General features: G+C 64.8%; 51 protein-coding genes and 3 pseudogenes (1 of these 54 running past the window's edge). 38 read left to right on the plus strand and 16 right to left on the minus strand.

Annotated elements, in window-relative coordinates; genetic code table 11:
- Positions 1 to 744 (plus strand): IS256 family transposase (locus tag OU682_RS12530; RefSeq protein WP_268942471.1); only part of this gene is annotated, 744 nt, incomplete at its 5' end.
- A gap of 175 nt (positions 745 to 919) precedes the next feature.
- Here the strand turns inward: OU682_RS12530 and OU682_RS12535 are convergent.
- From OU682_RS12535 to aztA, 4 genes and pseudogenes are all read right to left on the minus strand, one after another.
- Positions 920 to 1,528, minus strand: coding sequence for a ZinT family metal-binding protein (locus tag OU682_RS12535; protein ID WP_268942527.1), 609 nt, complete (start codon positions 1,526 to 1,528; stop codon positions 920 to 922).
- Between the two features lie 1,282 nt (positions 1,529 to 2,810).
- The gene (aztC, locus tag OU682_RS12540; protein WP_268942472.1) at positions 2,811 to 3,737 is read right to left on the minus strand and encodes a zinc ABC transporter substrate-binding protein AztC; all 927 of its coding nucleotides are present in this window, start codon (positions 3,735 to 3,737) and stop codon (positions 2,811 to 2,813) included.
- Positions 3,738 to 3,755: 18 nt separating this feature from the next.
- Complete coding sequence (gene aztB, locus OU682_RS12545) at positions 3,756 to 4,622, minus strand: zinc ABC transporter permease AztB (protein WP_268942473.1); 867 nt, start codon at positions 4,620 to 4,622, stop codon at positions 3,756 to 3,758.
- A gap of 158 nt (positions 4,623 to 4,780) precedes the next feature.
- Positions 4,781 to 5,407 (minus strand): annotated as a pseudogene (gene aztA / locus OU682_RS12550) (zinc ABC transporter ATP-binding protein AztA); the annotation flags it as partial.
- Between the two features lie 82 nt (positions 5,408 to 5,489).
- On the opposite strand from aztA, the gene OU682_RS12555 reads away from it, so the two are divergent.
- From OU682_RS12555 to OU682_RS12590, 8 genes are all read left to right on the plus strand, one after another.
- On the plus strand, positions 5,490 to 5,900 hold the full coding sequence (locus OU682_RS12555) for a Fur family transcriptional regulator (protein WP_268942475.1): 411 nt from the start codon (positions 5,490 to 5,492) through the stop codon (positions 5,898 to 5,900).
- Between the two features lie 199 nt (positions 5,901 to 6,099).
- The gene (locus OU682_RS12560; protein WP_268942476.1) at positions 6,100 to 6,603 is read left to right on the plus strand and encodes a transcriptional repressor; all 504 of its coding nucleotides are present in this window, start codon (positions 6,100 to 6,102) and stop codon (positions 6,601 to 6,603) included.
- Entirely contained in the window at positions 6,600 to 7,955 is a 1,356-nt protein-coding gene (gene cysS / locus OU682_RS12565; RefSeq protein WP_268942477.1) for a cysteine--tRNA ligase, read from the plus strand. Before OU682_RS12560 ends, cysS begins: the two co-directional genes overlap by 4 nt.
- Positions 7,956 to 8,091: 136 nt before the next feature.
- The gene (locus tag OU682_RS12570; RefSeq protein ID WP_268942478.1) at positions 8,092 to 8,973 is read left to right on the plus strand and encodes an NAD(P)/FAD-dependent oxidoreductase; all 882 of its coding nucleotides are present in this window, start codon (positions 8,092 to 8,094) and stop codon (positions 8,971 to 8,973) included.
- 259 nt (positions 8,974 to 9,232) lie between these two features.
- Positions 9,233 to 10,456 (plus strand): GTP-binding protein, encoded by a 1,224-nt coding sequence (locus OU682_RS12575; RefSeq protein ID WP_268942479.1) that lies wholly within the window; start codon positions 9,233 to 9,235, stop codon positions 10,454 to 10,456.
- Between the two features lie 23 nt (positions 10,457 to 10,479).
- Positions 10,480 to 11,643 carry an S-(hydroxymethyl)glutathione dehydrogenase/class III alcohol dehydrogenase gene (locus tag OU682_RS12580; protein ID WP_268942480.1) on the plus strand — a complete coding sequence of 388 codons (1,164 nt, stop codon included), beginning with the start codon at positions 10,480 to 10,482 and terminating at the stop codon, positions 11,641 to 11,643.
- Entirely contained in the window at positions 11,640 to 12,275 is a 636-nt protein-coding gene (locus OU682_RS12585; RefSeq protein WP_268942481.1) for a DUF1826 domain-containing protein, read from the plus strand. Before OU682_RS12580 ends, OU682_RS12585 begins: the two co-directional genes overlap by 4 nt.
- Before the next feature lie 47 nt (positions 12,276 to 12,322).
- Positions 12,323 to 12,598: a DUF6525 family protein gene (locus tag OU682_RS12590; RefSeq protein WP_268942482.1), complete on the plus strand. Its 276-nt coding sequence runs from the start codon at positions 12,323 to 12,325 to the stop codon at positions 12,596 to 12,598.
- Between the two features lie 28 nt (positions 12,599 to 12,626).
- Here OU682_RS12590 and OU682_RS12595 read toward each other — a convergent pair whose 3' ends face one another.
- The 3 genes from OU682_RS12595 to OU682_RS12605 all read right to left on the minus strand — a co-directional run bounded on the left by OU682_RS12595 (position 12,627) and on the right by OU682_RS12605 (position 15,420).
- Positions 12,627 to 13,595, minus strand: a complete 969-nt coding sequence (locus OU682_RS12595) for a nickel/cobalt transporter (protein ID WP_268942483.1) — start codon at positions 13,593 to 13,595, stop codon at positions 12,627 to 12,629.
- Complete coding sequence (locus tag OU682_RS12600) at positions 13,595 to 14,380, minus strand: DUF1007 family protein (protein WP_268942484.1); 786 nt, start codon at positions 14,378 to 14,380, stop codon at positions 13,595 to 13,597. Before OU682_RS12600 ends, OU682_RS12595 begins: the two co-directional genes overlap by 1 nt.
- A gap of 173 nt (positions 14,381 to 14,553) precedes the next feature.
- On the minus strand, positions 14,554 to 15,420 hold the full coding sequence (locus tag OU682_RS12605; RefSeq protein ID WP_268942485.1) for a DNA-methyltransferase: 867 nt from the start codon (positions 15,418 to 15,420) through the stop codon (positions 14,554 to 14,556).
- 212 nt (positions 15,421 to 15,632) lie between these two features.
- Here OU682_RS12605 and OU682_RS12610 point away from each other — a divergent pair, with 212 nt between their 5' ends.
- From OU682_RS12610 to OU682_RS12625, 4 genes are all read left to right on the plus strand, one after another.
- On the plus strand, positions 15,633 to 15,911 hold the full coding sequence (locus OU682_RS12610; RefSeq protein WP_268942486.1) for a hypothetical protein: 279 nt from the start codon (positions 15,633 to 15,635) through the stop codon (positions 15,909 to 15,911).
- A 794-nt stretch (positions 15,912 to 16,705) separates the two neighbouring features.
- Complete coding sequence (locus OU682_RS12615) at positions 16,706 to 17,233, plus strand: hypothetical protein (protein ID WP_268942487.1); 528 nt, start codon at positions 16,706 to 16,708, stop codon at positions 17,231 to 17,233.
- Positions 17,234 to 17,430: 197 nt separating this feature from the next.
- Positions 17,431 to 18,423: a GIY-YIG nuclease family protein gene (locus tag OU682_RS12620; RefSeq protein WP_268942488.1), complete on the plus strand. Its 993-nt coding sequence runs from the start codon at positions 17,431 to 17,433 to the stop codon at positions 18,421 to 18,423.
- Positions 18,424 to 18,556: 133 nt separating this feature from the next.
- Positions 18,557 to 20,860: an AAA family ATPase gene (locus OU682_RS12625; RefSeq protein WP_268942489.1), complete on the plus strand. Its 2,304-nt coding sequence runs from the start codon at positions 18,557 to 18,559 to the stop codon at positions 20,858 to 20,860.
- Positions 20,861 to 21,788: 928 nt separating this feature from the next.
- Here the strand turns inward: OU682_RS12625 and OU682_RS12630 are convergent.
- On the minus strand, positions 21,789 to 22,502 hold the full coding sequence (locus tag OU682_RS12630; protein ID WP_268942490.1) for a hypothetical protein: 714 nt from the start codon (positions 22,500 to 22,502) through the stop codon (positions 21,789 to 21,791).
- 845 nt (positions 22,503 to 23,347) lie between these two features.
- Complete coding sequence (locus tag OU682_RS12635) at positions 23,348 to 23,695, minus strand: hypothetical protein (RefSeq protein WP_268942491.1); 348 nt, start codon at positions 23,693 to 23,695, stop codon at positions 23,348 to 23,350.
- A gap of 627 nt (positions 23,696 to 24,322) precedes the next feature.
- On the opposite strand from OU682_RS12635, the gene OU682_RS12640 reads away from it, so the two are divergent.
- A complete protein-coding gene (locus OU682_RS12640; protein WP_268942492.1) occupies positions 24,323 to 24,703 on the plus strand; it encodes a hypothetical protein in 381 nt (126 codons plus the stop codon).
- On the opposite strand, the pseudogene OU682_RS12645 reads toward OU682_RS12640, so the two are convergent.
- Positions 24,701 to 24,849: pseudogene (locus tag OU682_RS12645) on the minus strand (cold-shock protein); the annotation flags it as partial. The gene OU682_RS12640 and the pseudogene OU682_RS12645 sit on opposite strands and share 3 nt — an antisense overlap.
- A gap of 319 nt (positions 24,850 to 25,168) precedes the next feature.
- On the opposite strand from OU682_RS12645, the gene OU682_RS12650 reads away from it, so the two are divergent.
- A complete protein-coding gene (locus OU682_RS12650) occupies positions 25,169 to 26,512 on the plus strand; it encodes an IS1380 family transposase (protein WP_268942528.1) in 1,344 nt (447 codons plus the stop codon).
- 340 nt (positions 26,513 to 26,852) lie between these two features.
- Here the strand turns inward: OU682_RS12650 and OU682_RS12655 are convergent, their stop codons facing one another.
- Together OU682_RS12655 and OU682_RS12660 are read right to left on the minus strand one after the other, a co-directional pair.
- Positions 26,853 to 27,152, minus strand: a complete 300-nt coding sequence (locus OU682_RS12655) for a CcdB family protein (RefSeq protein WP_268942493.1) — start codon at positions 27,150 to 27,152, stop codon at positions 26,853 to 26,855.
- Positions 27,152 to 27,388, minus strand: coding sequence for a type II toxin-antitoxin system CcdA family antitoxin (locus tag OU682_RS12660; protein WP_268942494.1), 237 nt, complete (start codon positions 27,386 to 27,388; stop codon positions 27,152 to 27,154). Before OU682_RS12660 ends, OU682_RS12655 begins: the two co-directional genes overlap by 1 nt.
- Before the next feature lie 147 nt (positions 27,389 to 27,535).
- Here OU682_RS12660 and OU682_RS12665 point away from each other — a divergent pair, with 147 nt between their 5' ends.
- From OU682_RS12665 to OU682_RS12680, 4 genes are all read left to right on the plus strand, one after another.
- A complete protein-coding gene (locus tag OU682_RS12665) occupies positions 27,536 to 28,648 on the plus strand; it encodes a metallophosphoesterase family protein (RefSeq protein ID WP_268942495.1) in 1,113 nt (370 codons plus the stop codon).
- A complete protein-coding gene (locus tag OU682_RS12670; protein WP_268942496.1) occupies positions 28,645 to 29,985 on the plus strand; it encodes an AAA family ATPase in 1,341 nt (446 codons plus the stop codon). Before OU682_RS12665 ends, OU682_RS12670 begins: the two co-directional genes overlap by 4 nt.
- A 372-nt stretch (positions 29,986 to 30,357) precedes the next feature.
- On the plus strand, positions 30,358 to 31,728 hold the full coding sequence (locus OU682_RS12675; RefSeq protein ID WP_268942497.1) for an FAD-binding oxidoreductase: 1,371 nt from the start codon (positions 30,358 to 30,360) through the stop codon (positions 31,726 to 31,728).
- 191 nt (positions 31,729 to 31,919) lie between these two features.
- Entirely contained in the window at positions 31,920 to 33,308 is a 1,389-nt protein-coding gene (locus OU682_RS12680; protein WP_329609802.1) for a hypothetical protein, read from the plus strand.
- A gap of 421 nt (positions 33,309 to 33,729) precedes the next feature.
- On the opposite strand, the gene OU682_RS12685 is transcribed toward OU682_RS12680, so the two are convergent.
- Together OU682_RS12685 and OU682_RS12690 are read right to left on the minus strand one after the other, a co-directional pair.
- Positions 33,730 to 34,125 (minus strand): VOC family protein, encoded by a 396-nt coding sequence (locus OU682_RS12685; protein ID WP_268942499.1) that lies wholly within the window; start codon positions 34,123 to 34,125, stop codon positions 33,730 to 33,732.
- Positions 34,126 to 34,665: 540 nt separating this feature from the next.
- Positions 34,666 to 35,296 (minus strand): annotated as a pseudogene (locus OU682_RS12690) (tyrosine-type recombinase/integrase).
- Positions 35,297 to 35,396: 100 nt separating this feature from the next.
- Between OU682_RS12690 and OU682_RS12695 the strand changes: the two are divergent.
- Complete coding sequence (locus OU682_RS12695) at positions 35,397 to 35,846, plus strand: nucleotidyltransferase family protein (RefSeq protein ID WP_268942500.1); 450 nt, start codon at positions 35,397 to 35,399, stop codon at positions 35,844 to 35,846.
- Positions 35,847 to 35,881: 35 nt separating this feature from the next.
- A complete protein-coding gene (locus OU682_RS12700; RefSeq protein ID WP_268942529.1) occupies positions 35,882 to 36,184 on the plus strand; it encodes a HepT-like ribonuclease domain-containing protein in 303 nt (100 codons plus the stop codon).
- Between the two features lie 413 nt (positions 36,185 to 36,597).
- Here OU682_RS12700 and OU682_RS12705 read toward each other — a convergent pair whose 3' ends face one another.
- Together OU682_RS12705 and OU682_RS12710 are read right to left on the minus strand one after the other, a co-directional pair.
- On the minus strand, positions 36,598 to 38,652 hold the full coding sequence (locus OU682_RS12705; protein WP_268942501.1) for an ATP-binding protein: 2,055 nt from the start codon (positions 38,650 to 38,652) through the stop codon (positions 36,598 to 36,600).
- Positions 38,653 to 38,934 carry a hypothetical protein gene (locus tag OU682_RS12710; RefSeq protein ID WP_268942502.1) on the minus strand — a complete coding sequence of 94 codons (282 nt, stop codon included), beginning with the start codon at positions 38,932 to 38,934 and terminating at the stop codon, positions 38,653 to 38,655.
- Positions 38,935 to 39,477: 543 nt separating this feature from the next.
- On the opposite strand from OU682_RS12710, the gene OU682_RS12715 reads away from it, so the two are divergent.
- The 17 genes in view from OU682_RS12715 to OU682_RS12795 are tightly spaced (at most 27 nt apart) and all read left to right on the plus strand, a layout consistent with a single transcriptional unit that may run on beyond the window.
- A complete protein-coding gene (locus tag OU682_RS12715) occupies positions 39,478 to 40,092 on the plus strand; it encodes a Pvc16 family protein (protein ID WP_268942503.1) in 615 nt (204 codons plus the stop codon).
- Complete coding sequence (locus tag OU682_RS12720) at positions 40,089 to 40,748, plus strand: hypothetical protein (protein WP_268942504.1); 660 nt, start codon at positions 40,089 to 40,091, stop codon at positions 40,746 to 40,748. Before OU682_RS12715 ends, OU682_RS12720 begins: the two co-directional genes overlap by 4 nt.
- A gap of 27 nt (positions 40,749 to 40,775) precedes the next feature.
- Complete coding sequence (locus tag OU682_RS12725; RefSeq protein WP_268942506.1) at positions 40,776 to 43,583, plus strand: phage tail sheath family protein; 2,808 nt, start codon at positions 40,776 to 40,778, stop codon at positions 43,581 to 43,583.
- Positions 43,584 to 43,607: 24 nt separating this feature from the next.
- Positions 43,608 to 44,060: a phage tail protein gene (locus OU682_RS12730; protein WP_268942507.1), complete on the plus strand. Its 453-nt coding sequence runs from the start codon at positions 43,608 to 43,610 to the stop codon at positions 44,058 to 44,060.
- Between the two features lie 13 nt (positions 44,061 to 44,073).
- Positions 44,074 to 45,435: a phage tail sheath subtilisin-like domain-containing protein gene (locus OU682_RS12735; protein WP_268942508.1), complete on the plus strand. Its 1,362-nt coding sequence runs from the start codon at positions 44,074 to 44,076 to the stop codon at positions 45,433 to 45,435.
- Positions 45,435 to 46,130, plus strand: coding sequence for a phage tail protein (locus tag OU682_RS12740; RefSeq protein ID WP_268942509.1), 696 nt, complete (start codon positions 45,435 to 45,437; stop codon positions 46,128 to 46,130). Before OU682_RS12735 ends, OU682_RS12740 begins: the two co-directional genes overlap by 1 nt.
- Before the next feature lie 21 nt (positions 46,131 to 46,151).
- Entirely contained in the window at positions 46,152 to 46,766 is a 615-nt protein-coding gene (locus OU682_RS12745; RefSeq protein WP_268942510.1) for a CIS tube protein, read from the plus strand.
- Positions 46,767 to 46,776: 10 nt separating this feature from the next.
- Positions 46,777 to 46,965 (plus strand): hypothetical protein, encoded by a 189-nt coding sequence (locus OU682_RS12750; RefSeq protein WP_268942511.1) that lies wholly within the window; start codon positions 46,777 to 46,779, stop codon positions 46,963 to 46,965.
- A 3-nt stretch (positions 46,966 to 46,968) separates the two neighbouring features.
- Positions 46,969 to 48,240: a hypothetical protein gene (locus OU682_RS12755; RefSeq protein ID WP_268942512.1), complete on the plus strand. Its 1,272-nt coding sequence runs from the start codon at positions 46,969 to 46,971 to the stop codon at positions 48,238 to 48,240.
- The gene (locus tag OU682_RS12760; RefSeq protein WP_268942513.1) at positions 48,237 to 48,788 is read left to right on the plus strand and encodes a phage baseplate assembly protein V; all 552 of its coding nucleotides are present in this window, start codon (positions 48,237 to 48,239) and stop codon (positions 48,786 to 48,788) included. The genes OU682_RS12755 and OU682_RS12760 overlap by 4 nt, the downstream gene beginning before the upstream one ends.
- 12 nt (positions 48,789 to 48,800) lie before the next feature.
- On the plus strand, positions 48,801 to 49,697 hold the full coding sequence (locus tag OU682_RS12765; protein ID WP_268942514.1) for a DUF2169 family type VI secretion system accessory protein: 897 nt from the start codon (positions 48,801 to 48,803) through the stop codon (positions 49,695 to 49,697).
- A gap of 1 nt (position 49,698) precedes the next feature.
- Positions 49,699 to 50,088: a DUF4150 domain-containing protein gene (locus tag OU682_RS12770; RefSeq protein ID WP_268942515.1), complete on the plus strand. Its 390-nt coding sequence runs from the start codon at positions 49,699 to 49,701 to the stop codon at positions 50,086 to 50,088.
- 2 nt (positions 50,089 to 50,090) lie between these two features.
- Positions 50,091 to 50,510 (plus strand): GPW/gp25 family protein, encoded by a 420-nt coding sequence (locus OU682_RS12775; protein ID WP_268942516.1) that lies wholly within the window; start codon positions 50,091 to 50,093, stop codon positions 50,508 to 50,510.
- 3 nt (positions 50,511 to 50,513) lie between these two features.
- Positions 50,514 to 52,790 carry a putative baseplate assembly protein gene (locus OU682_RS12780; RefSeq protein WP_268942517.1) on the plus strand — a complete coding sequence of 759 codons (2,277 nt, stop codon included), beginning with the start codon at positions 50,514 to 50,516 and terminating at the stop codon, positions 52,788 to 52,790.
- Positions 52,787 to 55,516, plus strand: a complete 2,730-nt coding sequence (locus OU682_RS12785) for a phage tail protein (protein WP_268942518.1) — start codon at positions 52,787 to 52,789, stop codon at positions 55,514 to 55,516. The genes OU682_RS12780 and OU682_RS12785 overlap by 4 nt, the downstream gene beginning before the upstream one ends.
- Positions 55,495 to 56,811 (plus strand): hypothetical protein, encoded by a 1,317-nt coding sequence (locus OU682_RS12790; protein WP_268942519.1) that lies wholly within the window; start codon positions 55,495 to 55,497, stop codon positions 56,809 to 56,811. The genes OU682_RS12785 and OU682_RS12790 overlap by 22 nt, the downstream gene beginning before the upstream one ends.
- A 4-nt stretch (positions 56,812 to 56,815) precedes the next feature.
- Positions 56,816 to 56,879, plus strand: the beginning of a protein-coding gene (locus OU682_RS12795; protein WP_268942520.1) for a hypothetical protein. Its footprint extends 1,130 nt past the window's final position; 64 of the gene's 1,194 nt are visible here — the first part of the coding sequence; the start codon lies at positions 56,816 to 56,818; its stop codon lies beyond the right edge, outside the window.

The following is a 56,879-nucleotide window of genomic DNA, read 5'->3' on the forward strand; positions in this document are numbered from 1 at the left end:
CGCGATCTGGCCGGCGAAGAGATCGTGCGGCTCATTCTCGACGGCACCGTCATCAAGACCCGGCTGGACCGCAAGGCCACCAACATCTCGGTGCTGGCGGCGATCGGCGTGCGGCGCGATGGACAAAAGGTGCTCCTCGCCATCAGGAACATGGGCGGCGAAAGCACAGCTGCCTGGAGCCAATTCCTCACGGATCTGGATGCGCGGGGCCTGAGGCGCCCGGAGCTCGTGATCGTTGACGGCGCTCCCGGTTTGGAAGCCGCGCTCGTGGCGCTCTGGGGCGAGGACCTGGCCATCCAGCGCTGCACGGTTCACAAGCACCGCAACCTGCTCGGCCACGCGCCCAAGCGCCTGCATGACGAGCTGACCGAGGACTACCGCGACATGATCTATGCCGACACGGCCGCCGAGATCGAGACGCGCCGCAAGGCTTTCATACGCAAGTGGAAGCTCAAGTGCCGGGCCGTGGCCGACAGCCTGGAGGAAGCAGGTGACCGGCTCTTCACCTTCACCCGCCTCGATCCTTCACAATGGAAGTCGGCACGGACCACCAATGCCATCGAGCGTCTGAACGAGGAATTCCGGCGCCGCATCAAGACCCAGACCGTGCTGCCCTGCGCCGAAACCGTGCCGATGCTGCTCTGGGCGCTCTTGGCGTCAGGGCAGATCCAGATGCGAAAGGTCGACGGATGGGAAACCCTCTCTCAACCACTCGTGCCGATGTCCCTTGACCTCGCCGCCTGATCGAAGCCAATTTCACATGCCCGGAGCGCGCTGCCAGGGAATTCCTACCACATTCGCGACACGACCTTGGCTTGTGCGACAATCCCGATGTTCTATGCCGGTCTCACACTCGCCAAGCGTGCTCCTCATGTCGCCCGACAGGGAGCCGGACGACACCTGGTTCAGCAAGCCCTGCTCAGTGCGCAAGCATCTCTTTAACAATGTCGTCCGCCTTCAGCGTCGACGGATAGTAAGTCGGCCAGTTGGTGACCTCCTCCAAAAGGGCGGCTCGGTCATTGCCCCAATAAAGGTGGTAGTGATCGGCCTTCGCGGGTGCGATCCCATGGTCGCTGAACTGCACGAATTGCGGGGCCGCCTCATCCCCTTCGGTCTTCGAGAAAATGAAGCGAACACCACGGTTTCCGGCAGCGTAGGTCAAGACCTCGTAGCCGTCATATGCATAGCGGCCTTCTATCGGCTCGCCGTTCTGGTAGAAGGTGATCAAGTCCCCTTCGATCGTGATGCGCTCGACATCGGTGCGGTAACCAGTTTCGTATTCGGCCCGGTACTCTTCGACGCTCTTCGACCCCTTTGCGGCCTTATGGTCCCAAACCGGATCAAGGGTCCCGTCCTGAAGGAACGGATAAACCGACTGCCAATCGCCTGCGTAGTCAGACAGAGGCCTATCGGCGATTTGACTGTCTTCAAAGATACCAGTGTAGATCTTCGGGTCTCCATGGCTGTGGCCGGCGTGATCGTGACCCTCACCTTCGTGGACAACTCCGCTGCCGCCAACCACGGCCAGGTTGTAAGGCTTGCCTTCGACCTGGATGGTCTCCTGCTCTTCCAGCGTTTCCGCGGAGATGACCCGCAGCAGGCCTGCATTGGGATCGGTCATCACGATGTTATCACCAGCCATAGCGATCCGCGGACGGGGATCATTCCAATGACCGTCCATGGAATAGGCTTCCGTCACCTTGGCGCTGGCGGTGATTTCGGCCTTCAGCAGGTCGACCCGGTGCAGCGTACCATCCTCGGTCAGGACGTAGCCATTGGCGGGCTTCGCCGGATCCAGCGCGAAATCCACCCGACGGAAGGGCAGTTCGATATAGCGGAAAGACGGCGCATCGACGGGATCGACCACGACCAGACCCTTGGGGCCGTAATTGCCGAGAAAGACCTGGATGGCGGTCGAGCCAAGAAGTGTGCCGGTGGTCTCGCCTGTCGGCAATTCGGCGGGGTATTCCAGCATCTTGTAGGACACGCCATCGGCAGCAGCGGTGGCAGTCAGCACACCTTCCCTGCAGCCGGCCGCAAGATAGGCACCCGAGAAGGCCTCGCCATGGATCGCTGTGCAGGTGGCCAGGTCACCGGCCGGTTTACCGTCCTCGATGAAGGCCTGCAGCCCAAGGCGTGGCACCGAGGCATCGCCCTCGACCGGAGTGTCGGAAGCGACGGTGGACAGCCAGGCGGAGCCCAGAGGGGCAACGAAGCCGTGGTGTGCGCGCGATTGCGGGAATTTCACCGGTTCGACTTCGCCATGGCTCAAGTGATGGCCGTCGAGGATCTCGGCATAGCCGCCCTTGTCATAGTTGATCACCACCTTGCCGCCGTGATCGACCAGATGGAACGGACGCGGGCCGGTCAAAACAGTCGGGATGGCCTCCGGATCCGCGATCTCGATGTCCGAATGATCGCCGTGATTGTGGAGTTCGATGCCACTTTTGAAGAAATGCACCGCGTCATCATCCGACTGCACCGCCGCCACAACTGCGCCATTGGCGACGCCGAAGAGCTTGACCTGACCTGTCGTGTCGAAGGTCCAGGTCTCGTCATCGTGGTCGTGGCCTTCTTCTCCATGATCATGGTTTTGCAGATCAATCACCGTGACACGTGGCTCCGCATGATCGCCGACGAAGACACGGTAGAGCGTCACGTTGTCATGATCGTGATCATGGTCCTGGGCGAATGCGGCACCGCTCATGATCAGGGCCATGGCTGTGGCGCCTGCGAGATATCTTAGCATCTGTCTGTCTCCTTGATGGGAACGATGGGGCTTGCGTTGGGCGGGCCCCGGGTTTGGGAATTCAGTGGCTGGAGAGGGACGCCGTGATCGCGCCGGCATTGTGGCGCATCATCGCCAGGTAGGTCGGTGCTGGACCGCCGGGTGCTGACAGGGCGTCGGAATAGAGCGTGCCGGCGAGCCTCAGCCCGGACTCTGCCGCAATGCGTTCCAGCAGGCGGGTGTCGCTGATGTTTTCGGCAAAGATCGCGCCTGCACCCGTGTCCCGGATTTGGCGGATCAGACCCGCGACATCGGCGGCAGCCGCCTCGGACTCGGTCGAGACGCCTTGCGGAGATAGGAAGTGGATGCCGTAAGCCTGTTCGAAGTAGCGAAAGGCATTGTGGGCGACAACCACGGTGCGGCGATCGTTCGGCAAAGCTGCGACATCAGCACGGATTGCGGCATCCAACGCGTCAAGTTTGGCCGTGTAGCGCTCCGCATTCGCCCGATAGGTCTGGCAACCTTCGGCATCGGCGTCACAGAAAACGTCGGCGATGTTGGCGACATAGACTTTGGCATTGGCAACAGACTGCCAGGCATGGGGGTCATGCGCTCCGGCATGGAAGATCGCCTCACCATTGACGTAGTGATAGTGACCGCCGCCCGGCTCCTCCATGGTATCCATGCCGTCGGTCAGTGTCGCGACCGTCGCCTCGGTGCCACTGGCGGCGATCAGACGGTCCATGAAGCCTTCGAATTCCAGCCCGTTGGTCAGCACTACATTGGCGCGCATCAGCGCCATGGCATCCGCCGGCCGGGGCTCATAGACATGCGAATCCGAGTCTGGACCGACAAGCACCTTGAGGTTGATGCGGTCCCCACCAACCTCCGTTGCGAAGTCTCCGATGATCGAGAACGAGGCGACGACGTTCAAGTTCTCAGCCTGTGCAGCGCCTGCGCCAAATGTTATAACAATACATGCAACAGTGTGGATCAGCCAGCGTGTCATTCAAAGTCCTTTGCCATGTCAGGCGGTGCGGTGACGGAATTGCGGCAACAGCAGGCGCAGCACGCCCCGCGGCCCCACCAGGAGCGACACCAGGTACACTCCGCCCGCCGAGAGAATGATGGCCGGGCCAGAGGGCAGGCTTGCGTGATAGGAGAGCAGCAGGCCGCCCAGCGATGCGGCAATGCCGATGCCGATGGCCACGATGCACATGGCTGCCACGTCATTGACCCAGAACCGCGCGGCGGCGGCGGGCAGGATCATCAACCCGACCGACAACAGAGTGCCGAGCGCCTGGAAACCGGCCACGAGATTCAGCACGACAAGGCCCAGGAACAGAAAGTGCACGACGCCGCCCAGCCGTGACACCGACCGCAGGAACAGCGGGTCAAGGCATTCCGCCACGAGCGCCCGCCAGAAGAGCGCCAGTGTCAGAAGCGTCACGGCCGTGACCAGCACGATCAGCCACAGCGCCGCGTCGTTCAGCGCCAGAACCGTTCCGAACAGCACATGCATCAGATCGACGCTGGATCCGCGCAGCGACACCATGACAACCCCGATCGACAGCGAGACGAGATAGAAGGCGGCCACCGAGGCGTCTTCCTTTTGAACCGTCAGCCGAGCGACCGTGCCGGCGGCAAGCGCTACCAACGCCCCGGCGATCAGCCCGCCAACGGTCATCGGCACGATTTCCAGCCCATAGAGCAGAAATCCCGCCGCCGCGCCCGGCAGGATCGCGTGCGACATGGCGTCGCCCGTCAGGCTCATGCGGCGCAGCATCAGGAAGACGCCGACAGGGCATGCCGACAGCGACAACAGCAGGGCACCGAACAGGGCGCGCTGCATGAAGGCGAATTCAAGAAAGGGCGCCACCAGGAACTCGAACATCACGCCTCCTGCAGGGCGGGGGCAGGTTCGCACCAGTGCGCATCGTCGTTCCAGGCTTCCTGGAACTGCCGGGCGCGCGTCATGTTCTCAGCGGTGACGACCTGAGCAGTTGGACCCCAGGCAATGGGACGGCGGGCCAGCACCAATGCTTCGGGAAAGCTGGCCCGAACCAGATCGAGGTCATGCACGACCACGACAACAGTCCGTCCTTCGGCCTGCCAGCGGCGCAGCAGCGCGACTAGGTCGCGGATGGTCTTTTCATCGACCGCGTTGAACGGTTCGTCCAACAGGATCAGGTCAGCATCTTGTACCAGAACCCGCGCGAACAGCGCCCTTTGCAACTGTCCCCCTGACAGGGTGTCGATGGGACGGTCGCCGAACTCCTCAAGACCAACCGCACAAAGCGCTTCGGTGATCCGCTGCCGATCTTCGTTGCGGTAGCGGCTCAGCAGGCCGCGCCGCTGCCACAAGCCGAGTTGGACAAGGTCCTTCACACGCGCCGGAAAGCTGCGGTCAAGCTCGGACTGCTGCGGCAGATAGGCCATCGTCACATCACGGGCGACGTGGCAGGTGCCGCTCATCGGCTTCAGAACTCCAACAATGCTCTTGATCAGCGTCGACTTGCCCGATCCGTTCGGGCCGACGATTGCCATCAATGCGCCGCGCCGAACCTCGCCATTCAGGTGATGAACCGCTGCATGGCGGTTGTAACCTGCTGTTAGATCCCTCAAGGAAATCACCGCTTCGTTGTTCAAGGGCTTCTTGTTGGCCGAAATTGCAGGCATGACTGATCAAGGACTCGTTTGTGCGAGTAATGTTATTACATACACATTTGTGATCAGCAAGTAGGGCCTGATTGGAGAAGTGATGGCACAGAAATCAGAACTCACGCGCAATCAGGCCTTGGTGTTTGCTGCGCTTCAAAAGCGTGGGACACCTGTCAGCGCCTATGACGTCCTGGACGATCTGCGCAGCGAAGGCTTCAAGGCGCCTCTGCAGGTTTACCGCGCCCTGGACAAGCTGCTCGAATATGGGCTGGTCCATCGGCTCGAAAGCATCAACGCCTTTGTGGCCTGCGCCCATCCGCATGATCACGGAGACGGGCACAAGCATGGGTTCATTGCTTTTGCGATCTGCGAGGATTGCGGACGGGCGGACGAATTTTCGGATAGCACCGTGGAAGAGCGGCTTCGGGCGTGGACGAAGGATCAGGAGTTCAAGCTGTCCCGCGCCGTTATCGAGATCAGGGGAACCTGTAAGGCTTGCGCCGCAGCATGACGTCGGTCGTGGTGCCAGAGAGATACACGGTTCTTGCCGAGCACCTCACCACCGAGATTGCCTTTCTATTTCCCTTGGTCGCCTGACATCGCCGCCAACGTCTGAACAAGCCCGCTGACAAGGCCGAATGTCGTTCTCTGGTGCTTGCATCTGGTGATAAGATACGTAATAACATTACTATCAGCCGGATTGCGAGACCATGCCCCAGGCGGACCCTTCTTCATCGCGCACCCTGACTGCGGATCACGCGGCACTGCTCTGTGCGGAACGCGGTGTGAAGTTCACGCCATTGCGCCGCCTTGCACTCGAAGCGCTTCTTGACTGCGATAACCCCCTCGGGGCCTACGAGCTCATCCGCGCTCTTCAGCAGCGTCTCGGCAAGCGCGTGGATCCTCCGACGGCTTATCGCGCACTTGAGTTTCTCCAACAGCAAGGCTTTGTGACCCGGATCGAAACGCGCAATGCGTTCCTGCCCATCGCGCATACGGGCGCTCCCGCCATTCGGGCGTTCTTCCTGTGCAACGACTGCGGGGCCACGCTGGAGATGGACCTGTCGGACTTGGAGGCGGAGTTCGCAAGCCGCGCGACACGGCTTGGCTTTCAGGTCGGGCGGCGGGTTGTCGAACTGCAGGGCCGCTGCGCGAGTTGCCAGGATACCTTTGCCGATACTCCGGACTCGGCTGCCAGGGGTGAACACCTATGACCCTGACACTCACCAACAGCTTGGGCGGCACAAAGCAGCCCTTCATCCCCCGCAACCCGCAGGAGGTCCGCATGTATGTCTGCGGGCCGACGGTTTACGACTATGCCCATATCGGCAATGCCCGTCCTGCCGTGGTCTTCGACGTTCTGGTGCGGGTGCTGGAGCGGCATTTCGGCCGGGTGATCTATGCTCGAAACCTGACGGATGTGGACGACAAGATCAACGCGGCCGCCGCGGCAGCGGGCGTCCCGATCTCGACCATCACAGAACGGTTCACGGCCGCCTATCACGCGGATTTGGCCGCGCTTGGCGTGCGTTCGCCAACGATCGAGCCGAAGGTGACCGATCATCGCCCGCAGATCATCGGTCTGATCCAGCGCCTGATCGCGGCGGATCATGCCTATAGCTTGGAAGGGCATGTTCTTTATCATGTGCCGTCCTTTCCTTCTTATGGCTTGCTGTCGCGCCGCAAGCGCGGCGACATGATCGCTGGCGCTCGGGTCGAGGTTGCACCCTTCAAGCGCGACCCGGCGGATTTCGTGCTGTGGAAACCCTCGGATCCGAGCCAGCCCGGATGGGACAGTCCATGGGGCAGGGGCCGACCCGGCTGGCACATCGAATGCTCGGCCATGATCGAGCATCACCTGGGCAATCCCATCGACATCCATGGCGGCGGAATGGACCTGCAGTTTCCGCACCATGAGAACGAGATCGCCCAGGGCACCCGAGCCAGGTTCTGGATCCACAACGGCTTTGTGACCGTCGAGGGACGAAAGATGTCCAAGTCGCTGGGCAATGTGGTGCTCATGCGGGAGCTGCTGGCTGAGGCACCGGGTGAGGCCGTTCGCCTTGCGCTGCTGTCCGCGCCTTATCGCCAGCCACTCGACTGGACTGCGCAAACTTTGCCGCAGGCCGTCCGGTCGCTGTCACGGCTTTATGCGGCCGTAGGCGAGGGGCCGAAGACAATGCGCCTGACTCGAGACAGCCCGCTTCTCGTGCCGTTCCGGGCGGCTCTGGATGATGATCTGAACACGCCTGCCGCCTTGGCCGAGCTGTTCGCCCTGGCCGAGGCGGCGCGCACGAGCGACGCTGATCGGCGCCCCCGCTACGTTGCCGCGCTTGTGGAGGCCGGGGCCGAACTGGGCCTGCTGCAGAAGACGGAAGCTGCCTGGCAGGCCGGACTTGAGCCCAGGGCAGGGACAGAAAACGAGGATCGTATTCGCGCTTTGCAGGACGCGCGCGCAGCAGCACGGGACCGCCGGGATTTCCTCGCCGCCGATGACATTCGCGACCAACTTCTGGAGCTTGGCGTCTCAGTCGAGGATCAGCCTCTCCGCCGGCTGTCAGGTTGAGAAGGTGTTGGAGCACGACGCAGGAAACGTGGTGCAGGTTTATCTCTCGCGCCCGCGTCTCGCTTGCGGCAGCCCATCTCGCGGCATCGGCTGTGATGCCGCCTAGGCAAAAGCAGTATCAGTAAAGGACAAGACAATGCGGCAGGACGTTATCGTGATTGGCGGCAGCTATGCAGGCATGGCGGCGGCGCTGCAGTTATTGCGCGCACGGCGCACGGTGCTGATCGTGGACGCAGGCCAGCGGCGCAACCGGTTCGCCCACCATTCGCATGGGTTTCTGGGCCAGGACGGCATGGACCCGGCCGTGATCTGGAAAACGGCGAAGGACCAGCTCTCGCACTATCCGACGCTCACATGGGTGGACGGGACCGTTGTGGAAGCCAAGGGACAAAAGGATGCGTTTGCCGTCACTCTGGACGAAGGCAGCGTCCATCATGGCCGACGTCTTTTGCTGGCAAGCGGTGTGCGTGACGAACTGCCGCCAGTTCCGGGGTTGACCGAACGTTGGGGCCGCACTGTGTTCCACTGCCCCTATTGCCACGGATATGAACTGGAGATGGGCAAGATTGGCGTGATCGCGACCGGGTCGATGTCGCTGCATCAAGCACAGATGCTGCCGGAATGGGGCAAGGTCACGCTGCTGACCAATGGCGCAGTCGAGCCTGACGATGAAATGCGGGCCGATCTGTCAGGCCGCGGCGTGACCATCGAGCCGACGCCCGTCGCCGCCTTGGAAGGCCGCGCTGATGTTCGATTGAGGGACGGGCGGCTACTCGGCTTTGCTGGCCTGTTCACGGCCAGCCGCGCTATGCTGCCTTCGGACTTGGCGTCCTTGCTTGGCTGCGAGATCGAGGAGGGCCCGCTCGGCCAGTTGATCGTGACCCAGTCCAGCAAGGAAACGTCCGTTCCCGGCATCTATGCTTGCGGCGATGCCGGGCGCATGCCGCACTCGGTGTCGCTGGCCGTAGGGGACGGGGCATGGGCAGGTGCGCAGCTGCACCGCTCACTGATCTTCTGATAGGCAGGCGAAGATCACACAGTTGTCGAACATCTGCTACGCGGTGTCGACTTTGGCAAAGCCCTCATGGCGTATCGCGGCAAGGTGATGTCGACCGGGTATCCTTGCCGTTTGGGGCACGCCTCTCCTTAGACTGGTCTGCTCGGCCTTTTCGATGCTGTCCATGATGGTTGTGCCGCCCGACAAGAAAACGGCGTTGCAGGCACGAATGAATCCCGCTATTTAAGTAACGTGATAACATCACACTATTGAGGATGCCATGTCAGCGAGCCAACCTTCCGAGGACACGCGCCTGCCCGTCACCGTTCTGTCCGGCTTTCTGGGCGCGGGCAAGACCACGCTTCTCAACCACATTCTGAACAATCGGGACGGCCGCCGCGTGGCCGTGATCGTCAATGACATGTCTGAGGTCAACATCGACGCCGATCTGGTCCGCGATGGCGCTGAGCTGTCGCGGTCCGAGGAAAAGCTGGTCGAGATGACCAATGGCTGCATCTGCTGCACCCTGCGCGATGATCTGCTGGTCGAGGTGCGCCGCTTGGCCGACGAAGGGCGCTTTGATTATCTGCTGATCGAGTCCACCGGCATTGCCGAGCCTCTGCCGGTCGCGGCGACCTTCGACTTCCGTGATGCCGAGGGCAACAGCCTGTCGGATGCGGCGCGGCTGGATACGATGGTGACGGTAGTCGATGCCGTAAACCTCACCAATGACTTCGACAGCCAGGATTTCATCGCCGACCGGGGCGAGTCCCTGGGCGAGGACGATGAACGCACGCTGGTCGATCTGCTGACCGATCAGATGGAATTCGCCGATGTCATCATCCTGAACAAGGTGACCGCCGCCGGCCCCGAGCGGCTGGACAAGGCGCGCAAGATTGTTCGCGCCCTGAACCCTGATGCCAGGCTGATCGAGACCGATTTCAGCCGCGTCGAGCCAAACGCCATCTTTGGCACCGGGTTGTTCGACTTCGACCGTGCGCACATGAACCCGATGTGGGCCAAGGAACTCTATGGCTTTGTCGACCATGTTCCCGAGACCGAGGAATACGGCATCTCCTCGTTCGTCTATCGCGCCCGCAAGCCGTTCCACCCGCAGAAGATCCACGCCGTCCTGAACGGCGACCTGCCGGGCGTGATCCGAGCCAAGGGACACATGTGGATCGCCAGCCGTCCGAACTGGGCGGTGGAGTTCAGCCTGGCAGGCGCGATGTCCACGGTACAGCCCCTGGGCGGCTGGTGGGCCTCGGTGCCGCAGGATCGCTGGCCGACCCATCCGCAGGCTTTGGCCGAGATGGAAAAGAACTGGGTCGAGCCTTGGGGTGACCGGCGGCAGGAACTGGTGTTCATCGGCGCCGACATGAACCGTGCGGCGATCACCGCGGCGCTGGATGCCGCCCTTGTCGATGCGATCGACTACACCCCGCAGGCTTGGGCCAAGCTGCCCGACCCGTTCCCGCATTGGGGCCAGAAAAGGGTCGCCTGACCTGATCGAGAGGAGGAACCATCATGAAAACCCGCGCCGCGATCGCATGGGAACCGAACCGTCCGCTGGAGATCGAGGAGATCGACCTCGAAGGTCCAAAGGCCGGAGAGGTCCTGATCCGCATCGTCACCACCAGCCTGTGCCACACCGACATGTTCACCCTGTCGGGCGCTGACCCCGAGGGGCTGTTCCCCGCCGTTCTGGGCCATGAGGCCGTGGGCATTGTCGAGGAGATCGGTCCAGGCGTGACCTCGGTGCGGCCGGGCGATCACGTCATCCCGCTTTATACGCCTGAGGATCCGAACTGCCCTTATATCAAGTCAGGCAAGACCAACCTGTGCCAGACGATCCGCAAGACGCAGGGGCGGGGGGTCATGCCCGACGGAACATCCCGCTTTTCCTACAAGGGCAAAATGATCCACCACTACATGGGCACCAGCACCTTCAGCGAATACACCGTGCTGCCCGAGATTGCGGTGGCGAAGATCTCGAAGGAGGCGCCGCTTGCCAAGGCCAGCGTGATGGGCTGCGCGGTGCCGACCGGCATGGGTGCGGTGCGCAACACGGCCAAGGTCGAGCCGGGCTCCACCGTCGCGGTCTTCGGCCTCGGCGCGGTGGGTATGGCGGTGATCCAGGGCGCCAAGATGGTCGGTGCGCGTCGCATCATCGGCATCGACACGAACCCTTCGAAATTCCTGTTGGCCAGAAACTTGGGCGCGGATGACTGCATCAATCCGAAGGACTTCGCCGAACCGATCCATCAGGTCATCATCGACATGACCGATGGCGGGGTGGATTACAGCTTCGAGTGCATCGGCAACGTCAACGTGATGCGTTCCGCGCTGGAATGCTGCCACAAGGGCTGGGGCGAATGCACGGTAATCGGTGTTGCGGGAGCCGGTGAGGAAATCTCGACCCTGCCGTTCCAGCTTGTGACAGGCCGCGTCTGGCGGGGCTCGGCCTTCGGCGGCGTTTTGGGCCGCAGCCAATTGCCGGGCATGGTGGACGAATGGCTGCGCGGCGACTTCAGCGTGGACCCTTACATCACCCACAACATGACGCATGAGCAGATCAACACCGCTTTCGACCTGCTTCATGCAGGGGAGTCCATCCGCTCGGTCATCCATTTCCGACCGCAGGAGACCATGCTGGTGAACTCTCTGCCCGGAAAGATCGTGCCGGCATGAACGTCGTCGCATTCCCGAAGCCGGACGCGGCGCGGGCCATCCTGCAGGCCCGCGATGCCGCTATCCTGGATGGCATCTCACATCGCGGCGTCGCCGCCGCCGTCTGGCAGCGCGATCCGCTGCCGGAGTTCACGCAACGGATCGACGCGCTTCCCGTCCATCAATTGCCCCGGTTGCGCACCATCGTCGCAGTCGGTTCGGTCGCACCTTGCGTTCATGCCGCCTGCGATCTGGCCGGAACGCCCCAAGACCAGTTTCGCGACATGCTCGCGGGCGACATCACCGTGCTGGCTGAGATCATGGCTGAGGTCATGGATGCGCCAATGATGCATTTGCGCCTGGATGTCGTCACAACAAATGCCTGCCGCAAGTTCCACATCGACAACAAGACGGTGCGGATGCTTTGCACCTATCGCGGCATGGGCACGCAATTGGCCCAGCCAGGGCAGGAGGCCGCGCCCATGGCAGTCACAACGGGCAGCGTGGCGCTGCTGCGCGGCAGGCGTTGGCCGGGGGAACGGACGGGCCTTCTTCACCGCTCACCCCCCATCGAGGGCACTGGCGGGACGCGGCTTCTGGCTGTGATCGACCCCGCATGGGATTTTGAACCCAAAGATCGGTCGCAGGCATGACCCGCAATCTCGCTACCTCGCTTAAAGGACGTAGCTGCACGCGGCCCATGGACCACTATGACCGGCTGCCGCCCGAGTTGCGGACCTGGCTCGCCGCAGCGGCCTTGCCCTGGAGCCCGCGATCTGTCCTGCGCTTGTGGGACCGGTTGCTGCGCGAAATGCGTGGCGATGTAGAGGCGGTGCTAGCCCGGCTTGACCGGGCAGAACGGAAGATGTTGGCGAAGGATTGCCTACGCATCTGGGGCGACAGTTACCCCGTGGAGATCGTCCCGACCCGAGGCCGCTTACTGGCAACGCACCAAGGTTCAACAGGCGTGCATTAGGCCATGGTTTCTTCCGGCGGCATTGGCGTCAGATCAGGCCAAGTCCTTCTCCTGCCAGCAGCACGACTGCCAGCCCGCCGACCATCTCCAAGCTTGCGGCCATGACGCGCAGGGCGTTCGACTCCGTCATGCCTGCCAAGGCGCCGGTGCGAAGTGCCTGTCCCATCAAGGCAACAAGAAGCGTCAGGCAAGCGGTGCCGGTGGCCATGGCAAAGACCCCGGCGATGCCTGCGGGCAGGATGTTCATCTGCCAGGTCAGCACGAGAAGAAGCACCGCTCCGCTGCATGGGCGGATGGCGATGGCTCCGATGACGCCGGCAAGCTCTCGCCAGGTCGTTGCGGCGGCGATGGCTTGGGGCGAAGGAGCATGGGCGTGGCCGCAGCCCGAGCAGCAGCCATGGTCGTGATGGTGATGGTTGTGGTGGGGGTCTGACACAGGGAACATGCCGTGGTCCGAGGCCGAGCCGGGATGGGCGTGTCCTGCCAAGGCCATGCCAGGGTGAGTTGCCTTGCGCGGAAGGACGACCGCCGCCACCCGCCGGCTGCCGCGCAGCACCAGCCATAAGCCGATCAGCAGGATCGAAACCAGGCTCAGCTGCGTCAGGGTCGTCTCGGCCAGGGTGGTCATCTGCTGCCGGGTCAGGGCGAAGAGCCCGATGCCTCCGGCCACCAGCAGCACCGCCGTCAGCGCCTGTCCTAGCGACGCGGCCACTGTCGCAAGGATCAGCGGCCCCGTCCTGACCGGACGTGCGGCGCTGTAGGCGCCCATCAGGAACTTGCCATGGCCGGGTCCGACAGCATGAAGGAACCCGTAGCCGCCGCACAGGCTGATGAAACCAGCCCAAGCTCCGGCATCGCCCGCCTTCAAGGCTCGCAAGCCTCGGGCGAGGCCGTTCTGGAAGTCACGCTGCTGGGCGATCGCCCAGGAGACGATCTCGGTGTGATACCGGAAGATGACCGCCAACAGCCCAAGCGTGACCAGTCCGAGGGCAAGCATCAACGCCCGCCGCATGATACCTCGAACCGATCCGCAAAGGTGATGCCCACATCGGCCATGCTCATGATGGTAAGCGAGTCCGACCCGATGTCTAGGGCCTGCAAAGCCGCAAGCAGCTCGTCTTGGCCTGTGGTGTCGGGCAAGCGCCGGGCAATGTGGCAGTCGCTGCGGCCCTGGACTGTCGGCTGGCGCGGCGTGTCATAGGCCACAAAATATTCCGGGTCATAGATGCGCAACAGAAGCGAGCGCGTGGACGTCACGCCAACCGGGCGGCTCAACGGTCGAACATGCGAGGTAGTGATGCGGCCATTGGCATAGGATGCCGCATGGGCCTGTGGCGGCTCCAAGGCCAAGGCGCGACCTTGCTGTTCAAGAACGATATGGCCCGGAAACCCGGCCGCCCAGTCCACGTCTTTGCCAGCAAAGGCCCGCAGGCGGTCTGGATCGGGCGTGCCATCCCCGTCGCCGTCAAGTCGGAAGTCCTCCATCATCATGAGGCTGTAGAACTCGTCATAGGTCCAGATAACGCGCACTGCTGCCAATTGGCCCGAGCTGTCGAAGATCAGGTCGGCATCGGCATCAATGAAAACATGCGGATGCGCCGCCGCCGTACCTGGACCAACTAAAAAAGCCGCAGCAGCGACTGCCAAAGCCGAGAAAGCAGATTTGACAGCAGCGCCCCGACAAAGCCGTTCCGCCAGAGATTGACACGGCCGCAGCGCCGGGCGGCGTGTTCTGTCTCGAAAGAAGTGCATCGTTCTCCGATGTCCAATGCGGTCGAACATGGCAATGCCGCCGGATTGACCGCCAGACGCCCCGAGATCAAGAAACAACCCGGTGAACGGCCCGCGTGAGCAGGAATGTGCCCGCAGACATCCTCCTAATCCGATAATAAAGATTATGGAATGGCCGTCCTTTTTTGACGTCCTTTCAGATTCCAACATGCGGACATGGCGCTTTATCCGGCGCCTCCGACCGCAGCCGCAGCGATCTGCTTCCGCGCCATCTCTGCATATTGCGGGTCCATCTCGATCCCGATACCGCTCCAGCCGAGCTCCTGGGCGGCAAGCAGTGTCGTCCCCGATCCGAGAAACGGGTCGAGCACGGTGCCGGCCTCCTTGCCATGCATGCGCAGGCAGCGGCGGGGCAGTTCGAGGGGGAAGGCCGCCGGATGGCGGAGCGTCTCTGAGGACTGACGCATCGTCTTGTATGGAATGAACCAAGTGTTTCCGCTGCAGCGAAGGTCCTGGCCGGACGCCTTCCAGCGGCGCACGTTCGACTTGTCGGTATAGGGCACACCGATCGCAAGACGGTCGATCGGAGCATAGCCATCCTTGGTGAAGTGGTAGACGTATTCGTGCGATCGATTGAGAAACCGGCTGCTGTTGACTGGCCGGACATGCCCGCGTGTCACGCCGTCGACATGGATCGATTTGACCCAGGTGATCGTGTTCTGCAGCACGAGGTGGCGGCGGAACTGCATCGCGACATCGAGCGCCTGCCAAGGATTCGCACCGGCGCCGAGGTTGATGAACGCCGCCCCATCCTCCCTAAGGATCCGCGCGATCTGCGCCGCGATCGCCTCCATCCAGGCGAGATACGCCGCCTCAGGCATCCGGTCCTCGTAGCTGCGATAGGCAACGCCAACATTGTAGGGCGGCGATGTCACCACCACGTCAACGCTGCCGGCTGACATCGCGGTCATGACCTCGAGCGCGTCGCCGCAGATAACAACCTGATGGGCCTGGTTCGCCGGCTGGGCAGCGGCAGAGACGGGAGTGGATGGGATGGTTCCCTGGATCAGGGGCAGGTCTTGAACGGTCATGTCGGCGGAGGTCCTGTGCAGTAGCCGACCCATACATTAGCGACATTTTCCCGGCGCGATACAACCGGCTTGCCGTAATCCACATGTGAATGCATGCGCTCCTCGACGATGCGGCACCGGCTCCAAACACCTGTGGATTGCGCGCACGCGGCCGTCTCGTGGCGGCCACGGACGCCTATAATGGTTTCATCAACCACACGGAAAGGCGCCCGATGACCATCACTCTCGAGACTATCACGGAGCTGCGCGACACGCTGGCCCGGCTGCCCGAGAAGCCCAGGACAATGCTGACCGCCCGCGACGCCGTCGCCGCCTTGGCCCCTGAGATCCACGCGGCGCGCTCGGGCGGCTACGGCCTCGCCGACATCGCTGCGATGCTCCAGCAGCGCGGCATCCGCGTGAGCCCCAGCACATTGGGCAGCTACCTGCGCGAACTCGCGCCCTCCTCCGCAAAGGCCCGCACACCCCGTGGCCGAAGCGTCTCGTCCTGATTGCTGGAGCGGCCCGGCGGCCGCTTCCAGACCACCCGCTCCCCTCGAAACGAGCTGACGCACCCCTGAATACGTGCACCAGCAGTTTACCCGCATGCGATTGCGACAGGCACTGAGTGCTGACAGCGGTTCGGTTTGGGTCGCGGGTAAAAATCTCTCGCGGAAATTTCAGAACGTTGTGTGCCGATGCCAAAGTTCTGCGGCGCACGGAGGCATCAGACACCTGCCCCTTGGCATCAGTGTCACAGGCGCCATCTCTCCGACAGGGAACCCGCGTTTATCCCGCCCGATAATATGAGGCCAAACCTTATCAAGGCAGGTTATCGGGCAGGAGAGGATCATCTCGCGATGTCGGGAAACCCTCGTAACTGGGTATTCCAGCGCAGCAGGGATCTCTGTACGGGCCAGGCCCACCGGATGACAAAGACCGGCTCTGATGCCTTAAGGACAATCGCAACGTCAAGCCTTGCCTTGGCGCAACACGGCTTCAGTTCAGGTCCTTTCTGGGTAGTTCGAGAACACCCATAAGCAACCGGCGCACCATTTCCGGCCGGGTGGGCAGGTCCGGCTCAATGCGTCGGCGCTCGTCTAGCGCCTCCATGAGTTCGCGTGGCAGGCGGAGCGTGATCGCCTCGCTGTCGACAGAGGGACGTCCCATTTTTCGTGAAGCTGACATGACCATGCTTTTGTGCGTTGACTTGCAGACTTTATGATGTCACGCTATGCGAACGGAGGCAAGAGTTCCCGCTCTCACCTCCGCTCTGACCACACCGATCTCAGATCAGGAGACCGACATGGCTGATGCCAGCACTATCACGCGCCGCGGCGCGCATGAAGCCCTCCCCGCGCTGCCGAGGCACACCTCCCCCTCCCCTATCACGGAACTCTTCCCACAACTCCTCGACGCAATTTCGCGCCATGTCGCTGCCGAACGCGCAGTGGAGGGTGTGGACTACTGGTCGCATCCTACTCTGCAGGTCGCGGCAGAGGTTGCGCAGACGGATGTCGCGACGCTGCTGGCGGCGATCCAGCGTGAACCGCTGCGCGTCGCGGGCGACAGGGCGTTGCAGGACATGACCCACCTGATCGACTGCATGATCGGCTCTGAGCAGGCAGGGACATTCCAGCGGCTTCACTGGCGCCTGCCTGTCATGGATGGGCATGTCTTTCCCGAAGCCGATGGGCCGGCGGTGACGCATACGCGGACCATGCTGCGCGCCGCGCGGCGCCAGATCGACGCTATGGCACGCCTTGATCTCTACAGCGCCGCACCGCGCGAGGATTTCGATGTCGATGTCCTGACCCGGATGGATTTCCTCTAATCTCATAGACCCGGTCGCGCGTGGCCTTAGCAGGGCGATGCGCAACCGGAGGTAGGACGCGATCCGCAACCGGCCGCGCGCAAGGCTGGGCCGATCCCGCACGTCGCACTCCCACTGCTCTCGATCCGGCTGCACCCCTGCGCCAGACAAGGCGCCCGTGTGCCCGATGCCACCCCTTTCCGTCAAGGCGAGCAACCATGACCACGCATCCCCTCTCTCCTGTCACCCCGGGCAGCCTTTCCCTGCCCATGGCGATCCCGTTCCGACACAGGACGTTCCCTCCCGACGACATGCCGACCCGCTACGCCGGGCCAGTGCATGGCCACTGGTGGGCACGCGCAGAAGAGATCGGCTTCACCATCTCCGGGCGGGTCCGCGACCGCTATCACCTCGCGCTCCGCTGCGAGACCTGCGGCCACGTTCATGCCAGCCGCATCTACACGCTGATGGCGGCTACACCGCAGTGTCCAGCGTGTCTGGTGGCGCGGCTTGAGGCGGATGCAGAGGCTGCGGGGCTGATGCATCTCGACCGCGACCCGGACCACCGACATTACAGCTGGTATGGTGCAGCCTGTGGCCATGCGCTGCGCCGTCAGCACGAGATCGTCCGGCGTGTCGCACGGGGTGAGACCGAACTGCGCTGCGAGACCTGCCATGCCGCCACCGAAGCGGCCGAGGCCGCGGCACGCGGATGGACCCTGGTAGGCTCCGATCCGCAGGGCAATCCGAGCTACAGGTTATATGCCCACGAGAGTGGCTGCGGCGGCGAGCAGCGCATTGCTCGGGCCAACATGCGGACAGGCCGTTTCGACTGCGCCACCTGCGGCTGTGGCTGGGCCGCATCGCCGAGCTATCTGTATGCGATGAAGTTCACACTCGCCTGCGGGCGTGAGGTCGTCAAAGCGGGGTATTCGCGCGACCCCCTGTCGCGGCTGATCCATCAGCTCCGCATCGACCGCGCCATGCCTTGCAGGATCCTGAGCATGGTCCCGATCGATACAGGCCACGAGGCCATCCGATTGGAGAAAAGCCTCCACGCCCGCCTGCGCCGCACGCATCCCGACGCGATCGTCGATCCGGATCTCTACCGCGGTCAGATCAGGGTGCGCTCCGAGATCTATGACGCAAAGCTGACCCTGCTGATCCTCACGCTGCTGAGTGATCTCGATCGCGACGCTCCTGAGGACTGACAGGAGCATCGCCGCGCGACCGGACTGCCTGGCTGGCACACGATGTCTTCCTAAACCGCACGGCAGACGAGCGCAGGCGTCACCGGCACGCCCCCTGCTCCGCATGCTGTCCTTCTTTCAGTGAGATGCTCTCATGACCACACACGACACCCCCGCCCCCTCCTGGCGCACCTATGCTGACATGATCATCGGTCGCCTCGAAGCGTCCTGGCCGCCCCGAACCAACCTGACTGGCCGCACGGGAGCCGGAACGCCGGGCGATGCGGACGACGATCCAGATGCCCGCGACGACCTCCTTGCGCTGCGGGCAAGGCTGCCCGGCCCCTCTCCGACGCCGGCAGCTGCAGATGCGCGCTGCGATGGCGATGGTGACAGCGATGCCGATCCGCAGAACAAGGCGGACCACGCCGACGCAAGGCCGCGGCACCGCCTGCCGTCGCACTGGCTGTCGCTGGCAATCCGCCTCGCCGCAACACCGGAGATCGAGGAAGCGATGCAGAATTGCAGCGCGCGCCGCACCATCACGCTGATTACGGGCTTTGCCGCCGGCGAGCTCGATCTCGCGACCCGGCTGATCCGAAAGGGCATGTTCACTCCGGACCAGTCCACGACTACGGAGCCATGCCATCTCGGTCCTGAAGATACGGTGATCCTGCTCGCGCCCGGCGTGCGCGACGGCGAGATCAGCCGCGGCGCTTTGGCGGGCTTTCACGACAGGATCAGCCATGCGCTCGACCGCACGGGCGGCTTGATCCTGCTCGTCCCCGACAATGGCGCCTTGCCAGCTGGTATGGCCGAGGCCGCCCCGACCGTGCTGCGGCTGGCGCCGCTTGGGCGCGAGGTGATGATCGCCCATCTGCGCCATAGTCACAGTGAGGCCGACCCAGTCGACGAGGCCGCGCTGCGGGGCACCTTGCCCGAAGATCACCTGCTGGCGTCCCTGCCCCCCGCCATGCTGCGGCTGGCACTGCGGGCATCAAGCGCAACGGCGGTGGCGGAGCATCTGGCGAGGCTTTGCCAACCTCCATCGAAAGAAAATCCCGACCTTGATGCGATGGCGGGTGACAGCGCCGCCCTTACAGCGGCACGGCGGCTGGTGGCTGACCTGCGGCTCTGGCAGAACGGGACGATCCAGTGGAGCGAACTCAGCCGCTCGCTCCTCCTCTACGGCCCGCCAGGCACCGGCAAGACCTGGCTCGCCCGCGCAATGGGCAATGCGGCAGGGATAACGCTGATCGAGGCCAGTTTCGCCGCGTGGCAGAGCGCAGGACATCTGGGGGACATGCTGCGCGAGATGCGCAAGTCTTTCGCCGAAGCCCGGCGATTGGCACCTGCGGTTCTGTTTATCGACGAGATCGATGCGGTAGGCTCACGCGACGATGCCGACACCCATGGCAGCCGCTATCACACCCAAGTCGTCAATGGCTTCCTGGCCGAGATGGATTCCATCGCACGTGAGGAGGGCGTGCTCGTCATCGGCGCCTGCAACCACGTCACGCGCATTGATCCGGCGGTGCTGAGGCCAGGACGGTTCGATTTGAAGATCCCGATGCCCCTGCCCGATGCAGCGACGATCCATGGCATCCTGAAGCGACATCTCGGCGGTGAGATCGGCCCCGAGGTTCTACGGGAGTTGGCCACCGCCGCCGTCGGCCAGAGCGCCGCGAACATCGATGCGGCCGTCCGGGCCGCGCGCTCAGATGCGCGTCACGGCAAGGGCGAGCTGTCCGTCGCCCTGCTCCGGCGCCATCTCGACATCGGCACCGAGCCAGCTCAAGCCCGCGTCGACTGGCGGGTATCAGTGCATGAATGCGGCCATGCCATCGCGGCCACATTGTTCGGTTGCGGTCGGGTGACGCGCATCTTGCTCACCCCCGAGGGCGGCGAGATCCACCGCCGGCTACCGCAGCAGGAGGGCTTGCTGCAGGACCTGGAGGCGCAGATCGCCTATTCCCTCGCCGGCCGCGTTGCGGAGGGGCTGGTCCTGGGCCGGCTCTCGGCCGGTGCAGGTGGCAGCAGCGACTCCGATCTCGCGCTTGCGACCCGTCTCGCGCTGCATATCGAGATGCGCCTTGGCCTCGGCGAGGATGGCCCGATCTGGATCAATGCGCCCGAGCACGAGTTGCTGCGCGACCCACGCGTCCGGGCCCGCGTGCGACAGCGCCTCGAGGCCGCGGAGGGGCGTGCAGCCAGGCTCCTGACGGCACATGAACCGCTACTGCGTGCCATGGCGACAGCGTTGCAGCAACAGCGCGAACTGTCCGGATCAGAGCTGGACAGCTGGCTGCACCGGATCGCCGCAACCGAAGCCTCGCAGGGCGAGCGCGTGGTTGAGCGACCCCGGCTCGTCCTGGACCGCTCGGCATCAGCATCGGGTGAACGCGCCACACATGCAGTCGAGGACACCGTGACGACAGGTCCCACGGCCCCGGGATGAGGCGGTGCTGCAACCATCTGTGGGGGCAGCCTGATCTCAGGGCTGTCCCTCAGGCTCCTACGGGACTATCTCACCCCGATCACAGAATTTCTAATGATGGACCAGTTCCCGGACCCCGCGACCGGAATGATTTCCTTGCGACCATCCAATGCCTGTCGTTCTTGGCGGCGCGGATGCCGCGCCGCTTCCCAGCCGGGGCGGCCATACAGCACACCAAGAGACAGCGTGGTTCTCGTCGGCGAGGTCATCGGCTATCCCCTACCCGCCCAGCGGCCTTGTCCGCACCTCGATCCTGAAACCCTGGAGGCCGAGGGCACATGGACCGCACACTGCAGCCGCTTGTATCAACTAGGCGCTTCAGCAACCGCAGGCGCGGCAGACGGCTTGGCCGACAAGGATGACCTATGGCACCCCTGCTCAAGCGCTTGATGTCCTTTTTTCTTCAGGACACGCAGCAATGCTTTGCTGCCCTGCGTAATCACTTGCGGCGGCGGCCCTGCACGGTATCCGGACAAGAGTGAGCACGGCATGTCCTGCAATTTCCATGTTCGGCCTTGATCCGGCTTCGTTCGCCCGGCCAGAGAGCGGACCTCCCATGCCAGACAGGCGTGATGCGAGGCGACGGAGATGCCTTGCTGGAAGAGGTGAACCCTCGTCATGACACGTTATTCATTAGTGATAGGCCCATGTGGGCGGTCAGGTGGATCTCTGGAAAGACAAGGTCGCCATGAGGGGGCGGAAGCTCCCTTCCATCCCCGCTACCCCAAGGACCCCCTCGACCCTTGCGGAGAGGAGGGCGCCCCTGCCGGTGCATGAGGCCGGCAGGGACTTTTTTGCAGTGCCTAGGGGACATGCACTGCAAGGATGGAGATGGACTGCACCGTTCAGTCGGCAAGCGGTTTTCCACAGCCCTTTCTCCGATCACAAATCACGCTGCTGCAGAAAGCGCGTTCATCCGCGTGGGGATGAAACCGGGCAGCGTGGCGAGCCAGCCTGACACATCCTCGAGCCCGCCCACGAAATCTTGGCCGTGCCAATAGTTGTAATCGCCCTGGCTCATCTCCCGCAGTTCGCGCAATGAGACACCATAGGGTTCTGACCAGACATCCTGCTGTCCGAGAATTGCATCAATGGTTTTCACATCGATCCGGGCGAGGCGTGCCAGCTGCCGGCTCGAGAACAGGGTGACACCGGCCTCCAGGCGCAGACGGGTAAGGGCCATCTCGAGCACGGTCGCAAACACGCCCGGAGCCTCAAACCGGAGCGGAAACCACGTATCTGCCTTCTGCTGGGCCAGGTTGTAGATGATCGTCGGAATGTCGTCGACGTAATCTGCGATATCCGCACCGGGGCCTTGGCCCACCTGATAGGCATAGTCGTAGGCTGCCCGCGCCATCCGCACGATCCGCATGTCACCAGCCTGATCGTCGCGCTCGAGCAGGCGCGCAGCAGCGGTGTTGGACTCAGCACCCGGCGCCGTAACCAGGAGCGACAGGAACGTCATGACACGGTCCAGGTCAGCCAGGACATCGGCATAGCTGGGGATCGGCTGGGGCGTGACATCCAGCTGGAGCACGACGGTCTCGGCCGTGGCAGTTTCGGTTGCGGTTGCGGTTTCGGTTTCGGGGGTGTTGTTGGTCACGTCGGGCCTCATCAGGTTCACGGTTTAGCGTTTATGAGATCATTGTAGGTCCCTGATCTGTCTGGAGGAAAGCAATCAATCCTGTGGAAATGCAGATAAAGTTCTTGGGATTTTCAGGGTTCCGCATAAGGCGCGCAGACGAAAAATCCGGATTTTTCTGGCCGGGCGATCTGCGGCTGCTGTGAGCTGGTGGAACAGGTCATGCCGCATCCGCGATTGCCGTGGATTATCCTGATGCCACGCGAACCGGCCAATGTCCCTGGAGCGCATCGGAAGCCGCGGCGTAGGATGAGTCCAGGAAGGCCCATCCCGCCTTTCGCCCCCGCTGTAACGGCCTATCAAGGGCGTTACGCCGGCGTTACAACCGCCGTTACATCATAAGTCTCTGATAGATATATATATTTCTATAAATGTAACCGTGTAACAGAGAAAGAGAGATATATGTTTAGAGAGACTCACATGTTCCTACGTTCAGGGACATACACATACACACACACATTCACGGCGTTACACTCGTTACGCCGTTACACAAGCACCTAATCCTGATTTATCAAAATGTTACCTGTAACGCGCCACGTCACAAATCCCGTTACAGGTGCCTGTTTGAGGCTTCTGGTGAGGCCGACCCTCCTAGGAGGAAGGCCGAAACGGAGGTGGTCGTGGCTAGCCTGCTGAACGGTCTCCGAGGCTTGGTGAAAATTTGCGCCCTTTCGAGAAAGCCTCGGTCCTGCTGTGCAAGTCCGCTTGCCTGTTAGCGGCAGGACACTCCGTGTGGAACGCCACAGATGACTACGGCACAGAGGTTTGCCGCGAGCCTGGGAGAATTGGCAGCGTGCCACGACCGACTACAGCACCTGTCGTGATGATGCACGCGCCTCGGCGAGATCGTCCCTTACGTACGGCGCTTCCACGGTCCCAAGGCTGCTGCGTAACAGCACGGAGAACCTCGGCCGAGCCGCGACCAGATGCGGCAGATCCTGGCGAAGGATGTTGTGACCAATCAGGTGATCGACATCGGCCGATGCAGTTTCCAGCCGATCCAGCGCGGGTTCCATGTCCCGACCCCTGACCACAATGGTGGGCCGTGTGACGGGCCATACGGCGGCAAGCGCGAAGATCCGGGCGGTTTTCGGGTCGACCTCAAGATCCACCGACAGGCAACGGTGTAGAAGTGATCCGGCCAGTTCGGGCATGGTCAGATCAACGTCCGGCAGGTCGGCAATGATGATGGGCGATCATCGCCAAGACGACATGAGATCGTCAAGAGACTGCGGCAATTCCGTTCGACCGGCACAGGTTCGTCGGCCCATATCGGACAGCGGCATCCGCAGCGAAGTCAGTCTTCCGGGTTGCCCATCAGGACACCTTCCGGGCGAGCCCAAAAGGAAATAGATCGGATTCATCAGCCGGCGCGGCGTTTGGGTGTTCGTGTTTCCGAGTGCGGGCCGCCCGGCTGAGAGATCCCTGCCATTCCCACGCTGCTTGCAGCTCACAGCGGTCGCCCTGTATGGGCCGCCGTCTCTTGTACCGGCACAGCTCCGATCAAGGATCTCACTCCGACCGCAAGCCCCCGTCGAACCTGGACCAACGTCGCCGTCCCAAGACATTCTTGGTCGCGTCAAGCCGCGGCGACTTCCTGGTCTTTGACTCTATCGGCGGTTCCTCCTTCCTCAAATAGCACGTAATCACGAATATGTTACTGATTTTACGACATAAAGTATTTCACAAATCGTGTTTTTCGTTTTACGGTCACAGAGGGTCATTGTAATCTGAGTTCATCGGGAGCGGCCAAGTTGCTGCTTAGGAAAAGGACTTAAGTGATGACCAGCTTGAATACGACTAAGATAACGCGCATCGATAATCGCTTTTCCGCCGTCGCCCGGCAGGCTGCCAAGAGTCTTGGCGTGGACGTCGGGGATGTCATTCAGAAGGCCTATGCGACCTACGACGCTTCTCGCCACTACGTCGAGGTCTACGATGTTCCTGCGGGCGGTATGATCGTTCTCTCTGCGAATGATGAACTGTTCCAGGCCGCTCATGTCAGTGATGATTTCGACATCAGCCACGACGTCTACGACGAGCGCAACGCTTTTGACGAGAACGCCGCTGCGGCCGGTATCACCCGCAGCAGTGATCTCAACGATGAATATTTGATCGAGCTCGAATACGAGCGCATGTTCCGGCGCCAGGCCGGCTACTGACTCTAGGTCAGGAAAGATTTCCTGGCCGTCGACCAAGCCGGATAGTCCCGAACGCGAGATGGCGGAGATATGAACGAAGGCATCCCGGCCCCCGTTGTCCGGCTGAATGAAGCTGAAACCTTTGTGGCGTCGAACCATTTGACGGTGTCACCATTCCGACAGTCAGAAGGTGGAAACGTTCTTCAAGACCATCGAGTCGGAGCGGATCGGGCCGGTCACATGGCAATCTCGCCGGCAGGCCGAAAATGCCGTCGCGAGATCCATCGACGGCCTCTCATAATCCCGTCAGGCGGCAATCATCACTCGGCTTCCAAAGCGCCATCGCCTTCGAGCGAAAGGCACGGGAAGTGAGCTAACCCGAATTATTCGTGAGGGGTTGGCGAGGCTGGCTTAACCACTTGAAGAACTGTAGCTTTGTGGTTCCTACGCCAAAAACCGCAGTTGATCAGGACGCCGCGCCTCACCATGGATGTTTCTACACCTTCTCGTCTGTGTTTGTCACCGGTCGATGGCAAGCAGGTCCTGCTCGGATTTGACGGTGCCAGGATGAGTTCGGATGCTGGGCTGCTGCTATTGCGGGAGATTGAGCGCCGTGAAGGTCTGGCAGGCTGTCTGGCCACGTGCGTGAAAGACCCGCGTGCCCCGGCCAGGGTGCAGCACAGTCTCGAGGAGATCATCCGGTTCCGGATCCTGATGATTGCGGCGGGCTATGAGGATGCCAATGATGCCGCCGATCTGCGCCATGATCCGAGCTTCAAGCTTGCCCTGGAACGCGCTTCCGAAAGCGGAGCGGCTCTTTGCTCGCAGCCCACCATCTCGCGGATGGAGAACCTCCCCGACGTCCGGACCCTGATCCGCATGGGGCGGGAGATGGTCCGGTTCTACTGCCAGTCCTTCCCCCGAGCGCCCCGGCAGATCGTGCTGGATATCGACGACACCTTCGATGCCGCCTACGGCCATCAGCAGCTTCGCCTGTTCAATTCGTATTACGATGAATATGGCTTCCAGCCCATCGTGGTCTTCGACGGGGAGGGACGGCTGGTCGGGGCCCAGCTGCGCCCGGCCCGACGGCCCAAAGGAGCCGAAATCGCGGCCCATCTCCGGCGGCTGATCCGGCAGATCCGCCGCTTCTGGCCCAAAACCGAAATCCTGCTGCGGGCCGACAGCCATTACTGCACCCCGCAGGTTCTCGATCTCTGTGACGGGCTCGACCTGCTCTATGTCTTCGGCCTTTCGAAAAATACGCGGCTGGCGGCACATGTCCTGCCGCTCGAAGCCTCGACGGCCGAGCGCTACGCCCGCAGTCCCGGTCCGACGCTGCGCCGGTTCAAGACCTTCTCCTATGCGGCCGGGTCCTGGTCGAAGCCGCGGCGCGTCATCGCCCGGGTCGAGGTCAGCTTCCGCGGACGGGACACCCGCTATATCGTGACCAATCTCGAGGGCGGGCGCGGCAAGCATCTCTACAAGAGGCTTTATTCTGCCCGGGGTCAGGCCGAGAACCACATCAAGGGCTGGAAGACCCATCTCGCCGCGGACCGGACCTCCTGCTCAAAGGCGAATGCCAACCAGATGCGGCTGATGCTGCACGGGTGTGCCTACTGGCTCTGGTGGACGCTCCGCGCCGCCTGTCCGAAACGGTCCCCGTGGCGGCACGCCCAGTTCGACACGCTGCGCCTGCATCTGCTCAAGCTGGCCGCGACAATCGTCGAAAAGAAGACCCGCATCATCATCACGCTTCCGGCCTGCTGCCCGCGCAGGAAGCTTCTCACTCTGCTGTTCCGCGCCCTCGAACCACCGCGTCCCGCCTGACGCAAACGCCCCGCTCACCCGGAAACATCAACCTGCACAATCTCACATCGCCTCAACGACCGGGACGAAAAACCGGGCGTCAAAGCCTGTTGCGCGTCTCAAACCAAGATGGACGGCGCCATGCCTATCCGGTCCGAAAAGACAACTTCATGAATTATTGCGGCTAAGCGCTCTCCACATAAGCCGGGCAAGTCCCCACGGCTGACAGCAGCGACTAAGTGAAGCCTTTGGCGGAGAGTGTCGCTCCCCACCGATGTCGTGAGTGACCGGTGGTGCCACAGCTCAATGTATATTTGGCGAAAGGTCATCCGCCCAAGGTTTTTGTAAGCCCTGCCTGCCGTCAAATCCCCACCAGCGCCATGTCCAGGGCAGCCATGATGGGGCTGTCCTGATCGGCCAAATTGCTCACTGGACTGCGCAGCAGCGACCGAGGGATAGCCGCCATGAACTGGGTGACCATGACATGAGGCTCCGAGCCGATCTCGAACACGGGATTGAGCCGCTTCGCCGGAACCGGAGCTTGTGACACTGGGAGCAGCGGCACGACGATGCGCGTGTTCAGGCTATCCAGAACATCGGCCTGGACATCGAGAACATAGCCCGACCCCGAAGGGCTGGCATAGACATCAAACCGGGCCATCAGAACTGACGGTATTGGTCGAGTGGCAAGCCATGCGCATCAGCCCACGCGTTCGAGCTTTCCAAAGCGGCGGCGTTCTCCCGCTTCCAAGCTTCCGCTTTTGCAACGGCGACAGCCCGCCTGACACCTGCTTCTGCCGCTTGCGACAGATTGATCCCGAAGGACCGGGCTTCTGTCAGCAACGTGGGGTCTAGCGTCAGGTTCGTTCGCTTCCGAGGTTCGGCTTCAGCTTGCATGGTTCACCTCTCATCATGCGCATGATATATGCGCATTGCCATGGGGTGCAACTTGAAACTTGGCATAGTCATACACTTGCCGAGCTGCGCCGAGTGCGCGAGGTGTCCCTGCTTACCATATGTGCCGCCCAAAAGGATTCCTGCCCAATGTTTCGCTTCCTGCATTCCTCCGACCTGCACCTGGGCAAGGCCTTCGGCGGGTATCCCGAGGGCATCCGCAATCGCCTGCGCGAAGCCCGGCATGGCGCCATTGCCCGGCTGGCCCAGGCTGCACGCGATGGCGGGGCAAATGTCGTCCTGCTGGCGGGCGACACCTTCGATGCCGAGACCCCTGCCCCGGACACGCTGCGCCACGCCTTGCGAGCCATGGCGGCTGAGGCCGACATCACCTGGATCATGCTGCCCGGCAATCACGACAGCCTGGCCGCCACGGAACTCTGGCGCCGCATTGCGGCTGACGCCCCCGCAAACCTGCGTCCCATCACCACAGCCGAGCCGTTCGAGATCATGCCAGGCGCCATGCTCCTGCCTGCTCCCTGCACGCAGCGCCGTCCCGGTCGTGATCTGACCGAGGCCATGGCCGCGGCGACACCCGAAGGCTGCCTGCGCATCGGCTTGGGCCATGGCGCGATCAGTGACTTTTCGGGCGAGGAAGGCGCGCCGGGCATCATCGCGCCGGACCGCGCCCGGCTTGCCGGTCTTGACTATCTGGCGCTTGGCGACTGGCACGGCCAGATGCAGGTGAACCCCACCACCCGGTATTCCGGCACCCCCGAGGCCGATGGCTTCAAGCACGCCACGGCCAGTGGCGCCCTGCTCGTCACCCTTGATGGGGGCGCAGAGATCCGCCCTGTCGAAACCGGCTCGCTGGGATGGCAGACCCTGACCCTCGATCTGCTGCCCGGCGATGATCCGGTAGGCCGACTGGCTCAAGCCCTGCCCTTGCCGATGCTGCGCCGGAACCTTCTGCTGCGTCTGGTCGTGAGCGGCCGGCTGCCCCTGGCCTCACGCGCCGCGCTTGAAGCCGAGGCGCGGGCTGTAGGGCCGGATTTCGGCTGGTTCCACCACGACCTGAGCGGACTTGCCACCGAGGCGCATCCGGACGATCTCGACGAGATCGACCGTGCCGGCGCCCTGCGCCAGGCCGCCGAGGTGCTTCTGGCCGAGGCAGGGGATCCGACCCGCGCCCAGAGCGAGCGCGACATCGCATCGGCTGCCCTGGCGCGGCTTTACGCCTTGGCTCGGGAGGTTCAGGCATGAGGATCCGTGCGCTTGAACTGACCAACATCCGCCGCTTTGCCGGCCAGACTGCCCGGATCGAGGGGATCGGCGACGGCATCACCGTGCTGTGCGAGCCCAACGAGTTCGGCAAGTCCACCTTCCTCGATGCCTTGCATGCCCTGTTCTTCGAGCGGCATCGCGGCACGCGCGCACCCGTCAAGGCGCTCCAGCCTCATGCGGGCGGCGCTCCCGAGGTTGCCCTCGATATTGAGTTGCCGCAGGGGCACTACCGCATCGAGAAGCGCTGGCTTTCCCGTTCCCGTGCCCGCGTTTACGAGAATGGCAGTCTCCTGGCCCAGGATGACGAGGCCGAGGCCTGGATCGACAGCCTCACCGGCCGTGGCTTGTCCGGGCCATCGGGCCTCCTGTGGGTCCGCCAAGGACTTCTGGGCATGGAGCCCGAGGGCAGTTCGGCCAGCGACAAGTCTGACCGCGAGCGGGCCCTTGGTGCCCGGCGCGATCTCCTGTCCTCGGTTGCGGGAGAGATCGCCCTGATGACCGGCGGACGCAGGCTGGATGCGGTGATGGCCAGGGTGGATGAGGCCTTGGGCAGGCTGGCCACGGCAACCGGCCGGGCCAAGGCCGGAGGTGCCTGGGCGCAAGCCGAGGCAGAGGCCGAGACCCTGCGCCAGGAAGACACGGGACTTGCCGGCAAGGCCGCACGCCTGTCTGCCGACCTCGCGCGCCGCAGCCAGGCACAGCGCCAGCTGCGCGAGCTTGATGATCAGGGCGCGGAGCAACAAAGGCAGGACGCCCTGCGCGCTGCCCAGAAAGCCCAAGCTGACGCGGAGGCCCAAGCCGGCAGGCTGGAGGAGGCCCGGCGTGCCTTGGCGTTGGCCAGGGTAACTGCCGACAACACCCGCGTCCGGATCGAACAGCTGGAAAACCTGACCGAGCGCGTCACCGGCGCCAAGGAGGCTTTGGGGGCTGCCCGTGACGAGGCCGCACGCCAGGAGGAACGGGCCACCGGGCAGGCGGCAACCGACAGCGCCGCTGCTGCGGCCCTTTCCGATGCACGGGATTGCACAGGCATGATCCGCGACAGGCTGGCCATCGCGCAGCGGGCGCGACTGGCCCAAGCCGCACAGGAGCGTGCCAGGCAGTTGGGACGCACCCTGGCCGAGGCGGAACGGCTTCGAGCGATCCTCGAGGCGGATCGCGCGCAGCGGGGTCTGCTGGTGGTGACGCCGCAGGCCCTGGCCGCGGCCGAAGAGGCGCGCGACGCCCATGATCGGCTGGCCTCTCGTCTTGCGGCGCAATCCGTCAGCGTCACGCTTCACTATACCGGTGCGGTTCGGGTGCGGGAGGCGCAGTGAGCCAGAGCTGAAAATTGTGGCTATGGGCGGTAAGCAGCCTAACGGCGCTGCAGCAGAACTCTGTAAGGACCGGATGAAGCGGACCTTCAATCGGGCGGCGAGGTGGCAGGGCCGCGAGCAATCAAACATACAACACGAGCCGAGCAGAGATACTCAGGGGCTGCCAACTCCTACCAAGTCCAGTCTAACAAGCGTTAGCCGTGGTGCGGAGCGATTCAGGACCTCATGGGCCGCAGATTGCAGTGATAGAATTGGGCAAGCACTGCGACATTGCTGCAACCAGGGCCGGGATTTTGTGATACATTGAACCATTGGTCCGGAGACGTTCCGTTCCATTCGGCAGGACGATCTCCGACTCACGGGGAGGAAGTCATGACTGCGAATGCTGTTAGCGAGTTGCGAGACAGGGTCAGGGGCGACGTGATCGGTCCCGAGGACGCGGGTTTCGAAGAGGCTCGCAAGGTCCACAATGGCATGATCGACAAGCGACCCGCTGTGATCGTGCGCGCTGTGAACGCCCGCGATGCCATGACCACCGTGAACTTCGCCCGCGACAATGGTCTCGCCCTGTCGGTGCGGGGCGGCGGGCACAGCGGCCCAGGATTTGGCACGAACGATGGCGGCGTCGTCTTGGATTTCGCGCGCATGCGCGGCGTCCGCGTCGATCCGAGGACAAAGACCGCCCGAGCCGAAGGCGGCGCGACCTGGGGGGACTTCAATGCTGCAACCCACGCTTTTGGTCTGGCTACAACCGGCGGCATTATCTCAACGACGGGCATTGCTGGGCTGACACTGGGCGGTGGTATCGGGTACCTCTCGCGCGGACACGGCCTGTCGCTGGACAATCTGATCTCCGCCGATGTGGTGACCGCTGATGGCAACATGGTCATTGCCAACGAAGAGGAGAATGCCGACCTCTTTTGGGCGATACGCGGCGGCGGCGGAAACTTCGGTGTCTGCACCTCTATGGAATACAAGCTGCAACCGGTCCAGACCGTCTACTGGGGGCCGATGTTCTACGAGATTGATGAGGCCGAGACCATTTTCAGGTTCTACCGTGACTACATAAAGTCGGCTCCTCGTGAGATGGGATGCTTTCCCGCCTTCCAGATCGCACCTCCGTTGCCGTTTATTCCCGAGGACCGGCACGGCGACATGTTCGTGGCGATCGTGGCCTGTTGGTCGGGCGACCCCAGCCAAGGCGAGCGCCAGTTCAAGGTTTTTCACGAGGTCGCCGAGGTCAAGGCCGAGATGATTGGGCCGGTTCCCTACCCGATGATCAATTCGGCCTTCGACGGACTGTTCCCGACCGGCATCCGCCAGTACTGGAAGGGCAACTTCGTCAAGGAGTTGACCGACGAGGCGATTGCCGTCCATGTTCGTCACGGGCCCAACGCGCCGACCGTCAGTTCGACCATGCACCTTTACCCGATCAACGGCGCCTGCCATGACGTGGCGAGTGACGCAACCGCCTTTGGCCATCGCGACGCAAACTTCGCGATGGTGGTGCTGGCCGCCTCGGATGATCCGGCCGATGATGCCGCGCATACCAAATGGGTGCGCGACTACTCGGACGCGGTGTCGCCCCATTCCGAACCGGGGGGCTACATCAACTTCATGGACGAGGACGACCGCGGGCGGGTGCGTGACAATTTCGGCACCAACTACGAGCGCCTGGTACAGATCAAGCGGCGCTACGATCCCGACAACCTGTTCCGGATTAACCAGAATATTGCACCCTGAAGCGTCGGGAGGATCACAAAGGGACGTCGCCTCTTGCCTGGCCGCATATCTGACGCATCGAAGCCATGCGCCCGGTAAGCAGCTCGAGATCGTAGTCTCGATCTGTCAGTCGACCCATTATCGGGGATGGTCCGATGATCACACGAACAATCCAGACAGACTACCTCGTCGTTGGGGCAGGGGCGATGGGCATGGCGTTCATCGATGCGCTTATCGACAAGGCCGACGTCCATGTGATCCTTGTCGACCGACGCCACTCGGCTGGAGGACACTGGCAAGACTCCTACCCCTTCGTCCGGCTGCACCAGGCGTCGCTGTTCTATGGGGTCGCCTCAACACAATTAGGGACCGGCGCGATCCAGCATGACGGGCCCGAGACCGGGCTGCAGGAGCGGGCCCGCCAGCCGCAGATCCAAGCCTACTATGATGACATTCTGCATCGCCGCTTTCTCGGCTCCGGCCGCGTGATGTTCCTCGGCGGCCACGAGCACCGTGAAGCGGATGGCCGTCAGATCCTCACGTCGCGGGTGTCGGGCGAGACGGTTCAGGTCGACGTGCGACGCCGGGTCGTCGATGCCACGTACCTGTCGCCAACGATCCCGGCGACCACTCCTCCGCCGTTCGGGGTGGCGGAGGATGTTCGCGTTGTGCCGGTCAACGAGCTCACAAGGCTCGGCGCGGCGCCCAGCGAGTTCGTCATTGTCGGTTCCGGCAAGACCGCGACCGATGCGATCGTTTGGCTGTTGATGAACGGCGTGCCGCCCGATCGCATCCTGTGGATCCGTCCGCGCGATCCGTGGATGCTCGATCGGGCCGTAGTGCAGCCGGACCCGGTTGTGGCGTACGACCTTGCGGCGACCATCTTCGAGGCGGCGATCGAGGCACGGTCGCCGAACGAGATGTTCCTCCACCTCGAAGCAGCAGGCGTGATGCTGCGGATCGACCGCGAGGTCATGCCGAGCATGGCCAAGACGCCAACCCTTGGTCGATGGGAACTCGCCCTCCTCCGCACGGTCGATCGCGTCGTCCGGCTCGGGCATGTAAGGCATGTCAGCCGGCGCGAGATCGCACTCGAAAAGGGATCGGTCCCGCTGGCTCCGCACGCCCTCGTCATTCACTGCGCAGGCTCGGGCCTCAGGTACCCTCCGCTGGTTCCCATCTGGGGGACTGACCGCCTACGGCTTCAGACGATCCGGGCTGGTTTCCCGTGCTTCTGCGCGGCCTTGGCCGGCTACGTGGAAGCCACTCGCGACAACGACTTGGAGCGCAATCGGCTTTGTCCGCCGAATACGCTACCTGACACCCCGTCCAGCTGGGCGGAGATGCAGCTGCGCGGCACTCTTGCGACACGCGCCTATGGCGCCGAGCCGGACATCGCTTCGTGGGCGAACCGATGCGCGCTGAACCCGGCGCGGCTCGACCCGTCACGCGCCGGCGACACTGACGTAACGTCCGCCTCCGCCCGATTGGCTGCTGTCTCGAAACAAGGTGTTGCACGCATGGCTGAACTTGCTGGCATGTCACCGGCGGTTGCTGTCCAAGGACCCTCTGCAACAAAAAGATCAAGACATGAGTGGTAAGTGGGCGTCGAGCTGTCCTCTGGCTCATCTCTGATGGCCTGAGGATCCGCAGGTCTTGGCATGGGAAGGCGAGCTTCGCTCCCGTATCCAACATGCCGCACCGCCAACCCCAGTCGGGGTCGCATCATCGGTGCAGATTATGTTCTGGTATCGAAGACGTTCGTGGCCCTTGCGCTTGATCTCGCGTCGTACTTGCGGCAAGGATCCGCGGGCGACATCCCGACCTCTTCGGTCTTTCCTTGGGCATTTCTGCTCGCCGTGGCTCAGTGCGCCAGCCATCTCAGCCTTCGGCTACTAGGACCTGTTCAAAGGGGCCGCCCTGTTCCCGGCTCCGATAACTTTCACAGGTATGAAGTCATAGGGTTCAGCGGTCTGCCTTCCGCTCAGCGCTTGAAACGCCATGACTTGCGCGACCGGACGTCTAGCCAGAGCGCGTCGGAATATCCTCGTGCAGGCAGAGGATGTTTCCTTCTGGATCGTTGAACCAGGCGGCTTTTTCCGAACCCAGCACGCAAACGTGTTCAACCGTCTTGAACCCCGGCAGGTCGTAGTCGGCGAACACCACACCACGGCCTTCGAGCTCCCTGATCGAGACGCCGATATCGTCCACCCGAAAGCTCACTGCGGTATGCTCGGCTTTGGTCCCTTCGGGCCTTGGGAACAGAGCAATCTCGGTGCCGCCGCAGCGGTAAACCACCTTTCCGTCATGCCGTTCCTCACCCGCCGGCAACGCCAGCGCCCGCTCGTAGAACTCGCGTGCCCGCGCAAGATCGCGGACCGGCAACATCACTGTAACCTGACTGGCACTGAGTTGCATGACACCCTCCTCGCCGCATACCGGACCCGATCATTCTACGCCCCCATGTGATTCTCGGCCAGCAGCGTCCCGGTTCCTGCATCGCCGACGCTGCCCAGCTCCAAGATGCTGCAGTGAATACGACCGGGCTGCTTCGAGGGGCCACAATACGGCACCAGGAGCTGTACCTCTTGCGGCTATGTGCCGGGCTGTACTCGTGGTCCTCAAGAGGGCGTCAACGACCGACACCAGGGGCCGCGCACGGTGGCACAGTGCGCCAGGCTCGACCAGCGGCTATGGGGCGGCTCTCCGCTATATACGCGAAAGCTGCAACCGTGCCACTGCCCGCCTGAATGTCTCTGATGGGCTCAAAGCCCTCAAAGCACAACTGCGTGTCTTGGATTAATGGCTGCTTCGTCCCGCATCGCTGCCGCCATCCTGCACCGGCTTGCTGCAACGAACATGAATGGCCGGTGTGGGGAAGCTGCAGCACAGCACAATGCTTAGCGTCACTGGCGGCTTTGGGCCGGCCGGCAGGAAACCTGTCGGGCGGCTTCCGGACTACAGATCTATCCCTTCCGACAGCGTCAGCGCATCGTCGAGGTCGACGCCGAGGTATCTAACAGTGCTGTCCATCTTAGTATGACCCAGCAGAAGCTGAACCGCCCTCAGGTTGCCCGTCTTCTTGTAGATCTGCGCCACCTTTGTCCGGCGCATCGAATGCGTGCCATAGGCTCGGCTCGAGACCTATCGACGCGACCCATTCGTGCAGGATGCGCGCATATTGGCGCGTCGACAGATGCGCACTGTGGTGGAGACGGCTGGGCCAGAGATACTCCAGCCCAAGCATCTCCGGATCGGCGATCCAGCATTCAAGCGATTGGCGTGTCGTTTCGGTGATCTCGAAGCGCACCGGCTTGCCCGTCTTGCTCTGGGTGACCGAGGCGCGCTCCTTCACCCTTCCGGCGGCGAAAACGTCCCGGACCTTCAGGCAGACCAAGTCGCAGCCTCGGAGCTTGCTGTCGACAGCCATGTTGAACAACGCCAGGTCGCGCCGGTTGTCCGCCATCTCCAGGCGAACCCGGATCGACCAGACATGTTTCGGCAGCAGCGGGCGTTTCTGGCCGATAATGCGCCCCTTGTTCCAGGCAGGACGTTCAGGCCGGAGCGCAGGAAGAAAATCGATGGACATGGTGTTACCTCCTGTCCTCCAACCCCACCCTGACCTCGGATGATCCGACAAGCTCAATGGTATCACAGATGTTCGCGCCGCTTCGCGCAGCCTTACGGCGATGCGGCATGGCGATCGTGGCAACCTGAAAAAGTCGTTCATGCTACTCGCAGCGAACAAAGAGCCTGACGACCTGATGCCTTTCGATGGTGTGATCGCGGATTGGCTGTTGCCACAAGATTGCCTATATTGGTCGGAGGAGAACCTTGCGATGCGAAGCCAGACGCCATCCCAAGCCCTGCAATACGGGCGCAACCTCATCCGTGAACTTGCGGTCCGGCATCGCACGGCCAATCCCCGGGTGTTCGGTTCTGTTCTGACAGGTAGGGACCGAGCAGACAGCGACCTGGATGTGCTAGTCGAACCTCTGCCGGAAACCACGCTCTTCGATCTTGGGGGCTTGCAAGATGCGCTGGAAGAGGCACTTGGCGTTCGGGTCGATGTGAAGACCCCGATGGACCTGCCTCCGCATATCCGTGCGGAAGTCCTGCGGCAGGCGCTTCCGGTTTGAGAGCAGACAATCGGCTTCCAGACTACATCTTGCAGATGGTGACAGCAGCGGCCGATGCCCTCACTTTTACGGAGGGCATGGCCGAAGACGATTTCCTGACTGATCTTCGGACGCAGCGCGCCGTGGTGATGAGCCTGATGATCGTTGGAGAGGCCGCGAGCCGGATCCTATCGGATCACCCCGACTTTGCGAATGCAAAGACTGCGATCCCATGGCGTGGGATCCGTGCGATGCGTAATCGCATCGCCCATGGGTATTTCGACATCGACCTACATGTTGTCTGGACCACAGTGCAGACTGAACTGCCCGCGCTAATCAAGCATCTAGCTCAGCCATAATCTGGCCTCAGCAGCCAAAGGAGCGTTGGTCACGAAAACTGCCCCACCACCGAAGCCAGCAGCGTTGGTGGGCGGGAAGCGGTCGGCAGCGGTGCAGCATCGCGTTCGCAGCAATTCCTTCGACGCGGACATTTGTTTTAATTAAGGACTGTTGCCGGCAAGGCCGCTTTGGCTCTGAGCCGTTTCGCCGAGGGTTGCGCCAAGCTGGCTGGCGCCTTGCATCGAGAATGAGGGAGGGACCAACTGCAGAATAGCATCTTCCTCGGGTCCGTTGCCCACAAGACGACGGTTCCGCTGCGGTTGCGTAGTGTGACCACTATCCGCTCCAGTGACATGGCAGCAGGTCGCTGACCTTGGTGATCTTGTAGTCTGGGCGGGCGAGGGCGTCGGCGGACTTGCGCCGGATATGGAGCTCAACGGCCCGCAAAGCGCGAGCGCCCAGTTTCGTCCGCCGCAAGATGCTGCCAAGGGCCAAGTCGCGTCCGGTCCGGCAGTCGGCCGATCTTGGCAAGTTCGCGCCACAGGCCCCTGACACAGTGCCGCATGGCCAGCATCGCCCCTTCCCCGGCAGCCAGCAGGTGCGCCGTGTAGATCGCATTCCTGATCTCACCGCCGACCAGTTCAAAGGCATCCGACAGAATAGCGGTGTCGATGTCGTCGGACCGCGCCCCCGGCAAGGGCAGAAGCCGGTCCCAGATCCGTCGGCGCTCGGGCGGGCCCGGAGGGGTGAATTCAGCCCGGACGCGGATGCGCCGCAGAAAGGCGTCGTCCATGTTGCCGACCAGATTGGTCGCCAGGATCGCCAGCCCCTCAAAGCTTTCCAGCCGCTGCAATAGGAAGTCGATGGTGATGTTGGCATAGCGGTCGTGACTGTCACGAAGCTCGGTGCGCTTGCCGAAGCAGGCATCGGCCTCGTCGAAGAACAGCGCGACGCGCGACCGTTCGGCCTCGTCGAAAAGCGCGGCCAGGCGTTTCTCGCTTTCGCCAATGAACTTGTCGATTACCCGGCTAAGGTCGATGCGGTAAAGCGCATAGTCCACCTCGCCCGCGACGATTTGCGCCGCCATCGTCTTGCCAGTGCCGGGCGGCCCGCTGAACAGGCAGGCAAGGCCGTGGCCCACCTTGAGCGCGCCGCCCGGTCCGTCTTGCGCAAACAGCCGGCTGCCGTGTCGCGCCCAGGCAATGGCAAGGTCCAGTTCGGCCTCGGTCTCCCGGCGCAGCACAATGTCCTCGCGGCGGAAGGTGCAGGTCATTCGCTGTGCCGAACCATTGAACTGGGCGGTCCTGAGCTGGTCGCAGGCGTTCAGCAGGTCATCGCCGTCAGGGACTTTCCGGCCCTGTATCCGCGCCGATGTCACGGCCAGCCGCAGCGCCCGCCCAATCCCGGCGCGGCCAAAGGCAAACCGCTCGGCAATGCGGGCATGATCTTCCGGGACAACGGAGGGGATGGCCTGGCGCCAAAGCTCGGCGCGTTCCGCCACGCCGCTGCGCGGCACGTCGATCGGGATGGCCGCCCGGTCAAAACGCGCGGCCACCGTCGCAAAGGTTCCGGCCGGGGCGATGACGATCACCGGACCGTCAAGGCCGCGCAGGACTGCGCCCGGCCTTGCCCCCTCCGCGTCCTGCGGGTCGCCCAGGATGGCTGTGGCATCGTTCATGCGGACCGTCCTGCGGAAGGCCACCTGACGCTCTGGCTCGGCCAGATCAGCAAGCGGCGCTTCCACGGCGACCGGCCGCAGCGCCACCGCGACCCGGCGGGCGATATCGCGGCGCCCGCTGTCGACGGCTCCGGTCACGATGATGAAGGGCGCGCCCGGCCCCTCGTGCAGCGCCAGCATCCGGATCAGCGCCGCGACGCGATCCGCAATCGCCGGCGGCAGCGGGCAGCTGCGGTCCTCGTCGCCCAGGATGCGCAACGGCAGCGCGGAAGCCCCCCGCAGGCCCAGAACCTCTGCCGCCACGTCCGCCGGCACCGCCAGTTCGCGCGTGACCAGCGGCCCGTCACCCTTCAGGGCAACCAAGCCGAAATCGACAATCGGCGCATCGGGCCGAAGCCGGGCAAGGAAATCCGCCGGCTCAAGCCCCAGGGCGGCAAGCTGGCCCAGCACCATCCGCCGCGACGGCCCCGGCTCGCCCATTACGGCGATCAGCCGCGCCGCCTCGGGCCTCGCCTCGACCAGCGCGGCGGCAAGAAGCAGGTCGCGCTCAGGCTCGTCCAGGCCGAAGGCTGCGGAAACGCGGTCAAGGCCCGGCAGATGCGGCCTGGCCGATGCGCGCCTGCGGGCCTGCCCGCCGGCGGCACGGTCAAGCGCCGCAGCCCGTTCGGGCGGCAGGGTCGTGCGGCCGGACGACAGGACGCGCGCGGCAAGCCAGCCGTCAAGTTCGGAAAAGGCCGTGGGCAACGCCGCGGCCGTATCGGGCGGCAGGACCGGGCGGCTTGCGCCGAATGCGCGCGGCGCGCGGAACATCTAGGACACCTCGGGCGGCGGATCGCGGCGCAGGCAGGCGCGGATCGTTGCGGTTGATACGTCCTCTATCTTCATCTGCACTTTTCCCGCCCTCAGCACCCAAAGCCTGTCGCCCCGGCGCGGGACCACGACGAACAGATCCGCGCGTACCGCTGGCAGGGCCTGCGGATCGGGGACATCCATGCAGACCAGGACAGCATCGAACGGACCTTCCGAGGGCAGACGCACCACTTCGGCGTCGGAAACTTCGGCTATTGCGCTTTCGATGATCGACCTGAGCATCGTAGGCGCCGCGGCGAGGTCCATACCGAGTCGCACTGACAGCCCTTTCCGCAAGCGTATGGGTCCGATCCTAGCGCGCAAAGGCGCGGCGAAAACGTCCGCGAGGGTTCATTCCGGGGGAACGAAGACCCAGACCGCAGGCCCCGGCCAGGATCAGCGGCCGCGATCGGCTTGCGCCGATCCCGTGCCGGAACGCGTGCGGGGGATACAAATCCGGTCAGCGCTGTCTTTTCCTGATCGCGGCGTATCAGGGCTAGGGTTCCGATGGCGCAACCCTGGTGACGGGATCTGGATGCCATTCGTCCTGCGATCCAGATCGCATGCCGATCCGGGATCCAGGCCCGCCCGACAACTCCCTTGCCCGAAAACCGCACGCCGCCTGTGTGGCAAGCCGGAATTCTGCCCTGGACCGTTTTTGAACCATCGCCGACTTTGCCCGGACCCTGTCCCGTCAGGCAGCATGACTGGGGCAAACGGGCATCGAACGCGTCGGAGGAATCGTCTTGTTGGCAGACCGAAGCATCCAGCATCAAGGCAGGCGCCATGGCTGACTGGCGGGTCATCGAGAATACCGGACAGACGCTGGCCGAGCTGCTGGACCGCCATATCGCGGCGCTTGGCATTCCCAATGTCGGCGTCGGCGTGGTCACGCCGGCGGCCTTCGCCTCGCTTGCCAATACGGCCGATCCGTTCGTCTCGCTGTTCCTGTACCAGATCGGCGGCAATGCCGAGATGCGTGGCAATCCGCGCCGTATCCTGGCCGACGGAACGCTGGGCCGCCAGCCGCTGCCGCTGGAACTTTGCTATCTTGTCACCGCCTGGGGAGTGCGCGCCACCGATGATGTCATCGGCGACCTGCCTGCCACGCGAGACGAGGCGCGGCTGATGGGCGCGATCCTCCAGGCCTTCTACGACAATGCCGAACTTGCGCCTGGCAGCCTGTTCGAGGCCCCCGGCCTGCCGGTCTGGTCCCCCGACGACGGGCTTCAGATCGTTATGGAAACGCTGCCCATCGACGGGCATTACCGCATCTGGGATGCGGCGGAACTGGGCTATCGGCTGTCGCTGGTCTATCGCGTCCGCGTCGCCGCGCTGGAACCGACCGAAGCGCCGCGTGCGGCGCCGGTCGCCGAAGCGGTGCTGGAGACGATGCCATGACGGTCAGCCATGCCCTTTCGCTTGCCGTGCGCTTTGTAGATCATTTCTCGGGGCGGCCGGTGCCGCAGGAACTGCCCGTGCGGCTGTCGGAAACCCTTGCCCGCCCCGCCCTGCGTCCTGATGGCAGCGGCGCGCGCCAGACCGATGGCAGCTATCGTTTTCTTGGCGCGTCGCCGGGCACCCGGCGCATCCTGTGGCGCCATCCCTTCCAGCGCAGCCAGTCCGGCTGGATCCGCTGGGATCCCGCCGACCCCGAGGTGACGCTGCCGCTGGCCGTCCCGGCGCAGGTGATCGACCATGACCTTTGGCCGACCGCTGACGCCCAGGTGGCGCCCGGCACGACCGGGGTGCGCGGCAAGCTGCGGGGCGCGGGTGGTGCCGGCCTTGAAATCCGCATCGCGCTTCAGGGCCAGCCCTTCGATCGCATGACCCGCAGCGGCCAGGCGGGCGAGTTCCTGTTCCTGCCGCCCGGTGCGCTTCCGCTTGATGCGGGGGGACGGGTGCCCCTGACCATCGAGGCGCGCATTCCCGGCGGCGCGGTCCGCCCGATCCTGTCGGGCAGCTTCCTGCCTGCCTCCGCAGGGGCGCCCTTTGCCGGGCAGGACTTCACGATCCTTGCGCAAACGGTGGCGCGGGTGACCTTCCAGTTGGCCTAGCGAAGCCACAGCCAAGGAGACGAGACGATGCCCGAATATCTCCGCCCCGGCGTCTTCATCCAGGAGACCTCGTTCCGCGGCAAGCCAATCCAGGGGGTCAGCACCTCGACCGCGGGATTTGTCGGCGCCGCCCGCAGCGGCCCGGAAGGCAAGCCGACCTTTGTGGGCAGCTATGGCCAGTTCCGCAGGCTGTTCGGCGACCCGATCACGTCGCCTGCCGGACTGGGCGATTACCTGGGCCACGCGGTCAGGGCCTTCTTCGAGAACGGCGGCAGCCGCTGCTATGTCGTCCGCACCCTTGGCCCCGGCGCCGCGGCGGCGGAACGGGTGATGGACCGGGGCACGATCTTCCGGCTGGCGCGCGGCGTCACCGTCCGCGGCCCGACCGACACGCTGCGCCTGAACACGCTGCGCCAGGTCGCGCCCGGGACGGTGCTGCGCGTCCTGACCCGGCCCACGGCAACCGGCGCCTTCACTGAACGGCTGTCCTCCCCGGTCGTGTCGATCAACCCGCTGGACAATTCGGTGGTGCTGGCCAATCCCGTCGCGGCCGGCATCACCTTCGAGCCTGACAACACCCGGATCGAGATCCTGGGCGCCGCGCCCGTCGCGGATGGCGGCCCGGTCATCCGCGCCCGCCATCGCGGCAATGACGGCAACCGCCTGTCGGTCGAGTTCCGGCCCCGCGACAGGGCGCCGGTGGCGCTGGCAGCCTCGGGCGGGCGGCGCGTCGATCCGGCGATCCCGCTTGCCGCGGATGCCAATGCGGGCGACACGACACTCAGCTTCACGCCGGCGGCGATGCAGAACCTTCGGACCGGCGACCAGATCACCGTCGGGGCCGAGGCGCTGACGGTCACGGCCATCGCCGACGGCAATGTCGAATTCACGACCACCAGCGGCGCGGCCGGGCAGGACCATTCAGGCGGCGCCACCACGATCGAACTGATCGCGCGCGGCGGCAATCCCCTGGGGACGGCGCTGGCCCTGGGCGCGGCTCCGGCGGCCTTCGCCATCGACATGACGGGCGGCCCCGGTCCTTTCGGCCCGGCGGCGATCCCGCACGATCTGGCCATGATGTTGCAGATGGGCGACGAGATCCGCGTCACCTCGGGCGGCAACGCGACCGACGTCACCCTGTCGCAGGTCAGGACCGCGCAGGACATCGCGCCGGGCGCCCATGTCACCGTCGGCACCGCGCTTGCCGCCGCAGCCCCGACCGCCACGCCCACCCGGCTTGTCGCCACCGCGCCGGGCGCGGGCCTGTTCAGCCGCATCTATGTCAACGATGTGTCGGGCCTTGCCGCGCCGAACCGTGCGGGCGGCTTCGAAAGGATCGCCGTGCAGAACGCCGCGGGCTTCGCCAATGCCGAGGTGGTGCTGGTCGATCCGACACACAGCGCGCTGTGGCTCAGCGAAGCGGCGGGGAATTTCCCGGCGGGCGGGGTCGACGCGACGAACTGGGCCAGTTTCGAAGGGCTGCAAGCGGCCGCGAATGGCGATGACACGCTGTCCGTCGCCTCGACCGCCAGCTTCTATACCGGCGCCAAGGTCGAGCTGGACACCGGCGCGGCCAAGATCGAGGCGACGGTGGCAGCCATCGACAGCGGCGCGCGGACCATCACGCTGGCCGCGCCGCTGAACCTGGCCGCGCCCCTGGATCTTGACCCCGATCCCGCGCAGCGCAACATCTTCCTGCGCGTGCACGAGATCGACGTCGTCGTCTGGCAGGCCGATGCCGAATCCGGCGTACCCGTCCTGGCCGAGACCTTCGAAGGGCTGACCTGGAACAGCGACACCACGACCGATGCCGGGCTGAAGTATTTCGCCGACCGGCTGAACGACCCCGAGGTCGGGTCGAAGCTGATCGAGGTCGCTACCCCGGTGGCCGGGGCCGGTCCCGACTTTGCCAATGCCCCCGCGACCGCCGACGGATTCCCCAAGCCGCTCTGGAACGGCGACAATGGCGCCGCGATCACCGACCTGTCGCTGATCGGCGAGGATCTTGGCCCGAACCGACGCACCGGCATCGAGGCGCTGGCGGAACGCGACGACATCTCGATGGTCGCCGCGCCGGGCGTCACGGTCGAGACGGTGCAGGCCGCCCTGATCAGCCATTGCGAGCGGCTCAAATACCGTGTCGCGGTTCTGGACGCGCCGGTGGATGCCCTGGATGTCGTCTCGATCCAGGCGCACCGCAACAACTATGACAGCAAGTATGCCGCATACTATGCGCCCTGGCTGCGCGCGCTGAACACCGCGAATGGCCGGATCGAAAGCTTTCCGCCCTCCGGCTATGCCATGGGCATCTATGCCCGCACCGACAACGCGGTCGGCGTCCACAAGGCCCCCGCGAACGAGGTGGTGCGCAACATCGTCGATGTCGCCCTGCCCCTGACCGCCGCTGAACAAGAGGTGCTGAACCCCGTCGGCGTCAACCTGATCCGCGACCTGACCCCGCGCGGCATCCGGATGTGGGGCGCCCGCACGATCAGTTCGGACCAGGAATGGAAATACCTGAATTTCCGCAGGCTGTTCATCTATGTCGAACATTCGATCGACCTCGGCACGCAATGGGTGGTGTTCGAGCCCAATTCCGAGGCGCTGTGGGAACGGGTGACGCAGTCGATCACCTCGTTCCTGATCGGCGTCTGGAAATCCGGCGCGCTGATGGGAACGACGCCCGAGGAAGGGTTCTTCGTGACCTGCGACCGTTCGACCATGTCGCAGGACGACATCGATAACGGCCGCCTGGTCTGCGAGATCGGCCTGGCCCCCGTCGCCCCGGCCGAATTCGTCATCTTCAGGATCGGCCAGTTCACCGCATCCACGTAAGGCCCAGCAACCGGAGACTGAACCATGGCAACGCCAAGGCCGAACCCCTATTCCAACTTCAACTTCATCGTCGAGATCGACAACGAGGAAGTCGTGGGCTTTTCCGAGATCAGCGGCCTCGACAGCGAAACGGTGCCGATCGAATATCGGGAAGGCTCGGACCCGACCTCGGCGATGCGCCAGCTGGCGGGGACCGAGAAGTATTCGCCCGTCATCTTCAAGCGCGGCATCACCGGAACCCTTTACCTGTGGAACTGGCGCAAGGAGGCGCGCGACGGCGGGACCACCTTCCCGCCGACCAAGACGGTCGTCATCAAGCTGCTGAACGAAAAGCACGACCGGAACGCCCCGGCGATGACCTGGACCCTGACCAATGCCTGGCCGACCAAGATCACCGGCCCGACGCTCAGCGCCAAGGGCAACGAATTCGCGGTCGAGCAGGTCGACATCGTCCACGACCGCCTGGACATCTCGTAAGGGGACGCAGGCGATGGCGCAGTCCTATCAGATCCCCGGCATCTACAGCCGCCCCCGATCGCGGGCCGAGGGATTTCCGCGCGTGCGGACCGACGTGGCGGGCTTCGTAGGCATCGCCGGACCGCGCCATGTGGGCGAGGCCTGCGCCGTGGACGACTGGCAGGGCTATGTCGCGACCTTCCGCACCGACGAACGCGGCGGCGCCATCCCGCCCCCGGCTGGCGCGATGCTAGACAAGGCCGTGCGCGACTATTTCGCTAATGGCGGGCGGCGGCTATGGATCGTGAACGTCGCGCTATCGGTCGATGCGCTGCCCCCGCAGCAGCTTCTGAACCGGATGCTGGGCATCGACACTCTGGCGGCCTGGCACGGGCTGGAGCTTCTGCTGCGCCAGCCCGAGGTGGCCCTGGTCGCGCTTCCCGACCTTGATGGCGAAGCCGTGGTCGAGGATGACCGTTACGAGCCGCCGGGCGGCACGGGCGATCCCTGTTTCTGCCGCTGCGACTGCCGCGCGCCGTCAGGCGTGCCCGTGGCGCACCGCGCCGTCACCGCCACTGGATACAGGCGCGTCATTCCCGAAGACGACATGCTGTGGGCGCAGCAATATGTCCTGGCGCGTCTGGAACGCGAACGCTGGCGCTGGTTCGCCATCTTCGCCCCGCCCGCCGGCATGACCGTGGCCCGCGTCATCGACTGGCGCGAACGGCTGACCCGGGCCACCGGCGGATCCGACCTTGGGGCGCTTTACTGGCCCTGGCTGCGCGTGCAGGACAGCCCGGGTGCGCCCGAGGAACTGCGCTCGCCCGTGGGCGCGGTCGCCGGCGTCTTTGCTGCAACCGACCTGGCCGAGGGCGCGCATGTCGCCCCCGCGAACCGGACCCTGACGGGAGTTGTCGGGCTGGAAACCACGGTCGGCGACCGCGAGAACGCCCGCGCCTACGACGCAGGCATCAACCTGCTGCGCGGCTTCGCGGGACAGGGCACCCTGGTCTGGGGGGCGCGGACGCTGCTGTGGCAGGGTCCGTCCGACGCCGCCGATCCGCTGTCCTTCATCAACGCCCGCCGCTGCCTTTCGGCCATCGCGCGCACCTGCGAGGTCGTCGGCCAGCCAATGGTGTTCGAACCGAACAGCCCGCTTCTGCGGATCCGGATGCACCAGCTGATGGTCGATTACCTGCTGCGGGTCTTCGCCTCGGGCGCGCTCAAGGGCGACCTGCCCGAGGAAGGCTTCTTCGTCCAAGTCAACTCGGTCGAGGAAAGCCCCGAAGGGCATGTTGAATGCACGATCGGCCTGGCCTTGGCCCAGCCGGCCGAGTTCATCGAATTCCGCATTGGCCGCGACGGCGGCGTCATCGAAAGGGCGGAGGCTGCCTGATGGTCGATTTCCCGCTTTTCCAGCCGGTCCTGAAGATCAACTTCATGGTCACCATGTGGGACACGCCGGACTCGAACGGCGGCGGCGCCGGCGGCGTCCTGAGCAGCGTGGGTTCGGCGGTCCTTTCGGCCGCGACCCAGTTCGTCGCGGGCGGCTTCAAGTCGATCGAGGGGCTGGAAGCCGTCAACACGGTTACGCCCTATTACCAGGGCGGCCAGAACGACACCGAGCTGCGGTTCTTCGAGCGCGCCACCTATTCCAGGATCGTGATGAAGCGCGGCGTGACCTTCAACACCGACCTGTGGGACTGGCACCACCAGGTCATCACCGGCAGGCGCAAGACCCGCAAAAGCGGCACCATTATCCTGATGGACACCCGCAAGCTGTTCGACATTCCCGGCGTCGGCGGCGCCGTACCCGGCATGTTCTTCCCGGTCGCGGGCTGGACCTTCCACAACGCGCTACCCGCCAAGCTCAGCGGTCCGGCGCTGGACGCGGCCGACGGGCGCGGGCCGGGCGCGGTCGCGATCGAGACGGCGGAACTGCACGCCGAAAAGATCGAACGGCTTTCGCTGGCGCTGATCCCCGGCGTGGCCGACCTGAACTCGGTGCTGTCCGGGCTGGTGGGCCTGGCCGGGGGTGCTGCACTGGCGGGCAGCGCGGCGGGGGCCGCGGCCGCCGTGGGCGGGCTGTAGGGGGGCGTGATGGGACTTGTCATGGCCACCCTCGTCAATGCCTCGGACGCCAAGGACAAGGGCGTGCCGGTCATGTTCAACCCGACCGACCTGACGGTGACGACGAACATCCTTTACCCCGAAATCTCGGTGCCGGGCCTGCAGATACCGCTTCTGCAATTCGTGCGCGGCGAATCGAAGACGCTGGAGGTCGAGCTTTTCCTGGACCGCACCAATTCGGGCGAGTCGCTGAAGGACGACCTGAACAAGCTGCGCAAATACGTCGCCATCGACAGCGACCTGCACGCCCCCCCGGTCTGCACCTTCGCCTGGGGCAAGGAAACCTCGTTCACCGGGGTGATGGTCGAGTTCAAGGAAAAGTTCGGCATCTTCGACAGCGAGGGCAAGATCCTGCGCGCCCGCGTGACGATCAAGTTGAAGGCCTATGAGGATGCCAACGCCCAGTACAAGCGGATCAACAAGCAGTCGCCGGATCGCAGCAAGACGCGCGTCACGCGGCAGGGCGACCGTTACGACCTGATCGCGTCCGAGGAATACGGCGACGCCTCGCTGTGGCCGCTGATCGCCAGCGCCAACAACGACGACCGGCCCCGGCTTCTGGCCCCCGGCACCACGCTTTCGATCCCGGCCCTGTAAGGAGGATGTGATGGCACAGACACAGGTTGACAGCATGGTCACCGAGATCACCTTCGAGCCGGTGGTGATCACCGCCACCCCGCCCGGCCAGCCTGGCGGCGCCGATGACATCGCCCGCCTGCGCGAAATCCTGCGGCCGCTGATCACCGATCTGCTGGTCGAGGAATACGATACCGTCCGCCGGATCATGGGGGGCTGAGGGATGGACGGCGATTTCGCCACGCTTCTGGATGGCAAGCGGCCCGGAACGTCGCTGCACGCGCCGCAGGTGCGCATCGTCACCGACAAGGGCGAACCGCTGACGGTGGACGGCAACCCGATCTCGCCCGACATCGCCAGTTCAGTCGTGACGCTGCCCGCGTCCGGCACGGCGGTGGTCGATATTGTGCTGAACAACCAGCGCAACGACAAGGCCAACCCGAACCGGCCCGTCGCCCCGTCCTGGCGCTACAACGCGCTGAAGGAGGTTTCCTTCGGCAAGGTCTTCCGTGTCGATTACCGCTATGGGCAGGATCCTTGGACGCCGATGATCCTGGCCCGCATCACCGGGGTCGATTTCAGCTTCCCCTCGGCCGCCTGCGCGCAGGTCACGCTGAAGGGCGAGGATTTCTCCTCACTGCTCAAGGTCAAGCCGCAAGAGCCCATGATCTACATGGAGGATCACGAGACCTTCATTGTCCAGAGCGAGCTGGGCGACGGCGCCCCCGACCTCAAGATGGCGCCCCTGCCGGAATCGCCCTTTTCTGAAACGATCTCGCTGACCCGGCCGACCGACAAGACGCGGCTTCAGTTCATCGCCGAACTGGCCGAGCGGATGGATTTTGAGACCTTCGTGGCCTTCAACGACGACACGCCCATCAGGCAGACCAGGGCGGTCGAACGCCCCGTGGCGTTCCATTTCGAACCGGCCCGTTCGGCGACCCTGGGGTCCGTGGTGACGCTTGTCTGGGGCCGCGACCTGATCGACTTCAAGCCCGCCTTCAGCGTCTGGGACATTCCGACCGAAGCGACGGCATCGGGCAACGTTCCCCGCGACCGCGGCGCGATAGATGAAACAGTCTCCTATGACACCAACCGCGTGCTTGTCGTTAACGACCTGCACAGCGCGCCGGGTGGCAAGGCGCCGGTGGACGCGGTCAAGGCGCGCAACGAATTCTTTGACGCCCGGCCCGCCGTCAACCCGATCAGCGTCAAGGTCGAGAACCTTGACACCGAACGCGCGCGGCTGGCAGCGGCAGCGGCGATGCGCAAGGGGATCCGCGCCTTCCTGACGGCCGAGTTCTCGACCCTCGGCCTGACCACGATCCGGCCCGGCATCCATGTCGATCTCAAGGGTCTTTATGCGCCCTTCGACGGCATCTGGTATGTCACCCAGACCGTCCACACGCTGAACGCCGCCGGATACATCACCAAGACATCGCTGCGCCGTCCCGGGATGCTTGACCCCGCCGGCTATCCGGGGGGTGCGGCATGACCGGGGGACGGCACAGCATTTTTTCGGCGGTTCACGACCATGCCGCGATGCGGACTGGCCAGATCCGCGGCATCCGCCTGGCCGAGGTCGATGACATCACCGACAAGGGCTATATCCTGAAATGGCTCAGCGGCAATGTCCGGTCGAAAAGCGCGCCGGCCCGCGCCGCCAGCTTCATGGCGGGCAAGGAACGCGGCGCCTATTTCCCCTTCGAGAAGGGCGACGAGGTCGTCGTGGGCTTTGTCGACAATGACGAGGATTACCCCGTGATCCTCGGCGCGCTCTGGTCCTCGCAGGATCCGCCGCCGCCGGATGCGGATACGTCGTCCGAAAACAACACCCGCACCATCGTGTCGCGCGGGGGGCACGAGCTGACCTTCGACGATACCCGGAACGCGGGCAAGGTGCTGCTGAAGACCAGGGGCGGCATCCAGATCCTGATGGATGACGCAGCGAAAAGCCTGACCATCAAGCTGGACGACACGAACAGCATCGTCATCGACACCTCGGGCGTGACCGTGAAGGGCGCGGTCATCAACCTCAACTGACAGGAGCGACGCATGATCATCCAGGCCGCTGATACTGCCCTTCCGCACATGTTCCTGCGCGGTTTCCGCGCGCCGGTCGGGTCCAGGGCTGCGCATGTCCCGGGCGATCCGGCCGATCCGGCGGACGACAGGACGACGTTCGAGGAAGTCGGCACCTTCGTCGCGCGGTCTAGGCTGTCCTTTGCCGGTGCCGCGCTGGATCCGGGCGAGGTGGCGACCGAGGACAAGCCCTATGACGGGGCACCGGCCGCCGGGCCGTTCCGCCATGAATCCGACATCCCGGTCTGGAAGCCGGCCCCCGATGTCATCGTGGTCGATACGATCACCGCGATTGCCGCCGTGGTGAACGATCCCGCCCTCGCGCCGCTGCCGCCCCCGCCCTACAGCGATGCGCTGGCGGCCGATATCGACGCCGTGCTGGTCGCGGCCCCCTTCGGCACGGTTCAGATCGACCGCGGCGCCGGTTTCGGCCCGGCCCTGCCACTGAACTTCGGCTGGCTGTCGCGCGGCACAGCCCCGCGCCTGGCGCTGGCCGGGGACGCCGTGACGAACGATCCCTGGCAGTTGAACAAGTTCAAGGCAGACCAGTTCAAGCTGCCCTCGGGCTATGACAACGCCTTCCAGAATGGCCGCCCGCTTGCCGGGCAGCAGGGCTTCGCCCCCGGCGACCGGCTGCGGTTCACCGATACCACCCCGGCCGGACCGGATGTCGTGACCACCGTCACCATTCCTGCGGCCCCGGTGCTGGCCGTCACGCAGGACGGGGCGCCGCTGGATCCGCCGCTGGCCCTGACGCCGCTGGCCGACACCGTTGTCATGGACCGGGGCGCGCAGGAATTCCTGATCCTCTGGCGCGCGACCTTCCCCTGGGACGCGCGCTTCGAGACCGCAACGCTGGAGGTAAGCTGACATGGGCAGGCCGATCACCACGACCAAGGGCGGCATCTGCTTCGCCTTCCCGAATGTCTGCATGACGCAGGTCGGACCGGCGACGGTGCCGATCCCCTACCCTTCCATCGGCCAGCTTGCCGACGCGGGCGGGACGTCGAAGGTCAAGGCGGGCGGCAGCAATGTCGTGCGCAAGGCGGATACGATCGGTTCGACCACTGGGGATGCGGCCGGTCAGGCCGGGGTCACGTCCGGGACGGTCGGCGGCAAGGTCGAGTTCGCTTCCTTCTCGGCCACCGTCAAGGCCGAAGGGTCCGAAGTTGTGCGCATGTTCGACCAGACCAGGCAGAATGACGGAAACGCGGTCGGCGTCGTGCTGGGCGGCTTTCCCAGGGTTCTGGTGGGGGGCTGAGCATGGCACTGGCGGATCCCCGGCTGATCGGACCCCGCCCGCATCTGGGCGTCGGCTGGGCCTTCCCGGTCCGTCCCGTTGGCGGCCGCCTGGGCTATGCGCGCTACGAGGAGGATGTCGAGCAGGCCATCGAGATCATCCTGCGCACCAACCCGGGCGAACGGGTGATGCTGCCCGGTTTCGGCGCCGGGCTGCGCCGGTTCCTGTTCGCGCCGAACAGCGCTGTCACCCACGGCCGGGTGGAACAGGCGGTGCGCAGCGCGCTGATCGACCAGGAGCCGCGCGTCACCGTCGAGCGGGTGACGGCACTTGCCGACGACGCCGAGCCGAACCTGATGCGGATCGAGATCGACTATGTCGTCCGGCGCTCCAACGCCTTCTTCAACCTCGTCTATCCCTTTTACCTGACCGAGGCGGACTGAGCCATGCCGCTGACCCCTCCCGTCGTCGCCGACCTGACCTTCGCCACGGTCGAGCCGATGCTGCGCGAGCGCATCCCGATCGTCGCGCCGGAATGGACCGACCACAACCTGTCCGATCCCGGCATCACGCTGATCCAGCTTTTCGCGCATCTGTCCGAACAGCTGGGCTATCGCCTGAACCGGGTGCCCGAAAAGACCTATGTCGAGTTCCTGCGGCTGGTCGGCGTGACCCTGGCCCCGGCCCGCGCCGCGGAAACCCGCATTGCCTTCACCCTGGCCAAACCCGGCGAGGCGCAGGGCGTGCTGGTCCCGGCGGGCAGCCGGATCAAGGGCAAGGGCCCGGGCGGCGCAGCCCCGGTCTTCGAGACCGACCGCGACCTGGATGTCCTTCCCGCGCAACTGGCCGCCCTGGTGACCGCGCGGGACGAGCTTCTGGACATCAACGGCCCCGGCGACAAGGGCCCGACCGACAAGAACGAAGATCCTGTCGCCTATGTCGATGAACGCTTCTCGTTGGCCTGGGACGGCAAGAAACCCAAGCTGCGGGACATGCCCTTGCAGCCCGTGGGCCTTTTCCTGAGGCCCGAGGAGGAAACGCATCGCGTGCTGTATCTGGGCCTGGCCTTCAACCAGATCCGGTCCGCCGGTTTCCTGGGCGCGCGGGCCAGTCTGCACCTGCAACTGGACGGCGACGAGGAAGCCGACCCGGATTCGCAAGTCAAGGCGGGCGAAACTCCCCTCACCATCGCGAACGCCTTTTCCGAAGGGCCGCCGCTGGTCGGCTATGACTATTACCGCCCGCCCGCGATCGGCGAGGCGGCGGGAAGATGGCAGCCGCTGATCGTCCTGTCGGACGAGACGGATGGCTGGACCCGTTCAGGCACCATCCGCCTTGACGTGCCGGAACGGATCGGCCCGGTGCCGGCGGGCGAATGGGCCGATGTCGAACCCGACATGCCCCATCCCCTGGTCGACCAGATCAAGACGCCGGTCGCGGGCACGCCCGAGGAGGTGCCGGTCAGCGGCTGGATCCGCATCATCTTCGCGCTGCCGCCGAAAATCCGTATCCGCTCGCTGGGCTTCAACACGATGACGGCCAGGAACCTGCAGACCGTCGTCGGCGAACGGCTTGGCCGCGGCACCGGGCTTTCGGCGCAGGCGATGACCCTGACGAATCCCAACCTTGCCCCGCAAAGCCTGCGGCTGGTCAGCCGCGATCCGAACCGATCGCCGGAATACCTGTCCTGGCGGCAGGTGGCCGATTTCGACGATGCCGGGCCGAACGATCCGGTCTATGTGCTGGATGCCGAGGCCGGGCGTGTCCTTTATGGCGACGGATATGCGGGCAGGCCGCCATTCGCGACCGAGGTCATGGTGGCGGAACGCTATCGCCACGGCGGGGGGCCGGACGGCAATGTCGATACCGGCGCGGTCGCGCAGCCCGATGCCCTGCCCGCAGCCCTTGACGGCGCCTTCAACGTCACGCCCGCGCGTGGCGGCCATGCCGCCGAGACCATCGAGGAAGCCAAGCGCCGCGCCCCCGCGGCCTTCCGCCGACGCGGCCGCGCCGTCACCGCCGCGGATTTCCGCGAGGCGACGCTTGAATCGCCCGGTGTCGATGTCGCCCAGGCCGAGGTCGTGGCTCGGCACCTGCCCTATCCGATCGGCCACCAGATCGGCGGGTTTGACGCATCAGGCATCGACTTCGAGACCGTAACGCCGGGCGCGCTGACCGTGATCGCCGTTCCCGACCGCCCCGGCCCCTATCCGATGCCGACCGAGGGCGAGCTGTCCGCCGTCGCCCGCCACCTTGACAGGCTGCGCCTGATCACCACCGAACTGCACGTCACAGGGCCCCAATATCTGCGTCTTTTCGACATGGCGATCACCGTGCGCGCCATGCCGGGCTATTCCGAAACGGTCCTGCGCGAGGCGATCATGGACCGCCTGCGCAAGGGCTTTCACGTCCTGACCGGCGGCACGGACGGAACCGGCTATCCCTTCGGCGCGCCCCTGCATCACGCCGACCTGGTGGCCGAGGTGATGGCGGTGCCGGGCGTGGCGCGGGTCGAAGGGCTGGACGGCCATGCCGACGGCAATACGCCATCGGGCGCCGCGCGGCCCCTTTCCTGGCGCGTGGAGCGGCGCGAGAAGGTGCGCATCACCAATTGCCCGCGCCCCGATGTCGAAACCGACACCGACCGCATCGTGCTGATGCCCGACGAATGTGTCTTCGTCGATCCCGACGGGCTGCTTGTCACCGTGGTGGGGGCGCCATGACCGCATCCCCTCTTGCCCGCCGGTTGCGCCCCGGTCTTGATCCGAACGGCAGCTTCTGGGCCGTGCTGCGCTATCCGCAGGACTGGGCGGGGGCCCGGGGCCAGGGCGCGGCCTGGGATCCCGCGCGCGGCGGACTGGCGCTTGCGCCGCTGGCACGGCCTGAACTGGCCGCCGACTGGCTGCCCCTCGCCCCGGTGATGGGGCCGGACGGCTGTCTTTACCGCGCCGACCCGGAAACCGGGCATGTCCTGCGCAAGGGGCCCTGCGACGACGGCTTCGGCCCGGTTCTTGGCCTCGGCGGCGAGGGCGCGTCCCCGGGGCGCTTCCGCGCCCCGGCAGGCGTGGCCTTCGACGCGCAGGGTAGGCTTTATGTCGCCGATGCGGGCAATGCGCGGGTGCAGGTCATCGACCCGAAATCGGGCGCGGTCATCGCGATCCTTGACGATGGATTGCGGCTTCCGACCCTGGCCGCCATCGCCCCGGACGGCACGGTCTATGTCACGGACGCGGGCACGGGGATGATCCACGTCTTTTCCCGGCGCTTCCGGCCCTGCGGCGCGCTGTCCCTCGCCACCCTGCATCCGGCGATGGGCGCGCCCTGCGCCGCCGAACCGCCACCCCGGCCGCTTGCGCTGACGATCCTTTCCGATGGCACGCTTGCCGTTTTCGACCCGATGCGTCCGATGCTGTGGCACATGGACCGCGACGGAACCCCGCTTCCGGCGCTCGGCTGGTTCGACGAGGCCGGGTTGCCGGCCGGCTGGTCGCCCACGCCGCGCCGCAATGTGGCCCAGGCTGAACTGGTCATTGGCCCGATCGACGGCGGCATCCACGACCTTGCCTGGCACCGGATCGAGATCGACGCCGACACGCCCCCCGGCACCACAATCGAGGTGCAGACCTTCGCCGCGAACGATGCGGATGCGCACCTGCGTGCCTGGGCGCCCGAACGGCCGATCCCGATGCCGCGTGCCCTGGCGGACGGGCGGGCCAAGGCGTTCGACCGGCTGGTCCTGTCTGATCAGACGCTCTGGCCCTTGTGGCGGCTTGGCCGGATGGTTCGCGACCGGCCGGTCATCGCCAGTTTTGCGGGCGCCGGGCGTGTCAACGCGCGTACCCTGACCCTGCCCCGCGCCACGGCGGCGCGGCTGCGGGCGGGCGACATCCTGCGCATGACAGCGCACGCAGGCGGGGACGCATCGGCCGAGATCGCCGCCATCGCCCCCGCCGACTGGACCGTCGCGGCCACCGGCAGCCCTGCCCTTTTTGCCGCGCCGCCCGTTCTCGCGCTTATCGAACGCGACGGGGTCGCCCTTCCCTATGGTCCGCTAGACCTGTCGTTCCTTTTCCCCGCCCCGCCCGCCCTGGAGCCGTCGCGCACCGACGGCAAGCCCGGCGAGCTTGCGCTTCCGCCCGAGCTTGCCGCGATCCTGGGCGCAGGGGATGTCATTGAGGCGCGGGACGGCCAGACCCGCGCCCGGATCGAACTGATCGAGCCGCTGGACGAGGATCTGGACGTCACGCTGACCGCGCCCGTCGCCGGCGATTTCTCGACCGCGGCCGTCACCCTTGAGACCACGCCCGGCCGCCTGATCCTGCGCGAAAGCCTGCCCAGCGACGGTCCGCTGCCGCCGGGCGCCACGGTCTCGGTCATCTCGGACGACGGGGCAACGACCGTCGCCGCCGCCTGGACTGACGCCGCGACCGGCACCCTGTTTCTGGCCGGGCAGATGACCGGCGCGGTCACTCCGGCCAACTGGACCAATGCGATCGTCCCGGAACCCGTGGCAACGGACCGGGGCCGTTACCTGTGGCTCCGCCTCAGGATGGTTGGCCGCGGCCTGCCGCCGCCGGGCCGGGTCGGGCCGCCCGTCACGGCGACCGCGACGCCGGTGATCCGCTCGCTTCGCGTCACCGCACCGCGCTATAGCCTGCTTGACTGGCTGCCGCCCCTTTTCGCCCGGCGTGACCCGCTGGCCGAACCGCCGGGAGGCAACTTCCTGGAACGCTTCCTGTCGCTCTTCGAGGACCAGTTCACCGAGGCCGAGGCCGCCTTCGAAAGCATCTCGCGCCTGATGAACCCGCGCGCCGCCGATATCGGCTGGCTGGCCTTCATCGCAGGCTGGCTTGACCTTGCCTTCGACCCTTCCTGGCCGATGGAACGCCGTCGGCGGCTTGTCATCGAGGGCGCGGACCTTCAGGCCGCACGGGGCACGCCTGCCGCGCTGCGCCGCTATCTGGAAATCTATACCGGCCACGCCGTCGGCATTGTCGAGGACTTTCGCAACCGCCCGCCCGAACCGATCCAGCTTGGCGCGCGCGGGGCGCTTGGCGTGGCGCCGCTGGGCCACGCGCTGGCCCGCCCGCTGGCGCACCGCTTCTCGGTCAGCGTCACCTTGCCGGGCCGCGCGAACCGCCGGACTGAGCTTTCGGCGGTCCGCAAGATCATCGATGACATGAAGCCCGCCCATACCGAATACACGCTCGGAACCATCGGCCTGGGCGCGCAGCGCATCGGCATGGGATCGACCGTCGGCGCCATCGTCATCCCTGGCCCGTGCCGGGCAAGACCCTGCATCTGTGACCCCGACGCACTGCCCGGCGATCGTCCGCAGCCCGGCAACTTGGCCGGGGGCGGCTTTCGGCTGGGCGGCATGCTGGGCGGGGGGGCGCGTGACCGAATACCGACCGCAAGGAGGCGCACATGTCCAAGTGGCGTGACCTGAACCTGATGAAGGATTGCCGCGAGGCGCGTTGCGACCTGCCCGGCGGCTTCTTCCGCGTGAACTATTTCCATGGCAAGGAAATGCGGCTTGCCGATTATGTCGATGAACAGCGGTACCACGCCGGCAAGATGCGCTTTCACAACGGCAGGCTGCACGGCGCGGGCATCCTGTGCGGGCTGAAGCTGTCGGTCCTGGAACCGGAAGGCACGCTTCTGCGCGTCGGCCGGGGCGCCGCCCTTGATGCCTGCGGGCGCGAGATCGTGGTCGGGTTCGACCAATGCGTCGATGTCGCCGCCTGGTTCCGCCAGCAGGCCTACAAGTTCCGCGACCAGGACAACAACCCCTGCAAGCCGGACGAGACGAACCGCGTCAGGCTGTGCGTCGTTATGCGTTACGCCGAATGCGGCGGTGCGCCCGAACCCGTACCGCCGGACCCCTGCGGCGGCCATGATGACAGCGATTGCGGCTGCGTCTGCGGCGGGTCCGGATCCTGCGGCGGCGCCGATCCCTGCGGCCAGCAGGCCGAGTTCGGCCGCACCACCGAGGAATTCGAGCTGCGCCTGATGTTCGCCGACGAGGCGAAGGCGCTGACCCGGCACCGCCTGTTCCCGACGCAGGAGGCGATCGAAAGCGCCATCGCCAATGCCGGCGGCGCGACCGGCCTTCTGGCCGCGCTGACCCCGCCGATCCGCGAACACTGCCGTTGCGATGACAGCGAATGGCTGAACCTCGGCTGCTTCCACGTCACCGTCAAGGCCGACCATCCGGACGAGGTCACGGCCATCGAGGACATCGACCATGGCTGCGCCTCGCAAGTGCTGCTGTCGACCGAGGTCATCCAGCATCTTCTGGCCGGCATCTTCGCCGAGGTCGATCCCGACATCGGCGGACCCGAGATCACCTCGATCACCTTCCGCAAGCTGGACGACCAACGCCACCAATTCGCCCTGCACCTGAACTGCAGGATCGACGCCCGGACCCTGGACGAGGAGGCCAGCTTCGGCCTGCGCCAGTTGACCAGGCAAGGCTGGCTGCATCCGGCTGGCGAGGCGGTCAAGGCAACCTATTCCGAGAAGATCGTGGGCGAGGCCAACCATGACGGGCCGGTGATCTATATCGCGGTCGCCAGCGGCTTCCTGGTCGCGGGCGGCCGCTACCAGATCTTCGCGCATGAGGATGCCGATCCGGTGGTGGATCCGCTTCTGCGCCGCCTGCGCCCCCGCCATTTCTCATGGCGCTTCTGCCTCGGGAAGGAAAACGGCGGCGACCTGACCATGCATCCAGTGGGAGCGTGACGCCATGGCCGACACGGGAAGGAGCGCGAAGAATGCCGCAGATGGCGCCGATCCGGCCGCCACAGCGG

Source organism: Paracoccus benzoatiresistens, assembly GCF_026913015.1.
Classification (GTDB): domain Bacteria; phylum Pseudomonadota; class Alphaproteobacteria; order Rhodobacterales; family Rhodobacteraceae; genus Paracoccus; species Paracoccus benzoatiresistens.

What these genes read in the sequence shown, in the direction of transcription:
- aztC (WP_268942472.1), bottom strand. Translation starts at nt 3,737, where the DNA reads ATGACACGCTGGCTGATCCACACTGTTGCATGTATTGTTATAACATTT.
- aztB (WP_268942473.1), bottom strand. Translation starts at nt 4,622, where the DNA reads ATGTTCGAGTTCCTGGTGGCGCCCTTTCTTGAATTCGCCTTCATGCAG.
- OU682_RS12555 (WP_268942475.1), top strand. Translation starts at nt 5,490, where the DNA reads ATGGCACAGAAATCAGAACTCACGCGCAATCAGGCCTTGGTGTTTGCT.
- OU682_RS12560 (WP_268942476.1), top strand. Translation starts at nt 6,100, where the DNA reads ATGCCCCAGGCGGACCCTTCTTCATCGCGCACCCTGACTGCGGATCAC.
- cysS (WP_268942477.1), top strand. Translation starts at nt 6,600, where the DNA reads ATGACCCTGACACTCACCAACAGCTTGGGCGGCACAAAGCAGCCCTTC.
- OU682_RS12570 (WP_268942478.1), top strand. Translation starts at nt 8,092, where the DNA reads ATGCGGCAGGACGTTATCGTGATTGGCGGCAGCTATGCAGGCATGGCG.
- OU682_RS12575 (WP_268942479.1), top strand. Translation starts at nt 9,233, where the DNA reads ATGTCAGCGAGCCAACCTTCCGAGGACACGCGCCTGCCCGTCACCGTT.
- OU682_RS12580 (WP_268942480.1), top strand. Translation starts at nt 10,480, where the DNA reads ATGAAAACCCGCGCCGCGATCGCATGGGAACCGAACCGTCCGCTGGAG.
- OU682_RS12585 (WP_268942481.1), top strand. Translation starts at nt 11,640, where the DNA reads ATGAACGTCGTCGCATTCCCGAAGCCGGACGCGGCGCGGGCCATCCTG.
- OU682_RS12590 (WP_268942482.1), top strand. Translation starts at nt 12,323, where the DNA reads ATGGACCACTATGACCGGCTGCCGCCCGAGTTGCGGACCTGGCTCGCC.
- OU682_RS12595 (WP_268942483.1), bottom strand. Translation starts at nt 13,595, where the DNA reads ATGCTTGCCCTCGGACTGGTCACGCTTGGGCTGTTGGCGGTCATCTTC.
- OU682_RS12600 (WP_268942484.1), bottom strand. Translation starts at nt 14,380, where the DNA reads ATGTTCGACCGCATTGGACATCGGAGAACGATGCACTTCTTTCGAGAC.
- OU682_RS12605 (WP_268942485.1), bottom strand. Translation starts at nt 15,420, where the DNA reads ATGACCGTTCAAGACCTGCCCCTGATCCAGGGAACCATCCCATCCACT.
- OU682_RS12610 (WP_268942486.1), top strand. Translation starts at nt 15,633, where the DNA reads ATGACCATCACTCTCGAGACTATCACGGAGCTGCGCGACACGCTGGCC.
- OU682_RS12615 (WP_268942487.1), top strand. Translation starts at nt 16,706, where the DNA reads ATGGCTGATGCCAGCACTATCACGCGCCGCGGCGCGCATGAAGCCCTC.
- OU682_RS12620 (WP_268942488.1), top strand. Translation starts at nt 17,431, where the DNA reads ATGACCACGCATCCCCTCTCTCCTGTCACCCCGGGCAGCCTTTCCCTG.
- OU682_RS12625 (WP_268942489.1), top strand. Translation starts at nt 18,557, where the DNA reads ATGACCACACACGACACCCCCGCCCCCTCCTGGCGCACCTATGCTGAC.
- OU682_RS12635 (WP_268942491.1), bottom strand. Translation starts at nt 23,695, where the DNA reads ATGCCCGAACTGGCCGGATCACTTCTACACCGTTGCCTGTCGGTGGAT.
- OU682_RS12640 (WP_268942492.1), top strand. Translation starts at nt 24,323, where the DNA reads ATGACCAGCTTGAATACGACTAAGATAACGCGCATCGATAATCGCTTT.
- OU682_RS12650 (WP_268942528.1), top strand. Translation starts at nt 25,169, where the DNA reads ATGGATGTTTCTACACCTTCTCGTCTGTGTTTGTCACCGGTCGATGGC.
- OU682_RS12655 (WP_268942493.1), bottom strand. Translation starts at nt 27,152, where the DNA reads ATGGCCCGGTTTGATGTCTATGCCAGCCCTTCGGGGTCGGGCTATGTT.
- OU682_RS12660 (WP_268942494.1), bottom strand. Translation starts at nt 27,388, where the DNA reads ATGCAAGCTGAAGCCGAACCTCGGAAGCGAACGAACCTGACGCTAGAC.
- OU682_RS12665 (WP_268942495.1), top strand. Translation starts at nt 27,536, where the DNA reads ATGTTTCGCTTCCTGCATTCCTCCGACCTGCACCTGGGCAAGGCCTTC.
- OU682_RS12670 (WP_268942496.1), top strand. Translation starts at nt 28,645, where the DNA reads ATGAGGATCCGTGCGCTTGAACTGACCAACATCCGCCGCTTTGCCGGC.
- OU682_RS12675 (WP_268942497.1), top strand. Translation starts at nt 30,358, where the DNA reads ATGACTGCGAATGCTGTTAGCGAGTTGCGAGACAGGGTCAGGGGCGAC.
- OU682_RS12680 (WP_329609802.1), top strand. Translation starts at nt 31,920, where the DNA reads ATGGCGTTCATCGATGCGCTTATCGACAAGGCCGACGTCCATGTGATC.
- OU682_RS12685 (WP_268942499.1), bottom strand. Translation starts at nt 34,125, where the DNA reads ATGCAACTCAGTGCCAGTCAGGTTACAGTGATGTTGCCGGTCCGCGAT.
- OU682_RS12695 (WP_268942500.1), top strand. Translation starts at nt 35,397, where the DNA reads ATGCGGCATGGCGATCGTGGCAACCTGAAAAAGTCGTTCATGCTACTC.
- OU682_RS12700 (WP_268942529.1), top strand. Translation starts at nt 35,882, where the DNA reads ATGGTGACAGCAGCGGCCGATGCCCTCACTTTTACGGAGGGCATGGCC.
- OU682_RS12705 (WP_268942501.1), bottom strand. Translation starts at nt 38,652, where the DNA reads ATGTTCCGCGCGCCGCGCGCATTCGGCGCAAGCCGCCCGGTCCTGCCG.
- OU682_RS12710 (WP_268942502.1), bottom strand. Translation starts at nt 38,934, where the DNA reads ATGCTCAGGTCGATCATCGAAAGCGCAATAGCCGAAGTTTCCGACGCC.
- OU682_RS12715 (WP_268942503.1), top strand. Translation starts at nt 39,478, where the DNA reads ATGGCTGACTGGCGGGTCATCGAGAATACCGGACAGACGCTGGCCGAG.
- OU682_RS12720 (WP_268942504.1), top strand. Translation starts at nt 40,089, where the DNA reads ATGACGGTCAGCCATGCCCTTTCGCTTGCCGTGCGCTTTGTAGATCAT.
- OU682_RS12725 (WP_268942506.1), top strand. Translation starts at nt 40,776, where the DNA reads ATGCCCGAATATCTCCGCCCCGGCGTCTTCATCCAGGAGACCTCGTTC.
- OU682_RS12730 (WP_268942507.1), top strand. Translation starts at nt 43,608, where the DNA reads ATGGCAACGCCAAGGCCGAACCCCTATTCCAACTTCAACTTCATCGTC.
- OU682_RS12735 (WP_268942508.1), top strand. Translation starts at nt 44,074, where the DNA reads ATGGCGCAGTCCTATCAGATCCCCGGCATCTACAGCCGCCCCCGATCG.
- OU682_RS12740 (WP_268942509.1), top strand. Translation starts at nt 45,435, where the DNA reads ATGGTCGATTTCCCGCTTTTCCAGCCGGTCCTGAAGATCAACTTCATG.
- OU682_RS12745 (WP_268942510.1), top strand. Translation starts at nt 46,152, where the DNA reads ATGGCCACCCTCGTCAATGCCTCGGACGCCAAGGACAAGGGCGTGCCG.
- OU682_RS12750 (WP_268942511.1), top strand. Translation starts at nt 46,777, where the DNA reads ATGGCACAGACACAGGTTGACAGCATGGTCACCGAGATCACCTTCGAG.
- OU682_RS12755 (WP_268942512.1), top strand. Translation starts at nt 46,969, where the DNA reads ATGGACGGCGATTTCGCCACGCTTCTGGATGGCAAGCGGCCCGGAACG.
- OU682_RS12760 (WP_268942513.1), top strand. Translation starts at nt 48,237, where the DNA reads ATGACCGGGGGACGGCACAGCATTTTTTCGGCGGTTCACGACCATGCC.
- OU682_RS12765 (WP_268942514.1), top strand. Translation starts at nt 48,801, where the DNA reads ATGATCATCCAGGCCGCTGATACTGCCCTTCCGCACATGTTCCTGCGC.
- OU682_RS12770 (WP_268942515.1), top strand. Translation starts at nt 49,699, where the DNA reads ATGGGCAGGCCGATCACCACGACCAAGGGCGGCATCTGCTTCGCCTTC.
- OU682_RS12775 (WP_268942516.1), top strand. Translation starts at nt 50,091, where the DNA reads ATGGCACTGGCGGATCCCCGGCTGATCGGACCCCGCCCGCATCTGGGC.
- OU682_RS12780 (WP_268942517.1), top strand. Translation starts at nt 50,514, where the DNA reads ATGCCGCTGACCCCTCCCGTCGTCGCCGACCTGACCTTCGCCACGGTC.
- OU682_RS12785 (WP_268942518.1), top strand. Translation starts at nt 52,787, where the DNA reads ATGACCGCATCCCCTCTTGCCCGCCGGTTGCGCCCCGGTCTTGATCCG.
- OU682_RS12790 (WP_268942519.1), top strand. Translation starts at nt 55,495, where the DNA reads ATGTCCAAGTGGCGTGACCTGAACCTGATGAAGGATTGCCGCGAGGCG.